The sequence below is a fragment of the Photobacterium angustum genome (assembly GCF_003026365.1).
GTDB lineage: Bacteria > Pseudomonadota > Gammaproteobacteria > Enterobacterales > Vibrionaceae > Photobacterium > Photobacterium angustum.
The window spans coordinates 1-57,671 of the sequence record NZ_PYOM01000007.1 but is presented as its reverse complement, the minus strand read 5'-3'; the positions used below and the strand labels follow the sequence as shown (position 1 = coordinate 57,671).

The window sequence follows — 57,671 nt, the reverse complement described above, 5'->3', positions numbered from 1 at the left end:
ATCATTTGTTGCACCGTCACCATTAGTATCAATACGAGACAGATATGTGCTTCTTGCCGGATTTAAATCATACAGCAATATTTTACGAACAGAATTGATACCTGAACTTAAAAAATCTCTAGTAATGGCAATGAGTATATCGTCATTTGTAATCGCTATTGCCGACAAATAAGGCGCATCCACACCAAACCTGAGAACAGGCTCACCTAGGCTGTTAATCGCGATAATATCATTCGAACCTTGTTGCATGATCGAGAACAACATATTTTGTCTAGTGCTATAGCCAAGTCCAGTATACATAGCGACTTCTGATAACGTTACATCTGTAAAATTACCCGTGGTTAAATTCACATTGTGTAAATCAGTATCCGTGCCTGAACCAATTGCAAAATATGGTGTATTGTCACATGTTAACCCTTGTGTGAAAGGAACATCTGCGAAGTTTTGATTATCAACATTTGTCGTTATCAGTGGAATATGAATAACATTCGGGGAACTAGAAAGGTAACCTGTAGGATCGGCTATTTCAGCACCTGACACAACTCCTGTTGCAGCATCTTGAATACCTGCAGATGGCTCGCCTAAATTACAGTCGATAGAACTAGCATTCGCTGTTTCAAATATTTTATATTCTTTGCCGTGCTTACCATTAAAGTAATAGTAACCAAGAGGGTCTGTAATACCGTCACCATTAATATCGCTTGAACCATCTGACGTATTCACCTGATAACATATATTTTCGGCAACATCTAACAATGTGATGGTGACACCGCCAATACCAACTTCTCCTCCATCCATTTGTCCATTATGTTTTTGGAATCCATTTACGCCAGCGGTCTTTGTATCGGTAAAAACATAACCAGATATTTCTTTATTTGGCTCTACACCATTATAACGACAAGAGGATCCATCTATGTTGTCATTGGCTGAAAATGTATCAGTGCCCATTAACTCCGCACTTAATGATGGGCTATTCAAGTTAGTAATATCTAACCGGAAAGTTTGATGCGCACTTGCCCCCTCCATGACAACAAATAGATAACCAAACTTATCAAAATATAAGGCCCCCGGATTAGTACCATCACTTCCATTCGGTAAGTCCGTTTCACCGACATCGGTAATAGACTGTGCATTAACCCCCGTGCTATCTAGTACCAACTTGTAAAGGTGTGGACGGTCGTCATAAGAAAGCATCCACAATGTTCCATCTGTTGGATGAACAGCAATATCACCAACATCAATGCCTATATTACCGGAGCGTATACCTACTTCGGTTAGATAAGATGCTGAATTAGGGTTCACGTCGAAAAAGCGTAATTGCCGACCTAGCGCATTATTAGTAACAAGCACCAAAATATCGTCATCAGTCACCGCCGCTACTGTTGTTTGAGTCGGTACATCAGCATTAGATATTCTTGCCACCGTATCACCTTGTGAATTGATAGCAATGAGATCATTGTAATTGGCAGACACCCCCCATATTCTTTGTTGTCGCACACTGTATCCCATTGCGTGAACGGTCGCAGGTGAAGAGCTGTTTATGTTTGTACGCTCACCAGAAATTAATTCTATTTGACTGTAATTTGTCGCTGTTGGGGAATTATTTGAAAGATAAGCGGTAATACTACAGGTATCAAATGGTTGACCTGCAACAAAGTTACCAAAATTATTGTTAGTGCTATCGTTATCGACTGTTCCAAGAACAATTTTATTCGGCGTTATTGAACCATAACCAGAAGGATCAGCGACATCATTATTCACAACTGAACCAGTCGATTTATCCAAACTTCCAAATGATGGAGGTCCCGTTGAGCAATCTATTGTTCCAGCATCCGCTGTTTCATAAATTTCATATTCATGACCTTTACCTACGGTGAACTGATAATAGCCGGAACCGTCAGTTGTTGTTTGTTGACAGACATCATCAGTTAAATCATAGAGAGTAATAGTCACACCCGATATGCCGGGTTCACCAGCATCTTTTGACCCATTCTGCCTTGAAACGCCATCAATATCTTGAGTCAATTGGTCTTCATAGACATAACCAGAAATTTGTCTAGGTGGAGGTACACTCGCATAACGACATAATGCGCCATCAGTAGAAACATCATCTATAGATACCGTTGATGTTCCAACTAAAACTGCCGTCGAGGATGGATTACTGGCTTGGAAACAAACCATATCCATGGTTGACGTTCCATTACCATTACCACCATTTACAGCCCCACTTAATCCATATAAGTTATCGTCGACATCGATAAACAAAGAATCAAAGTCTCGATTAAAGCTGTTAGAGAGGCTACCCACGCTTGATGTGGTAAAAGTCCCCGTAGTAAAGTTAATCGTTATTCTATTTACTTGTCCATTAACAAAAACAGCATAAATTTCCCCCGTGCGAGAAATCGCTATATCATGAAATATATTTGATGAACTGGAGTTCTGACTACCAATACGTTGTAAATAATTTTCAGAGGCTGGATTAACATCGTATAGATAAATCGTTGTTGACGTGTTGTCACTTACTGTGAGTATTAATACATCATCATTGGTGACATCCCCCCCAGTTATTTCACCAGAGGTAATTGAAACACCGCTGAGGTTTGCGATGACCGCTCCGTTAGCGTCTAAAGCCTGAATCGTATTTGTCGTATTGTTTACTCCCCAAATCACTTGTTGACGCATACTAAAGCCTAAGGCAGAAAAAGGTTCGTCAATCGGTGATGGCGATATCAATCCCGTTTGCATACCTAACAGCCCCCATTGATTATTCGGAGCGTTATTAAGGGCTGTATATGCTTTAACTGGGCATGATGAGAATGGGTTTGATACTATTTTGTCAGCAAAATTTACATTTGATTGCTCACTTGTCACTGTGCCAAGAGAAATTGTATTTGTTGATGTAGAAATATATCCGCTTAGATCAGAAATAGAACTATTACTTACTGAGCCATCAAGCGTACTAACGGTACCAAATGTTGGTGGGCCACTACTACAATCAGGTGCAGAGGTAAGTTGTCCGGCCTCAAAAACAGTGTATTCATGCCCGTTAGTTACTGTTTTACTCCAGTAACCGATATCGACATCAAAAGACCCATCACTTGTTGACACCGTATAACAACTTCTATTTCCGTTACTCGGGTCATATTCATAAATGAGAACATTTACGCCAGCTATACCGTTTTCATTACTCTCTTTTGTACCATTGTCAGCAACACCACCGCCATTACCATCATCCTCAAAAACATAACCAGAAAGCTGACTATATGTATCAGTAGTGACTATGGAAGTGGTTTCAGCATATCGGCATCGAGCACCATCGTTAATCGTTGCAGTTACACCGTTTCCAACTAGCTGTGCGTTTAAGTTTGGTGAAGCTGGTGAGGAAATGTCAATACTCCACAATTCACCTGTACCGTTAATACTCGCATATAGTGAGCCATTATCATCAAAATAAAGAGCCCCCGGACCATCACTATTTCCTCCTCGAGGTATATTATTAATTGAACCCATCGAGGTTTTTGATGCCGTATAATTATTCAGATTGACGTCGATCCTAAAGAGCGTCATGTTGTACCATCTAATAGTCCAAATTGAGTTATCTATTGGATTTATAGCAATATCACCAAGCTCCAGAGGACCAAGTGTGCCGCTCATACCTAGCTGAGTTTTATAGGTTGGAGAGTTTGGGTTTACATCAAAGAAATGAACACGACGGCCATTATTTTTTGAATCCATCATGATCAATATATCATCGTCAGTTACATCACCCGCTAAATATTGAATTTGATTATTAGAGTTGTTTGCTGACCAAAAAATACCAGGTACGTCAAACCTAAAGATCTCACTTCCTGAACGATCAATCGCAATAATATCGCCATCATTCATACCCCATAAAATATTCTGCCTAACACTATGGCCGACACCAGTAATAACTATATCCTGAGTATTATTTACTACAGTTTCGGTACCATTTAATAGGCTAATTTCATACATATCTGATGGGTCATTTTTAAACAGATACGCTTCTGAAGAGCAGACTCCAAATGTAAATTGATATGCCTTATCGGCAAAATTTTGATTCGATAAATCATCATTGACCGTTCCTAATTCAATCACATTAGGTGACGTCGATATATACCCAGAGGGGTCTCTTATTTGAGCATTTGTGATGGTTGTTCCATCAACAACCGTGCCTTGAGAAGGAGGGCCTGCCCCACAATTTGGCGCTACAGTCAGAGGTGCTGTCTCATAAAGAAAATAGGTATCACCCGGGGTAATCTCAAATTCAAAGTACCCTTTATCTAAATCATCAACAACGCCATCATTATTTTGATCTGTATTTCCATTAGACGTTTGAACAAACAAACAACTATTCTGAGTTTGATTATAAAGTGTTACGCCAATACCACTGATACCAGCTTCAAAACCGTCTTTTATGGTATTGTTTTCAACACCACCACCGAATCCATCATCGTTAAAAACATACCCAGAAATGCTGGTTGGCTCTACTGTAATTAAATAATCTTCAACCTCACCATCACTTACACTGCCAGTATCTATCATCGTATTTTGGCAGCCTGCAGTTTGAGAACATACCCTTACACGCATATACGTGTTTCCACTTAGAGCATTATTGGGAACGTTGACAGAAAAAGTATTAGTACCGATTAGACTAGAGGCGTTACCTGTATCACCAGCAGAAAAAATCACTTCTGAGCTATTATCAAACACACCGTTTTGATTCCAGTCTACCCAACCTTTAACATAAACGCCTGATAAATTAGTTTGAGGATCACGAGATACTTTCACATTAACAGACATCGTTTGCCCAGCCTTGAATATCGCAGGGAAGGTCACGCCATCTTCATCATCAGCACCATCTTCATCATCGGCGTTGGCTGTCGCACTTTGTAATGTACCTAAATCGTTATCCCAAATATCCCCTAAGATTAAATCAACCTGCCCATCATTATCGTAGTCATACTTTCTATGAGCAGGACCACCATTTGCCGCGGTCGTCTGATAATTCCCCGTACCTGTTCCACTATTTGGATCAGGAGCATCGCCAAGGTCATTTTCAAAAGCATGAACAACAGCTTCACCAAGTGTTGAGAAGAGCATTCTAACATTGTGCTCCTCACACATATTAACGGCGCCAAAGTTCCACTGAACAGCAATACCATTATCGGTATTTACATTCGTATTCAACTCATTGTTTAATGTATAAGGACTACTCTTCAACAAATTTTTAGGACTGCTATACCGTCCTGAGAAGTAATTGACCCAAGACGTATCTAACTTCAGATACCCCATAAACTGGTCACTATTAGAATAATTTTTTGTTACACCAACAACATTATATTGACCGGAACCATCAGGTTGATAGTTGGCTGAATTATAAGGGACAGCAAACGCGCCCCCATTATCTCCACCGCTTAAGTACGTATCAAAGCCAACAGATACTAAAATATTATTTGTATTCGAACCGTTAGCTGACTCAAGCAAAAATTTCGTATCATAGAAAAGCTCACCAGCAACATAACTAATGCGTGTGGTTACACGAATATCATTACCATCATAATTATTATTACTATTTCTATCCCAGTACCGTGTAGACCAAACAGTGAAAGGGTCTAGTGCAGCCCCTGAACCTGTCACGCCGGTTATAGTAAAGCCTCTCATTTGACTCGCACCACAGCTATTTCCTGATGATGAGTTTCCATCAGATAACCACAAGAAAGGAGCTGTAGAGCCACAACCTATGTTGTTATAAGCATAGCTTTGCCTCTGTCCGTCTTTTTGTAATGCAACCCCCCCTGTCACTAGATGTTTTAATACTAATGGCGAGCTTGAAATAACAGTATTAGTAATCGGACTACCATGACTAGCGTTTGGTATTGCATCATTGAGCGGTGAGAGGTCACAAGAATAGATGGAAAGTACTTGAATTTTTTGGTCTTCAACCTCACCATCATCAGCACTACCTGTTGGAGAGTTACATGAAGTGTCACTAGAACAGGTTCTAACACGGATGAATGTATTTCCAACCATTGCTCCCGTTGGTATTGTAAAAGCGTATGCTTGACTACCTGCTACAGCTGAGGGTCTATCTACTATTTTTTCACTATTTTCCCAAACACCATTTTGATTCCAATCAGCCCAAGCATAAACTTGTAAACCGTTTAACCCTGAATCGAAGTCTTTCGTCGTTGTAATCGTAATATATTCTGTTTGCCCTGCTCGTACAGAGCTATTTAAAGCAATACCGTCTTCATCATCAGAGCCATTATTATCGTCTGCTGTTGCATCGGCATTTTGTAACGTCCCATTATCAGTATCCCAACTGGTACCAAGCATTAAATCTACTGTACCATCATTATCAATATCCTTTTTTAGATGAGAAGCGCCTGAATTTTCTGATAAAGTTTGGTAATCGTTAGTACCTGTGCCTGAAGTCGTATCAGGTGCGTCACCATAATCAGCACTCTCTACGATAGTAATTTTGTAATCTTCAACCTCACCAGAAAGATAGGGAGCATTTGGAGACATCAATTGCTGAGTACACTGACTAGCGGCATCTTCAACACAAATTCTTACTCGGAGATAAACATCACCTGTTAGCGCAGATTCAGGTATTGCAAGTGAGTTGAGTCCTGTGTTGTTAGAAGGATAAACATCAAATCTCGGATAACTTAATAAAACCCAATTCGCATCGGAAAAATCGTTATCTTTATCGTAATCGATCCAAACAGCGGCGATACCATAGTCTGTATTAACACCAGGGGCATCACTGTCGTAAGACCAATTAACGATAAACTCTATATTACCTCCTTTTTCAAAGGTTGTACCAGATGGGAAAGTAACACCATCATCTGTATCAGTACCAGAACAGGTGCCATTGATGGAGTAACCAGCTTGATTATCGTCAGAGGTCGCCGAACTATTTAAGGTTACGCCATCGCTGATCCAATCATCACCATCCCAACACGACCCTAATCGTAAATCAGTAACACCATCGTTATCTTGATCATACAATTTGTGAGAGGGACCACCACTATTTGGATCTGTCACATAAGGAGATGGCGCATCAGATAAGTCCCAAAGTTCATACCCTGAAAATGTATCAAAGACAGTGATAAACATATGATAAGGATCATCTATATCGTCTTTTCCATCACCGTGATAATTATTTCCAGTATCTTCGGCTCGCGGGTAATCGTCACCCTCATCATAAGCCGTATAGTTTGGCCAATATTTGATGGTATCTCGATCAATATCACTTTCAGAATGATATTGGTTATCAAGCATCGAATGGTCATCGAAAAATTCTATTGGGTTACCGTCGTTATTACAGTTGGTTTCCCATTTAGTGAAATCATGCCACCACTCATTATGCGAACCTTCTCCATTAAAGCTCCACCCCACATGACGACCAGCAACATACGCGCGCACAGAACCATTGACGTTTATCTCATGAGAAATACGATTATTTGAGCACTTCACTGTACCACTTGGTATCGGTCCTTCTATATCATGACCTCCTCCCATTGTGCTATCCCAATACCAATTACGATCATCCATCGTACAAAAATCAGTATCCATTGCTTGATATTCAAAAACATGGAATTCCCACGGTACTGTTACCCCAGCGGGAATATCACGCCCTTCATTGAAAAAACAAAACTTCCAGCGCATATCACCGTGATTTGAATGCCCGGCTTTAACTGGAGACGAAAAAATCAAAGCCAAAAGAGAAAAAAACAATAATATTGTTGGTAATAATTTTACCGACATTGATTTCTCCTCTAAATATGAGACCAATAAATAGCTTATATTTAGTAGGCAAAAAGAATGCCAGCAATTAACCTATTGAAATTAAATGAAAAGGAGAAAAGGATATTCTCAATTTTAGTAATATTCTTAATTCGCAAATTTGTTGTAGAGTTTTTTGATGTGAACAAAATTTTAATAGAATATTAAAACCGGAGGAAAGTACGAATAGAAAATATTGGTATTGTAAAACTTAAGACTAAAAACAAGAGACATAAAAAAGGAGGCTGGAATAGGTTTATACGCCTCCGAAGAAATTACCTGAAGGCATATTAAAAAGGACATTCACAATGTCTATATCATACCTCGTGGGCACGAATTTCACGAAGATAGCGATAGATTGTATGAATAGATATATCCAATCCTTTCGCTGCAATTTGTGCACTATCTTTTAAATCAAAAATGCCTAATTCATGCAAACGCGTTACTATCTCACGGCTTTTTTTCGATGGTGGAATACTGCTATCATTGACAACTTGTTCACGTACATTCTCAATTGAACTATGCATCATTTCATCACTGTTTCTTGCGAAGGTTTCAGAGGTTACTCCAAAATCAAAGTGCGAATGGATATTAGGTAACAAACTTTGCATCATCGACTGAAACGGTGCATCTAGATTAGAATTTACGCATAACATACCAATTGCTTTATTTTCTTTATTTCGAATAATGGTTGTTAACGAGCGCAATGTTTTACCATCAGGACTTTTGGTAATGTAAGCATCAGAAACATCTTTACCTTCATTCAGCTTCACTAACGCAATATTCGTGATTGGCGCACCAACTTCACGCCCTGTAATATGACCATTCGCAATTTTAATAATTGATGGATTATTTGCATCCAAACTATGTAGCAGCACCTCTGTATGCTCCCCCCACATAGCAGCAATACCATCAACGATATTCTCCATCGCATGGAGGATATCGTAATCGCTTTCGGTTAATTCATTCACGCTTGATCCCCTATTTGAATATAACGTTCCCAATGATCTCATTGCTATTATTGTATCAATAATAATATATCCAGAGTATCTACGTTTTTCTTTAAATATGAAAGTAAGTAAGAATTCATCAAAAAAGTGTTAGTTTCCACGAATAAAAAAAGCCATTGCTCAATCGTGCTTACTGTAAACACGATTGATAGCAATGGCTCTTTTTTAATTATTAGTCAATTATGCAGACATGATCTCAATGATAACTTTGTCTGTATTTGCCATACCTTCACGTACCATTTTACCAACATTACGGATGGTTTTTTCTACGTCATCAGCAACAATACCCTGACAACGAGCTTCATTGTAATCTAACGCCATTAATGTACTCATCACAGCTGAGCTTGTAGAGCTCTTAACTTTCATCGCACAAGTCGATTTAGCACCATCACAGAACATGCCAGTGGTATCACTCAGTGTATTTTGAATTGCCATGCAAGATTGCTCAAAAGTACCACCTGCAAGGTAAGTCATAGCCATCGCTGCCGCTGAACTTGTGACCGCACAACCACAGAATGGTGATAATGGTGGGTAGAACGATTTCATATACACTGCTGCTAAGTGACTCATGATAAGTGCACGTGTCATTGTCTCTTCGCTTGCTTCGTAATGACTTGCAAATTCAATCACAGGCATTGATGCACAAATACCTTGGTTACCACTACCGTAGTTACTCATTGCTGGTAATGTTGCACCGCCCATACGCGCATCTGAAGCGGCTGCTGATCGCATAATTGCACGGTTAGTTAAACTATTACCAACTAAGCCACTTTCAATGTGCTTTTTAAAAGTACGGCCAATTTGTAAGCCATACTCATTTTCTAAACCTTCGTTTGATAACGCTACCGTTAAGTTATACGCCTCAACCATAAATGCAATTTCTTCAAACTCAACTTGAGTGGCGAAGTCATAAATACCTTTTAGCGAGATATCTACTCCTTCACATACTGACGCTGTTGATTTTGGTTTCTCTGCTGAACTTGTGTCAGAGCTTAAGTCAAAGACCACTTTACCGTTAAGTGTCTTCTTAACTACTTGTGTATGACCACCGCTAATTTCAACTACTGCTACATCATCACCGGCTTTCGCCGTTACTTCACAGTAGATAAATTCTTCAACATCTTTACGACCTGCAGTCACTTTACCTGCGTCAATCAGTTGTTGTGCTTTTTCTACGTGCTCTGGAGTAATGTTGACCAGAACTTCTAAACCACCATTAGGGTTACCACCAATAGCACCTGCTGCTGAAGCAATAGGCAAACCAATACGACCCGTGCCAGGAACAAAAACACCCATTGAGTTTTTAAATAGGTTATCTGAAACTTTCACGTCTAACTCTTCAGGATCGCGACCAAGTAACTCTGCTACAACAGCTGATGCATAAGCCGCTGAAATAGGTTCTGTACAACCAAATGCTGGTTTAACAACTGTATTAATAATGTTTTTGTATTGCTGCCATTGTGTCTTCATGTGTAGCCCCTAACGGTTTTATATTTATTCTTAAACTCAAATCTAATTATTTACGATGTGCAATCGCTTCGATTTCTACAAGCGCACCCATTGGTAAATCTTTCACTGCGAAACAGCTACGAGCAGGGCACTCTGTTTTAAAGAAATCAGCATAAACAGCATTGAAAGCAGCAAAGTCTTCAATATTTGCTAGGTAACATGTTGTTTTTAAAACCGTATCCATATCACCGCCGCCCGCTTCAAGAACAGAGCGTAAGTTAACTAATGACTGGCGAGATTGTTCTGCAATACCACCATCCACAATGCCACCTTTCTCTTTACATACTGGTAATTGACCAGAAGTAAAAATTAGTTCACCAAATGCATTACCGTGAGAGTAAGGGCCAATTGCGTCTGGTGCTGATTTAGATGTGATTACTTTTGTCATGATTTTTTATCTCGCTATCGAAAATTCAAATTCATTTTAATCATACAAATCCACTAACTGCAAATTAAATTGCAAATAAATCATCGATCATTTTTGATTGAAAATAAACCAAAAACGATCACCTGATAATAAAACCAAACAAAAACAATAAAATACAAGAGAAAAGAGCGAGATAAAATACCATTTAACAATTTTCACCTTACAAATCAATCCAAATAAATTTGAATAAAATGGCGTTTTGAAATATATTTCTCAAAGAAGAAACAGCGTAAACATTATAAAAACAAACAAAACACGCAACTTTTTTTTCATAAATGACATACTAAATAGGCTCAACATGAAAAAACAACTTATACAAGCAGGCTTAAAGGCAATATTTCCGCTCTGCGTTGGCGCTTTCCCTTTCTCATTTATTGTCGGGGCTATCAGTATTAATGCTGGTATGGACGTACTACAAAGTACGTTATGGTCACTGACTGTTTTTGCAGGATCCGCGCAAATGGTGGCACTCGGCCTTATTCAATCATCAACTGAATTAATTGTGATTGCGTTAACTACCTTTGTAATTAACTTACGCCACGTTTTATACAGTGCCTCACTATCCGAATATGTAAAAGAGTACTCAATGCCAACACGTGCATTAATGGCCTATGGTTTAACCGATGAAGTCTATGCTGCAACCGTCGGTGGAATGAAAGAAGAAAAACCTGGTCGTCATTGGTTTTATTTAGCTGCAATGTTTGGTTTTTGGGTTAACTGGGTTGTTGCTGATTTCTGTGGTGCTGTGATTGGTTCTTCTTTCCCTCATATTGCTGACTACGGCTTAGATTTTGCGATGGTAGCTGCCTTTATAGCTATCGTTATTCCACAAGTTAAAAAACGTGAGTGTATTGTGGCAGCCGTTGTTGCTACCGTTACAGGCATCTTATTATCAGGCTTACCTTACTCTTTAGGTCTTGTTGTTGCGGCAATCGTTGGTGTATACGCTGGTTATAAAATGGATTTATCAACAGAGCGTATGGAAGCCGAGCTGAAAGAAGAAGTTCGTCACGAAATCGAAAAAGAACAAAAACACTCAACCAACCAAAGCAACCACAAATAATAAGGGCTATTATTATGGATTCTCACGCACATATCGCTCTAAGTAATGAATTTGTAATTTACTTATCATTAGTCATGGCTATAGCCACTTTTATCATCCGTTTCGCGGTTATTGGTATGGCTGGACGTTTTAATATGTCGGAGCGTTTTAAGAAAACATTACGCTTTGTTCCTGTAACAGTATTACCTGCAATCATTGCTGTAGAAATTTTAGGTAAAGGTTCAAACTTTGCCTTTAACCTTGAAAACCCAAAAGTACTCGCAGCGATTGTTTGTACAGTCGTCAGTCTTCGTTTTGGGCTTATCTGGGTAGTGCTCAGTGGTTTGGTTTCATTGGTACTATTTCAAAATTACCTAGAGCCAATTACCCAGTTCTTAACGCATTTCATGGCATAGTCATGTTATAAAAACTAATACTTGATCACCCTTAAAATCCCGAGTTTACCACTCGGGATTTTTACATCTCAGCATGACTTAACGCCAAATAAAAACCTTATAAGAACGCTCCAAAGTCAGCTCAACTATTAACAGCTATTTTCATACCGCAGCCAGTCATCAATTTGAGTATTGAGTATTGAGTATTGAGTATTGAGTATTGAGTATTGAGTATTGAGTATATTAAAGAGTAATTAGATTTCTATCATTGTGGTATTAATAATGATTTCCGTATCAAAAAACCTTCACTTTTTGACTGATGGAGTAAGACTCATAAACTATGTTTAATCATGTACGAAAGCCGAGCTTATAAGCCACTATTTACCGTATAACTACGGGACCTAATGCTAAATCGAAGACTGGATAATTACCTATAAAAAAGCGGCCTCTTTAGAGGCCGCTTTTTTATTCGACTAATGGGCTTATACCACCTCAGCATGCGCACGTATTTCACGTAAATAGCGATAGATAGTATGAATCGATATATCTAACCCTTTCGCTGCAATTTGCGCGCTGTCTTTTAAACCAAAAATACCTAAGTCGTTTAAACGAGTAACAATTTCACGGCTTTTTTTGGAAAGCGGAATAGTACTATCATTCGTCACCTGCTCGCGCACATTCTCAATCGAACTGTGCATCATCTCATCATTGTTTCGAGCAAAGGTCTCAGCCGTTACACCATGATCAAAATGTGAGTGAATATTGGGAAGCAAGTTCTGCATCATTGATTGAAATGGTGCATCTAAATTTGAATTCACGCATAACATACCAATCGCTTTATTATTTTTATTTCGTATGATCGTAGAAATAGAACGTAAAGTCTTGCCATCAGGGCACTTAGTGATATAAGCATCAGAAACATCTTTACCTTCATTCAATTTGACTAAAGCAAAATTGGTGATAGGTGCGCCAACTTCTCGCCCTGTAATATGACCATTCGCAATTTTCATAATTGATGGGTTATTCTTATCTAAACAATGGAGAGCCACCTCAGTATGCTCGCCCCACATTGCCGCAATACCATCCACGATATTCTCCATTGCGTGAAGGATATCGTAATCACTTTCAGTTAACTCTTGCACCTTTCACTCCCGAATCAATCGAACGCACTATGTAAATTAGGCATAGTCTTGATAATAACAATGCTAATTTATCAATATTTGATTTTACATAAAAAAAACGAAGTAATTTTAATATTCATCAACCGAATGGCATTATTTATCGGCAAGTGCTCTAAATTAGATAAGCCATAAGTACTTTTTATAGTTTCAGTTTTATTTTAAGTAACATTCTATCGTATGCGATGAAGTATAAATTCAATGAAAAAGCCATTGCTCAATCCTGCTTGTTATAAACACGATTGATAGCAATGGCTCTTTTTTAATTGTTGGTCAATTATGCAGACATAATATCAATGATTGTCGCATCAGTATTAGACATACCTAATCGCACCATTTTACCAACATTACGGATTGTTGTTTCAACATCTTCTGCAACAATACCTTGAGAATTCGCTTCATGATTTTCAATTGCCATTAAGAAGCTCATTACCGCAGAGTTTGTTGAACTTTTAACTTTCATCGCACACGTTGATTTTGCACCATCACAATACATACCAGTTGTATCACTTAGCGTATTCTGAATAGCAAAACACATTTGCTCAAAATTACCACCCGCTAAATAAACCATTCCCATTGCAGCTGCTGAGCTTGTTACCGCATTACCACAGAACGGTGATAGTGGCGGATAGAATGATTTCATATAAATAGCGCCAAGGTGACTCATGATTAATGCACGAGCAAGCTGCTCGTCAGAAGAACCGTAGTGCTTCGCAGCCTCTACCACAGGCATAGTTGCTGCAATACCTTGGTTACCACTACCGAAGTTACTCATTGCTGGTAATGTTGCGCCACCCATACGAGCATCAGATGCCGCTGCTGTGCGCATTACAATGTTGTTAATTAAACCATTGCCAAATAGACCTTTAGCAATACTTTTTTGAATCGTTTTACCTACTTCTAAACCATAGGCATGTTTTAAGCCTTCATCTGATAAGGCACTATTTAAATCACGTGCTTCTAGAATAAATTTGATTTCTTCAAAATCAACATTCGTTGCATAGTCGTAAATCCCTTCAATTGAGATATCGACACCTTCACACACAGACGCCGTTGATTTTGGTTTCTCACTCGTATTTTCATCAGAAGACGCATCAAACACAACTTTGTCGTTAAGTGTCTTCTTAACTACTTGTGTATGACCACCGCTGATCTCAACCGTCGCAACATCATCACCGGCTTTCGCCGTTACTTCACAGTAGATAAATTCTTCAACATCTTTACGACCTGCAGTTACTTTTCCTGCATCAATCAGTTGTTGTGCTGTTTCTACGTGCTCTGGCGTAATGTTGACCAGAACTTCTAAACCACCGTTAGGGTTACCACCAATAGCACCTGCTGCTGAAGCAATAGGTAAACCAATACGACCCGTGCCAGGAACAAAAACACCCATTGAGTTTTTAAACAGGTTATCTGAAACTTTCACGTCTAACTCTTCAGGAGCTCGACCAAGTAACTCTGCCACAACAGCTGATGCATAAGCCGCTGAAATAGGCTCTGTACAACCAAATGCCGGTTTAACTACTGAATTGATGATGTTTTTGTATTGCTGCCATTGTGTCTTCATGTGTAACCCCTAACGGTTTTATATTTATTCTTAAACGCAGATTTAATTATTTACGGTGTGCAATCGCTTCAATTTCTACAAGCGCACCCATTGGTAAATCTTTCACTGCGAAACAGCTACGAGCAGGGCATTCTGTTTTAAAGAAATCAGCATAAACTGCGTTGAAAGCAGCAAAGTCTTCAATATTTGCTAGGTAACATGTTGTTTTTAAAACCGTATCCATATCACCGCCGCCCGCTTCAAGAACAGAGCGTAAGTTAACTAATGACTGGCGAGATTGTTCTGCAATACCACCATTCACAATGCCACCTTTCTCTTTACATACTGGTAATTGACCAGAAGTAAAAATTAGTTCACCAAATGCATTACCGTGAGAGTAAGGGCCAATTGCGTCTGGTGCTGATTTAGATGTGATTACTTTTGTCATGATTTTTTATCCCGCTATCGAAAATTCAAATTTATTTTAACCCCAAGAAACCAAATCTTGCAATTTTTTTTGCATTTAATTTCAAGATCAATTTTTTCAAAAATGAAACAGAAAACACAAACCACTGATTAAAAACAACAATTTTCACATAAATGTCAAAAATCGCCACTATATGACGAGATGTTAATATATTAGTAATAAAAATGATTGAATAAAATGTTGCATTAAAATATATTTGCAGCAAAAGAAAGCAGCGAAAAAAGATAATTACATCGCTTAATTGCAATTTTTTTTTCATTTAACGACACACCAAATAGGCGCAACATGAAAAAACAACTTATACAAGCAGGTTTAAAGGCAATCTTCCCGCTATGCGTAGGGGCATTTCCATTTTCATTTATTGTAGGGGCTATCAGTATTAACGCTGGTATGGACGTTCTACAAAGTACGTTATGGTCACTGACTGTTTTTGCAGGTTCTGCACAGATGGTTGCTCTTGGTCTAGTGCAATCCTCAACTGAATTGATTGTGATTGCGTTAACTACCTTTGTTATTAACTTACGCCACGTTCTATATAGCGCGTCACTATCTGAATATGTAAAAGAATACTCAATGCCAACACGTGCACTAATGGCATACGGCCTAACCGATGAGGTATATGCTGCAACCGTTGGTGAAATGAAACATGAGAAACCAGGTCGTCATTGGTTTTATTTAGCGGCAATGTTTGGTTTTTGGGTTAACTGGGTTGTTGCTGATTTCTGTGGTGCGATTATTGGCTCATCTTTCCCTCATATTGCTGATTACGGTTTAGATTTTGCAATGGTTGCCGCCTTCATTGCTATTGTTATCCCACAAGTTAAAAATCGTGAATGTATTGTTGCTGCCGTAGTCGCGACAGTAACAGGAATCCTACTTTCAGGTCTTCCTTACTCACTCGGTTTAGTTGTAGCAGCTGTCGTTGGTGTGTACGCAGGCTACAAAATGGATTTATCAACTGAGCGTATGGAAGCCGAGCTAAAAGAAGAAGTTCGTCACGAAATTGAAAAAGAAGATAAAGAGCAAAACAACACTCAACCAATTAACGCAATCGCTGAATAATAAGGGCTACTATTATGGATTCTCACGCACATATCGCTTTAAGTAACGAATTTGTAATTTACTTATCTTTGGTGATGGCTGTAGCGACATTTTTGATTCGCTTCTCTGTTATTGGTATGGCTGGACGTTTTAATATGTCAGAGCGTTTTAAAAAGACATTACGCTTTGTTCCAGTAACAGTATTGCCAGCAATCATTGCAGTAGAAATTCTAGGTAAAGGTTCAAACTTTGCATTTAACCTTGAAAACCCAAAAGTACTCGCAGCGATTGTTTGTACTATTGTTAGCCTACGTTTTGGCCTGATCTGGGTAGTAATTAGTGGCTTAATCTCATTAGTTATCTTCCAAAATTACTTAGAACCAATTACCCAGTTCTTAACGCATTTCATGGCGTAATCGTAATAAAGTAAACCATTTTATTTCATACAAAAATCCTGTGCTTATTAATCATTTGCATAGGATTTTTTTTATCTAAAAACTGGGGCAGCCCAATATATCTACAAATGATTAACAGCGAGGCACCGTCACAATCAGTCATTTAACCAGCAACTTATTCACATATTAATAAAACATTTAAATATTTCGAGCTTATTTATAAAAATATTTATAATTTGACTTAATTTTCTATAAAATGCGGTTTTTTTTTAAAAGTTGCACAGACAACTTAAACAAACAGTTTGCAATGTGAGGTTCAATGAAATTTAAAAAACGTACCGCTGCACTTCTCCTCGCCATAGGTGTGGGAGTCGGTTGGTTAACCTTAGCAACAACTCAAACCGTTCTTCATAAAACATCAGATACAGAGTTTTGTATTTCCTGCCATTCTATGCAAAAACCTTTAGCTGAATATCAAGGAACAATCCACTTTCAGAATGAGCATGGCGTTCGTGCAGAATGTGCTGACTGTCATATACCGACAGGAAAAATTGACTACTTAATTACTAAGATCCGTGCAAGTAAAGATATCTACCATGAATTCATTACAGGCAAGATTGATAGCGATGAAAAATTCGAGCAGCACCGTGGTGAAATGGCACAAACGGTTTGGGATCAGATGAAAGAAACAGATTCATCGGCTTGTCGTAGTTGTCATGAATTTAATGCTATGAGTATCTTAGAGCAACGTCCAGCAGCTCAAAAAATGCATACACAAGCGATGTCTGACGGCAGCACATGTATTGATTGTCATAAGGGTATTGCTCATTTACTTCCTGATACAACAGATAAAGCACAAGCTGGTGCGGATGAATTGTCAAAAGCTGCAGCATCAAGCTCACCTTCTGCAACTGAACTATACAGCATTGCCACTCAACCTTTCTTCATGACAAAAGATGACGAATACAACCAAGGTAACTTAATGCCAAGCACCAAAGTTGACGTTATTTCTCGTGAAGGCAATCGCGTTCAAGCAACCATATCTGGCTGGCAACAAGATGGCGTAGATTCCGTCATTTATGCTGCGAAAGGCAAACGTATCATCTCTGCGTTGCTAAGTGATGACTCTAAAAAAGCCTTAAAAGAAAACGGGACAGAAACGGATCCTGCAACCGGGCTGGTCTGGCATAAAGTCAGTTTAGATGTCTGGGCTGATAATCAAAGCTTTGTCGACAGTGAAGAACCTCTTTGGGCATATTCGTCTAATTTGATGAATTCAAACTGTACTGGTTGTCATGGCTTGACCGCACTTGATCACTACAACGCCAACCAATGGATTGGAGTTATTAAAGCAATGGAAACGCGCACCTCTTTAACCAAAGAGCAAAGCCGTATGCTTACTCAATATGTTCAGAAACACGCTAGTGATATGGCTGGGAGCGAAAAATAATGATTAAAGATAACCAACAAATTAACGAACCAGCATGGAGCCGTCGACGTTTTTTAAAGGGAGCGGCTGCAATTGGTGGTGTTTCTTTAATGTCGACATTGCTACCAAAAACAGCATTGGCAAAAGCAATTGAACAAGCATTACCGCAATTTATTTATACCAAAACAGCGCAAGACGGTATCTTAACATCAGCGCACTGGGGAGCATTTCAAGCAGTCGTTAAAGATGGAAAAATGGTTGATGTAGTTCCTGTTGCTGATGATCCATACCCTAACGAACTGATCAAAATGGCACCGTATCAAGTACATGCTAAAAACCGTATCAAATATCCAATGGTACGAAAGAGCTATCTTGAAGGCGGTCCGGGTGCAGGTAAAGAAAAGCGCGGCAGTGATGAATGGGTTCGTGTTAGCTGGGATAAAGCAAATCAACTTGTTGCCAATGAAATTACCCGTTTGCAAACGCAATACGGCCCATCATCTATTTATGCGGGTTCATATGGCTGGAAAAGTACTGGCATGTTCCACAACAGCCGTACCCTACTACAGCGTTTAATGAACCTAAATGGTGGTTTCCTTGGCTATGCTGGTGACTACTCAACAGGTGCCGCTCAGATGATCATGCCCCATGTAATGGGCTCAATGGAAGTATATGAGCAGCAAACCACATGGCCTGTGATTATCGAAAGTAGCGAGCTGGTTGTTCTTTGGGGCTTTAATGCAATGGTCACCCTGAAAAACGCATGGAACGTGCCGGATCACGAAGGACAAGTCGGCTTACAAGCTCTAAAAGAAAAAGGCACGCGTGTTATTGCGATCGATCCAGTCAGAAATGAAACCGTCGACTTCATGGATGCAGAATGGATCGCCCCTCGTCCATATACTGATGTGGCAATGATGCTTGGTATTGCTCATACCTTATATACAGAAGAACTGTACGATAAGGAGTTCCTTGAGCATTACACCAAAGGCTTTGATAAATTTGTGCCTTACCTGACAGGTGAAAGTGACGGCACGCCAAAAACTGCCGAATGGGCAGCAGAGATCAGTGGTATTGATGCCAAAACGATCAAAATGCTAGCTCATGAATTTGCTAAAAACCGCACTATGTTAATGGCTGGCTGGGGAATGCAGCGTCAACAACATGGTGAGCAGCCACACTGGATGATGGTGACTCTAGCCGCAATGCTGGGGCAAATCGGACTACCTGGTGGTGGTTTTGGCTTTAGTTATCACTACTCTTCAGGTGGTAGCCCAACAGCAAAAGGCGGTATTATTTCTGGTATTAACGCAGGTAAAGCACCAAAAGGTAGCCCTGCCCCAATTCCAGTAGCGCGTATTGCTGAAGCGATCTTAGAGCCAGGGAAAACCATTCAATTTAATGGTAAGAGTGTTACTTACCCTGAAATTAAAATGGTATATGTGGCTGGCGGTAATCCTTTCCACCAACACCAAGACACTAATAACTTGTTAAAGGCGTGGCAAACACTAGATACCATCATCGTGAATGAGCCATACTGGACAGCATCAGCGAAACATGCCGATATTGTGTTACCAACGACAACAAGTTACGAACGTAATGACATCGATATGGGTGGTGACTACTCTCAACGTTATGTGTTCCCTATGCATAAAGCGGTAGAGCCACAATTTGAATCAAAAAGTGATTTTGATATTTTCAGTGGTATTGCCGAAAAACTAGGTGTGAAAGCCGCATTTACCGAAAATAAAACGGAGATGCAGTGGATCAAGGGTATGTACGATGAAATGGCGAAACAGGCACGTGCGAATCGTGTCCCACTGCCGCCGTTTAGCATGTTCTGGGAAGCCAATGACTATATTACTTTCCCTATTCCTGATGCTAATCAAAAGTGGATACGCCACGCAGACTTCAGAGAGAACCCACTGTTAAATCCACTTGGTACACCATCTGGTCGTATTGAGATTTACTCTGATACAGTAGAAAAAATGGGCTATGCCGACTGTGCTCCTCACGCTAAATGGTATGAACCAAAAGAGTGGTACAAAGCTGATATTGCGGAGAAATACCCTTTATCGCTAAATACAGCACACCCAACAAACCGATTACACTCACAATTAGACAATACTCCTCTGCGTGATAAATATGCTGTAGCTAACCGTGAAGCAATTTTAATCAATGCAAGCGATGCGAAAGCAAGAGGTATTGCTGATGGCGATTTAGTCCGTGCATTTAACGATCGTGGACAGATCCTTGTTGGCGCAAAAATATCAGATGCTATTCGTCCTGGCGTTATTCGTGTAAGTGAAGGTGCTTGGTATGACTCGGCAACCCCTGGTAAAGAAGGTGGTTTATGTCGAAACGGTTGTATTAACGTTCTAACTTTTGATGTTGGCAGCTCGCAGTTAGCACAAGGTAACTGTGGCCATATGGCTCAACTTGAGATTGAAAAATATCAAGGAAAAGCCCCCGAAAATACAGCACATGCCGTTCCACGTGGTGCTTAATACTTAAGTTTAAAGCCCTTGATAAATAATCATCAAGGGCTTTTATCTTACACTTTAAATATGAAACCTTACTTTTAAAGTTTTATATTTAAAATTAATAAATTCAAACTTATCACTAACTAAATTTCATCATCAAATAAAAACAAAACAGCCCAAGATATAATAGTTATATTATTTCTTAGGCTGAATGTTATTCTCATAATCTATAAAGAGTATGAGTCATAATTTATCGTTTTTAGATGAAACGAATTTTTACTGCTTTTAGCTTATTGCTTGAATCGTCTAGAGAAAACTCAACCATACTACCAGATGAAGGCTGTGAATGACTGCATACTTGAGATGCGTCAAAACGAATATCGCCACCAAGATCGCTTGTAATTAAGCCAATCTTTTCTACTGGATTGAAGCTACGAATAATACCTGTTTGTGAAGTCATAGTTATATTTCCTTTCAGCCCAAACATCGCTTTAAATGAGCGGTTTTGTTTGTGGCTATCAATTTGAGATCGAATAGTTAAAACCACCAATTAATAATAATTGTGGTAATTATCGTTTTACTCATTGACCTACTACTTCTGAGCTAAAAGATCACCCTTCTTTTAGCCGATCATTGCGCCTTTCGTTTGCAACAATAACGAATAACAATGTTAGAAATGACGTTTTGATTTAAAAAACACATGAGGTCCGAGTAACAGACGAGATAGACATTAAACGCTATTTTTTATTCTGTAAATATTTTTATGACAGATTTTTGTAAAAAACTGTGGATAACCACTGAAGAAAAACCTTAGCTGTTGTTTTTAAATCAAAAAAATATCTTTTTTTATTTATTATAAAAACCATAGAATGGTCAAAAATCAAACAAAAACAGAGGGAAAACCTATAATAAAACAACTTTCAATTAAAAATCACACACTCTCATTTTTAATAAGTTAAATAATGACATCAATAATCGTCTATTTTTTACTCTGCATAAATGCAAGGAATAATTACGATATAAAATGATTAGAATTCTTATATAAGCAAGAGTAAAGTATGCTTAAAAGACCTAAGGTTAATAAGGAACCTCAATGAAAGGCATTCTATCTATTCAATCACATGTTGTTTATGGTCATGCAGGAAATAGCTCTGCTGTTTTCCCAATGCAGCGTATGGGCTTTGAAGTATGGCCACTGCATACTGTTCAGTTTTCTAATCACACTCAATATAAAGAAGGTTGGACAGGTAAGGCATTCTCTGGTGACGACATTAGTGAATTAGTTGCTGGTATTGAAGGTATTGAACAATTAAAAAACTGTGAAGCTGTATTAACTGGCTACCAAGGTAGCGCAAGCCAATGTCTTGCTATTATCGACACAGTGAAAAAAGTAAAACAACTCAACCCTAACGCAATTTATATCTGTGATCCTGTTATGGGTGACCCAGAAAAAGGCTGTATTGTTGCAGATGGTATCGCTGATTACCTGATTAATGACGTAATGCCTATTGCTGATGCCATCGTGCCGAATCAATTCGAACTAAGCCAATTTGTCGGCATGGAAATCAATAACCTTGCTGATGCTGTTACTGCATGTCAAAAAGCCTTAACAATGGGGCCTAAAATGGTACTTGTTAAGCACTTACACAGTATATCTGATGATAAGTTTACGATGATGCTAGCAACTCAAAATGGTTGTTTCCTTGCGCAACGTCCACATCTTAAATTTGACAAACAACCTGTTGGTGTGGGTGATTTGATCTCATCATTATTTACTGCAGGACTATTGAAAGGCTGGGCACCAGAACAGGCTTTTGAACATGCACATAATGCTTGCTACGCGGTGTTAAAAGAAACACATAAACGTGGCGAATGGGAATTACAAACCATTGCAGCACAAGATGAAATCGTATCACCAAGTGAAAATTTTCCGGTCAGTGAAATTAACTAAGTGATCACTAACAATCTTAATAAAAAAGCAGCCTAATCGCTGCTTTTTTATTGCCGAAAATAGTACTTATTGCACTTCACCGTAAGCATTGAATGTTACCCGCCTAACAATGCTCAATGTGGTAGCTACTGAAATCACGCCAGAAATAAAAATCGCGACCATAATCACTAGTTGGTATTTCACTGCCACCAGCGGTGCCGCTCCACCTAAAATTTGTCCTGTCATCATTCCAGGTAAACTGACAATCCCTAATGTCGTCATCGCGGCTAATTGTGGGGTTAATGCAGCTTTAACTGCTGTTTGTATAAAAGGTAAAGCAGGATCAGGGGCTCCTAATGACAGGTAATACTGATACTCAGGATGATTATCTTTTAATAAACTCCCCCAGCGTGATAGCGCTAATACATTTGCCATTAAGCTATTACCAAGCAGCATACCAGCGATTGGGATCATATATTGTGCTTGCCACCAAGGGTCTACTTGAATTACCCCTATCAGCATAACAGGTAAAGCAACCAGTAATGCAGCACACTGCCCTGCTATTACCGCAGGCAAAACACGCTTTATATTCACCTCAGCCCGCTTACAAATCGTATAGCTTGCCATTAATGCCATGATAGTTAGCCACAGCATGTTTATCGCCACACTCTGCAAACCAAATAAGGTATGAAGATAAATACCCACAACAGATAGCTGTAGTGTCATGCGTAATACGCCATTAATTAAGGTGCGATTTAACCCTAACTGCCAACGATGAAACAAAAATATTGGGATAAGTAACAGTAGGTAGAAACCCGCCATCGCCAGCCAATGAATATCCAAAGTACTATTGATTGATTCAGACATTACGCTCATCCTTACTCAACGACATAGTGTGTACGTGTGTTGCACTTGTTAGCCAAACAGGATCATGTGATACCGAGATACATATTAACGCACTCTCTTCAATCAACTGAATAATATGATCACGCCCAACGGGATCTAACGCAGATGTTGGCTCATCCATTAACCATATTTCTCGCTGCATCAGTAACCCTCTGGCAATAGCAACACGCTGTTTTTCACCACCAGAAAGAGAAGCTATCGTTTTTTCTAATAGCACATCAATACCGGCTTTTCTTAGCGCTGAAAGGCATGCTTGTTCATCTGGTAACGGCAAATGGGTTATCGCTTTAAGTCGCCATGGCAGGTGAAGTACATCACGCACGCATTCTCCTCCCATTACAACTTGCTGAGGAAAATAACAGATCTGCTGACGCCAAAAATGCAAAGCACTCTCACCTATTTGCTGATCGTTATAAAGTACTTCACCAGACTGAGGGGCTTTTAAGCCAGCAATCACCTGTAACAAGCTACTTTTACCACAACCAGAAACACCTGAAATAGCAAGGTGCTGCCCAACTTGGAGTGTTACTGAAAGAGGAGGAACTGAAGATGCTTCAAAACCAGAGCGCAGCTCATTAAAAATAAGATAACGAGAAGAAGAAGAAGGGTAAGTATTAGCAGGCATGATATAGCAACCGAAAACACAACGAATAAAGCTAGTGTATGGGAGCAATAACAGTGACTCAAATAATTTTAGAGTAATGATACCAATAAAGGTATAAATAGAGAGGAAGAGATGATTTTAGCAGATGACAGATACAAAAATGCCGACATAGCGTCGGCATTTTTCAAACATTTAACGCAAAAAAGAATTAAGCTTTTTCAACGTTAGCAGCTTGTGGGCCTTTTTGACCTTGTTCGATATCAAAAGAAACCTTTTGACCTTCAGCAAGAGTCTTGAAGCCTTCGCCTGTGATAGCACGGAAGTGAACGAATACGTCAGCGCCGCCGTTGTCTTGAGTGATGAAACCGAAACCTTTTTCTTCGTTAAACCACTTAACGATACCAGTTGATTTAGACATGAGAGTCTCCAATATTTTTTAAATAATTCGCAAAAATGCGTATGTAGCCAGAAAAGAATTATTTACGTTATAGCTTATGAGTGGAAAGCTTCATGACACTGGTATAGCGTTACAGCGAAGATTTTCTAAAACATAATGTTACATATAAATAGGTCTGACTTACAGGCCGAGGACTATAGTAATGATATTTAGGGAATTGTATAGCTTTATTTTTGAAATAATTTAGTTTTTAATATCATGGGTAACAAAAACAATAAATATCATAAGGTTAAAGACGAATATACCAGTTAATATTCTATTCATATTTCATGAAAATCGCGTTTTCACTATCACTTTTAGAGGATTCCAAAAAATATAAAGCGCCCTACCGCTTTTATTAATCACATGTAGGACGCATACTTTATTTGCCTAAAACCGCAGAGGTTTATTTTTGTACGCGATCTAGCGTAACAACTTCATAATTTAGCGGTACAAGGTTAGGACGACTTTGCTGAATATAATCAATCACAGCTTGAGCATCTGTATTACAACGCATGTTCGCGGCTTTACAGTTTGGCGCAGCTCCTTGGTAATTCACTTGGTACTTATCGCCTACTTTTTCAATGTTCTTAACCTTAAAGCCTGTTAACTTACCATCAACATACGCTAAATCGACACGTCCAGAGTGATCCTTTTGCGCTTGATAAACAGGTGTCCAACCATCATTACCCGTTGCGTTATAATTATTTACTGCAACATTGTAAGTTTTATTATCTTGAATTGGCGTCCAAACTGGGTTCTTTTCTGTGCCAGTCATCACCTCAACATTATTAAGCTTGCCTGCTTTATTGGCTTCTGTTTCGGTAAAGCTATAACGAATATGACCGCCATATGGGAATTTACCAGCATGAGAGCCTTCAGGCAGCGTTGCAGAAACCGTTTGTTGTAATAACTGTTTAATCACAGCACCTTTAAGTGGTACTACAGACATAAAGTTTGAAAACGGTAAAAGCTCTAATGACACATTACCTTCGCGGTATTCGCCAGCCTCAATATTAGTACGAATGCCACCCGCTCCGATCAAAGCAAAGTCCACTTTCATACCCGTTACTTTTTGAACTTGAGGCTCATTCGCCCAGTAATATTGACCTTCAGCCATAATAGGCGCGACATCTGAGCCATGCTTATCTGTACCACGATCGCCAGGACGTCGCTCATGTTTTATTTCTACTGGCACTTGAGCGATGGTTTTACCGTACGCTTTATCTACTGCTGGTTTATATTTAGTATCAATTCGTTGGCGTAATAAAACATCTTCATCTGTGATCGTGATTTTATCATGATTGTCGATGAATTTTTCAACGATTGCAGTTTGTACAGGGGTAAACATATCGCTTTGTTTACGATCAGCATGATGGTAGAACTCATCGTTACTCAGTAAGGTATTGTGACCTGCACACTTCACCACATCACCGTTCGCATCAAAGCTTACATTTACTCGGCCAATCGCTTGAGCATACTCACCCGCCTGAACGACACATGTTTCAGTCGTACCATTTGGGTTCTTCACCATTTGGGCATACATGCCATTATTGTTTAAACCCAAGTCAGCAAAGTCACCTAATAACGTATGTGAGTGACCGCCAACAATCAGATCAATACCGTTAACTTTTGAAGCAACATCAAGATCTACCGCATTACCGATATGCGTGAGCGCAATAATATTATCAATCCCCTTACTCTTTAGCATATCGACGGTGGCTTGTGCCGTTTTCACCATATCGTAAAATTTCACATCACCCGTATTAGGTGCAATGTTTGCCATGTTATCTAAGGCAATACCAAATACCGCAACAAGATTTTTATCTTTAGGTAAGTGGTTAATATCTTTAACGATTGTCTTGTTATTGCCATCAAAAGCAAAAATTTGGTAAGGACGTAAGTTAGTTTGATCTTTCAAATCAGCATCTTGGCTAGCATCTACGTTCGCTGCAAGCACAGGGAAATTAACACTACCGATAAAAGCATTTAATTTTTTATTATTTAAATCAAATTCATGGTTACCTAATGCCATTGCATCTAAGCCCATTTTGCTTAGCATGTCAGCATTCATTGCCCCATGGTTTAGCTTAAAGTAAGCACTACCTTGCCAAGCATCACCACCGTGTAAGAATAGTAAGCTTTGATTATCTTTTTTTGCTTCAGCTTTATATTCTTTCGCCATCGTTTGCAAACGTGGATAGCCACCAAACTCGTTATAAACTTTGGTATCGTCAGCTTTAAAACTAGATTTCACAGGGTCGAAATTAGAGTGGGTATCATTAATATGTGCGACCGTTAGCGTAAAAGGTTGGTGTTGAACGATAGGTGTTGTTACACACCCTGAAATAGCTAAAGTGATAGAAAGTGCGATAAGAGGCTTGCTAAACATACGAGATCCTTACTCCATTATAATCGTTTGCGCGAGCAGCATACTCCACATTTAAAACCTTTTCAGTAACGGATATCAAAATAATATTCTTTCAAACTGCCTTTTTATTTGGAATATATAAAAAATGGCTTCTATGTTTGTCTTTCTAGTTGAAAGTACATAAGAAGCCATTTGAAACCATCTAAATAACAAAGTTATTGCAACTGTTGACCTTTGTATTCACCAGTCAACGCTTTAAGGTAAGCGGTGATTTTTTCAATATCACTTTGACTTAGTTTCACGCCAACTTGATACAGCGCCATATCATTAACAGCCTGCTCTAATGTTGTAGCACTCGCGTCATGGAAATAAGGTGCAGTTAATGCCACATTACGTAATGTAGGTACTTTAAAGCGATGCATATCATTGCCATCTTTCGTGACATTAAAACGACCATTGTCGACTTCAGTTACATGACCACGGTCGCCAAAGTAATCACCTTTCAGCCCCATCACTTCAAACGATAAACCGCCCATTGCCTGACCGCTATGGCAAGTTTGACATTTATTCGCTTTAAACAATGCATACCCTTCTTGCTCTTGTTGCGTCAATGCCGTTTTATCGCCTTTTAAAAACTTATCAAAACGGCTATTTGGCGTAACGAGTGTTTTTTCAAATTCAGCAACCGCATTTGTAATACTATATTCACTGATCCCTTGCTTAGGATAGAGCGCAGTAAACTGTGCTTTTAATGCCGAGTCTTTATCAAGTTTATCGATAATATGTTGCCAAGAGCCCGCTCCCATCTCTATAGGGTTCATTGGTGGACCACCAGCTTGCTCTTGCAGATCTTTAGCACGACCATCCCAGAATTGATGGATATTAAACACAGAGTTAAACACCGTTGGCGCATTAATTGGACCTTTTGCACCATTAATACCAGTTGAGGTTTTTAAGTGATCAACACCACCACCAGTTAAGCTATGGCACGTTGAACAAGCAACGGTATTATTACCCGATAAACGCTTATCATGGTAAAGCTCTTCACCTAATTTAACTTTTCCCTCATCCACTTCAAAGGTGGTAGAAATAGGCTGTACCGCATCATATTTATATTCTGCAACAACCTGTGGATCAGAATAGTATTTAGCACGCTCTTCTTTAACCCACTTTAATAACACATCCGTTTCTTGCGGTGATAAATCTGAGCGCCAATGCATGAATAAGTATTGTTTTGGTGGCATTGAACCATCATCTAATACAGATTCTAATTTTGCTAATTCAACCTGGGAGATCGGTTTATTCTGCTGAACCTGATCCATTAATGCTGTGATATTAAATTGACGGAGTGCCTTTTTAACATCATGTGCCATTAACTGTTTTGCCACGGGTAAGTTAGCGTAAAACGGCATTTCGCTGTTGGTTGTGTGGCAGTACTGACAACCTTTTTGGTTAAAAATCTTAAAAGCTTGCTGAGAAAGAGGGTCGACTTTAACCAAATTAGCTTGTGAAAGGTATTGTTGATGGAGCTTTTTATCTCCTTGATCAACGGCGTATACCGTTGCCAAATAACCTAAAACACCCGCCCCTATTGCCAATGCAATATACGATGATTTTTTCATGAATATACCTAAAAGAACTATTTCACGAGAAAATAATCGCTTCTAATGTAGATATCCATCTGGAAAAAGTGGACATCACAATAGATAAATCCGATAAAACACAATTTTAACAATAAGTTTTATGTTTACCTTATTAATATCAGTGCATTAAATTCATATGTTAATGAAGCCGTATTATTTTATTAAATATTAACTCTTTGTTTTATTGTTCTAGATCAATTTTTAAAATTGATAAATTTAATTCTCTTTTTTATTTTTTATCTAAATATTAAAATCACATCATCAACTATAAATATAATCATAAAAATTAATATGTTAATGATTATAAAAAAGGCAATGTAATTACTTACATTGCCTTCTAATTTACCCATAGCTCACTATTTAATTATTTCTAGATCACTTCTAGGAACACAGCAACATGCTAGCACTTTCCCTTCAGCACGCTCTTGCGATGAAAGTGCTGGAACCTCTGGTTGTTCTACCTCTCCAGATTTCACTGTGACCTTACAAGCCCCACAAAAACCAGCGCGACAGCTATAATCCATATTAATACCAGCCGTTTCTGCTTGCTCTAATAATGTCGCTTGGTTATTCCCTTGGAAAAGCTGTCCATCAATTGATAATTCGACCGTCTTTTTTTCTTCAAGTGCATGACGTACAGGGCCAAACGCTTCTTGGTGATAACGAGAAGCTGCCATTCCCATATTGAGCAATAACTTTTTCGCAGACGACATAAACGCATCAGGACCACAAACAAATACCTGACGTTTATCTAAATCACTCATCATGGCTAAATGACCAATGCTTAGTCGTCCAGATTCACCTTGCCAGTCGCGTTTTGGTTGCGTTAATACGATACGTAAATCAAGTGAAGGATGCTTCTCTTCTATTGCACGTAATTCCTCTAAATAAGGAATATCAGCTTCTGTACGGCATTGATGATAAAACACCACATCACGCACTAAATCATGATCGGATAAATAACGTAGCATCGACATCATTGGTGTTACACCACTACCACCCGAGAGTAATAATAATTTATCAGTATGAACTCCTAGGTGAAAATCACCGCTTGGCGATTCAGACACCAATGTATCACCAACTTGAAAATGCTCATGTAACCAATTAGAAATGCGACCGTCATTAACCCGTTTTACTGATATTGCATAACGCCCCGGTCGTGATGGGCTAGAAGATAATGTATAGCGACGAGAAATATATTCACCATTCACTTCTAACTGAATAGGTAAATGTTGCCCCGGTAAATAAGTCGGTAACGCTTGGTTTTCTTGATGAGATTCCAGCCAAAATGTAGTGAAATCTTGTGCTACATCTTCACGCTCTACACACGTAAGCTGTAATTTTTGCTCACTGTTATCCGCATATATTTCTTTCGGTTTCGTTTCTAATATTTCAATGGTGTCACCAACAGAAATAATACCTTCATTACGCGCCACAAGATTTTGCCCGAAATAGACATTTCCCTTTTCATCGGCGCGGAATTTTGCCATCGTAACCAACGGCTCTTTACTTTCGCTAAACGTTGCTGATTTAGGATCGACCGTGGTTAAAATGCATCGAGCACAAGGTTTGACCGCTTCAAACTCAACCTCACCAATCCGAATACGTTTCCAACCATCTTCTGCGAACGCTTCCGTATTACTTACCACTAAGTTGGTTCTAAACTGATCCATTGTGTGGTGCTCACTACTACGCTCGTTAAGCGCTTGAAGCGAGGCTTCACTGATCACTAATAGCGGATAACCATCAGCAAAACTCACATTTTGACTAATTTTAGGACGAAGACGATTTGATTGCTCACCCGTAAACAACAACTGAACGGGTTGCCCTAGCACATCACTAAACCATGCATTAGCTTGCTCAGTCGTGGTATAGGCGATGAATGTATCTCCCCAAACGGTTGATGACGCTTCAGCCATATCAAATTGAGCATACTTCAATACTAAACAGGCTTTATCTTCGTAACTCAATACGATGCCATCGGCAATTAACGCCGCTTTCACTTTTACCATCTTGGGAGATTTACGTGCCGTGATCATATCGCCTGATAGGGTCGCAACCATGAAACGACGATCAAAACTGATCCCCTGTTTTTCAACCCAAACTTTAGATTGGCTGATACCTGCTATTGATTTTACGGGGAAGACATTTAATTGGGATAATTGTGGTGTTTCTGAAGGTTTGCTCACTACTCTCTCCATGACAATATGTGTTGGCAGCAATAGTGTAACGCAGTATTAACAGACCTGAAAAAGAAATCTATCGATCCTTTTTAAGCTATTTACGCATTAAAAATGCATATTTACATTACAGGCTTTTCTCTCTGCCTATTTTGTCCCCTTATGTTAAATTTCGCTTATCAATCATCTTCTTTTTATACCGTCTGATTAAGGTTTACTATGCCGCTACTTAATTCTTTTTGGCGTTACATCAAACACTACTTTCCCAATACGGGGCTACGCCATATTCATACTTCATTGGCCGCTTTAGTGATCTTACAGATCTTAAATAGTAATTTAATGAGCATGACCCATGCAGGTAAAATTGAAGGTGGTGTTTTCTCTACCCTCTTCTTATGGGTGCACATTATTCTTGGCATACTGACCGTTGTCGTCACGCTGGCAATGATTAGCTATATGTTAGTTAAACAATCCTTCCGCCAATTCTTCCCTTATCTTTTTGGTGACAACGCCGTTCTATTCGATGACTTAAAACAACTACGCCACGGTAAATTGCCCGAGCCAAGAGAAAAAGGCTTAGGGAATATTATTCAAGGTTTAGGTATTGGCGCTTTGATCTTAATTGAAACAGCTGCACTGCTATGGCTAGCACTGTGGTTAAGTCACTCACCTTATGCCAACGATGCGAGAGAGATCCATAAATCTCTGACAGGTTTAATTGAAGCATACTTGATTGGTCATGGTTGTATGGCACTGCTTCACTTCATTATTGAACGTAAGAAGTTCGCTTGATTTTAAACACGCTTTAAAACAAAAAGCATAGCCTAGTAATGTTTGCATCCCATGATTGAGCAAACATTACTAGACTATGATATTTATCATCGAAAACGAATGTCATGTTAGTAAATAGCTCAAACCAATGAGCTATTTCATATCAGATAGTTTTTAAATATATCAACAATATAATTACGTCAGTGATGTCACTATCGCCTTACCAACGCCGTGAGCACTGGTAGGGTTTTGGCCAGTAATCACTCGTTTATCAACGATAACCAGCTCTTGCCAAGGCTGTACTTTATTAAAGCGCGCTGCCTTTCTTGAAAGCGCCTCTTCCAATAAAAATGGAATATGAGTAATAGTACCGAAATCTATTTCTTCTTCACGTGTAAATCCCGTTACCGATATAGATCTAAGTAGGCTGTCACCATTACTTAATGTAATAGGAAGCAGTGCCGCAGGGCCATGACATACCGCCGCTATAACGCCACCGTTTTCGTAGTGTTTTGCTGCTAATTGAGCAAAGTCAGTATTGGTGGAAAGATCAGATAGCAGACCAAAGCCACCTGGATAAAATACCGCATCGTACTCATCAATATTCACTTGCGAGACGGGAATCGTATTATTGATTCGGTTCTGAAAATTATCATCCGCCAACACAATACGGTTTACCTCATCACCTTCGATATCCGTTCCATAAAGTGGCGCTTTACCACCTTTAATCGATGCGATTTCATAGTCAAAACCAGCTGCAGTCAGCTCATGGATAACGTGCGTTATCTCTGGTGAGTAAGTACCATTCGCTTGGTCAGTATCGCCCAGAGTTGCATGATTCGTTACAGGGATCAGGATCCTTTTCATTGTCTTTTCCTTGAATTATTGAGTGCTTAAACATGTTAATTCAAATCAATATGGCTGATAATACAGAAAATTGGAAAATCATTGTTGTTAAATAGCAAAGATAAAAGTCTATGAATAGTTTCGATGGGATCATTGAATTCGTTGCAGTCGCTGAAAGCCATGGCTTTTCGTCTGCGGCTAAACAGCTAGGTTGCAGCACAAGCCACGTTAGTCGACAAGTCTCAAGATTAGAAGAGAGATTAGGTGTCGCCTTATTAGCTCGCTCAACCCGACAGGTCAATTTAACCGATGCTGGACAACTGTATTATCAACAATGCAGAGGGCTGGTAAATGGGTTACAACAAGCCAGCGAAAGCTTAAACACACAGCAAATTACGCTGAGTGGAACATTACGTGTCAGCGCTGCTGGTGCATTTGCCGAAGAGCATGTCGCTCCTGCGCTAATGGCATTCGCGAAGTCTTACCCAGATCTTACTATCGAGATGGATTTTAACTCTCGTATGGTGAATTTTATCGAAGATGGTATCGACTTTGCGATCCGTTATGGGGCACTAAAAGATTCAGGTTTAGTCGCGAGAAAACTCGTTGATCGCCCTATGGCTGCAGTTGCCAGCCAAGACTATTTAACCCGTTATGGAGAGCCTACTCACCCTAGCCAATTGAAACAACATAGCTGCATTATTGCCAATAATGACCACTGGCTCTTTGAAAAAGAAGGCAACACCATTAATACCCGTGTTCACGGTCGATGGAAAAGCAATAACTCTAATGCTGTTATATCGGCATGCGAAGAAGGGCTAGGCATCGCGTATATGCCAAAAAGCAGCCTAGCGAAAGGGTTAGATTCAGGTTCACTTATTCCGATACTGCAAGATTTTTGGGGTAAAGGTAATAGCAGTTGGATCGTATATCAAAACCAACGTTTTCTCCCTGTGCGTGCTCGCTTGGCAATAGACTATTTAATTAATTATTTCTCTGATTGGGATTCGCTGCATAAATAACCCCTTAACCATTGCTTTCATCTTTTGGGTAGATTGGCTCTATTTTCTTGGGGATTACTTACTCAATAACAATATAAATCAGTAAGTAAACATAACGTTTTTATTTCAAATAAATCTATAGCACGTTGAGAGACAACATGACTGAATTCGAAAAAATGCTTGCAGGTGAAGACTTTGACGGCGGCGCAGACTGTATTAACCAGATTCGTCAAAATGCTTCGAACTTATTACAGACCATTAATCAAAGTACAGATGACTCTCAGCGTCATGAACTATTTCAACAGCTAATGGGAAAGATTTCAGCATCGAGTCACATCCGCTCCCCCTTTTATTGTGAGTTCGGTAAAACGATCTCGATTGGAGAAAAGACCTTCATCAATATGAACGTAACAATGTTGGATGGCGCTAAAATTATTATTGGCAATAACGTAATGATTGGCCCGAACACCCAGCTTTACTGTGCTAGCCATGATCTAAACTATCTCAATCGCCGTAACTGGGAAACCATTTGTGATCCTATTACGATTGAGGACGATGTATGGATTGGGGGCAATGTCGTGATCAATAAAGGTGTGACCATTGGTGCGCGTTCTGTAATTGCCGCTAACTCAGTGGTTAATACCGATGTACCACCTGACTCACTATATGGTGGAACACCTGCAAAGTTAATCAGAATTATTCATGAGAACCAATAGGCGATCAGGGTTTAGCAATAATCTTATGCATGATGCATAACAATATAATGTACTTTTATCGCTCTAATACTTTGTGTCTCACGAACACCTATCTAGTAAATAATTGAATGTTACATTCTAAGACATTTATTAACTTGCCTGTCTTAATATAAGACTTAATATAAATGAAAAGCAGACTGTGCGAGAGTTTCAGTAGCTAAGAAATTTAAAATATGGGTACTTTCTTGATGAAGTTTTGCAAGTTATAACGATGAGTATGGGCAGGTTTATTCTTCCATATTATCGATAAGGTATTCCCTAAAGATCACCACCCCTAAATACATCAAGCTTTCAAAATATTTTGAATTTCTATGATATGTCTCGAATTACCATCTAATCGAAAGGAGGATGCAAGTGGAAACACTTGCCGTATCGTATGACAGATAAAATAGCAATGATTACTTTAGACAGTATGCTTAATGATTGCGAAAAATATGAGCGTATTCACGCTAAGTTGGATGAACTAACAAAGTTAGCTAAAGCGCATATCAAACATCTTATGTTGTTTAGTTGTGACGAATTGAATATCGATAGCCCATGCCTCTTGCTTGCTGACGATCCTAACTACGTCCCACCAACGAAACATCAAGTGCAATTAGTCGTTGATTTTTTAATGCAGGAAAAAGGGTTAACAAAAACTGATATCGCATTAAAATTAAATATTTCGCCTAAGTACAATCGTACGATTAACTACTGGTTAGCAGAAAACCGAAAAGAATGTATTCCTTATGGCCCGTGGCGATTGATGCTAACAATGGCAGGTTTATCCATCGACCTAATGTACTTTTCTGAATCAGTGAAAAATAAAGTTTTAAGATAATTAGCATCCCGTTGCTAAATCTATATTTAGTTAAAAGCATATAAGATACAAGTAAGAGATCCTTCACTCTCAATTAGTTAAGGATCTCTATTTTTATACATATATAAAAAACAGATACAAACAGAGCAACCAAAGGTAATAGGCTAACCCACTTCTAAGTAACTTTTGGACAGAAGCTTGTTAGGTGACTTGCTCTACCAAAGCAGGTAGATATTAGAAAGAGTATGAATGCCTCCCTTATAAAGTACCTTTTAGGATACAAAAAGACCGCCACGATGGACGGTCATTTAGCAGTAATTTTATTAAAGCGATCTAATAGGTGGTGGCGAAAAGAATACAGTACTTATTTATATAGTACTCACTTTTCATTTTAGTTTTTTGTGTAGGTTTTATATATATTCACATTAGTGTACTTCGTTTTAACAGTATATCCATTATTCATTAAACGATTATCAATATAAAAATACGAGATAGAGCTAATAATCACAGCAACAACACAGCATGAAATTAACATTTTATTATGCATTTTCTTTTGTTTATCATTCCAGCTATTAGATGCTTTTTTATTAGTCTTCATGGCTGTGATAAAAGCCAACCATGTCCAGACGATAACACCAATAGAAGAGAATCCAGCAAATGTCCCCCCAACTGAAAATTTAATTGAGTTTGCCAACATATATGTTTCATAAATAGATACCCCCCACGAATATAAAAACCAAAAGCAAAGGGCACTCAAAAATAATGCAGCAAACAAAAAATTTATTTTTTTTCTTGTAGTAATTTCATGATTGCAATTTTCTGAGCGCATTTGTTAGTTCTCCTGATACGTTTTTAACTTCAAATATATCATCAATTGCTAAAGTTAATAATATTGATATTACGGCTATTGACACAATAGCAACAGCACCTGACAGCCCGATAATTGCACCTACTACTATCTCTGTACCATATAGTGCTATCGCTGTTTTAATGAAGTCAGCCCCTATATTTCCAAACCAATCATAAAAATCATAATCATCGTTAAAAATCAGATCATTGGTGTTTATAGCGGCTGAAATAATCATGGTCATAGCACCAGCTTTTATACCTGTACTTATACGCTGTTTTGGAGCTAATCCTAGTTGAACAACTTTCGGATTATCTATCGCGTAAGTCTTTTTTCCGTTTACCTTAAGACGCATTCCGTTAACAAGAACATGCCGTAACATCTGCTGCCCATTATTACGAGAGGCAATTGATACACGTGTTTTCCCTTTAATCACTGAATATCGCGCTGTCACACCAAAATCGCCAAAGGCTTGGGCTAACTTAACAGCCCCAAAACCAGTTGCTAAGTATTCAGCCCATGTTTTCGTTTTATCAATATCTTTCAGAATCAATGTTGATGGTATTTGACCTTTTTGATGATATCGATCATCAATCAAGTTTTTAATGGTATGGAATGAATCTTCTTCAGTGAGAAGCAACACAGCTTGATGATTCTTTTCTAATTCTTCTTGAAGTGTACATTGCCCAGTAAACACTCCATTCCCAGAGATATCATTCATTAATTGTTCATGCTTGAGTGAGCTTTTAGCATTGATTCGCTCAATTTCTTCAAGTGTTTTTTTCGCCCTAGCTTCTTTGGCTAGTTCTGATTGCTCAGCGCGTTCAGCCTGTTTTACTAAGCTGTCATGACGATTAAATTCTGTTGGCGGAGATAGCCATGTGAGAGAGTTAGCCATGTAAAATTGAGAAGTTTATTGAATTTGAATCATTATAAAGAATAAAGTGACTAGGCAATAATTTGCCCAAATTTTTAATGTTGGAAAGATTTGAGCTAACCAATGCATGTTCTAGTCATGGTAGCTAGCTCATTGTTGGACATAACCTTGTTAGGTGTTTTGCCCTATTAAGCTGGTTGATATTAGGAAAAGTATTGATAACTTCTTCACAAAGTACCTTTAGGGTACAAAAAGACCGCCACTGTGGGCGGTCATTTAACAGTAAATCTATTTATGCGTACTGGGAGTGAAAACTTAACGTCGTTCTATTTTGACATTAATATCAAATGCCAAAAATCCAATGTTCGTTACGGAATCAGGGATGGTTACGCTAGTTAAGTCATTATAAAAAAACGCCCCACCTCCAATTTCTGTCACTGAGTCAGGGATGGTCACGCTGGTTAATTTATTTTCAGAAAACGCCCCTTGTTCAATTTTCGTCACTGAATCAGGGATGGTTACGCTAGTTAATTTATTACCTGAAAACGCCCCGACTCCAATTTCCGTCACTGAGTCAGGGATGGTTACGTTTTTCTCTTTACCGACATAATTAACAATGATCGTTTTATCATAAGAGCCATCAGGATTTTTTGCATACACAAACCCTTCAGTAGCGGCATAAGTCTGAGGACAGATGAATAAAAAAGAAGTTATCAAAAATAGATATTTTAACATTCGTGAACCCTTTAAGTAATGATTATGCACAGATCATATATCATGAAAGACTTTGGCAATAATTTGCCCGAAAGTAGCTCTATTTAACAATAAACATCTTTAACGAACTTCGTGATCGAAGCTCAAGATAATTGTACAGTAAAGCATTAATTTTTATTATAAAAAGCATAGAAAAAGTATTTAAAAAAGCACAAATTTTACGTTGTAATTTTGTTAATGATGTTACTGATTTCAGAGTATTCAATCAGGGCGGTGTTTGCGACTGAGAGGCTCAAAAGTGGCGTTTAACTGATACCTAATAAAACTAATCCAAAATCACGTTAACACGATATGAATGAGTAAAAGATCTAACACATAAAGGGGCAGAAATAAGTTAGGACGCTAAAAATTAAGCCTGTGAAAAATAAAAAAGCAGAGCCATAGGCTCTGCTTTTATATTATCTGTCGAATACGCGGTTATTTTACTTTAACTGCCCAGCCACATTGCTGTGGGTAGATACGATGAATAATTGTCTTATTTCGCTTTTTCAATAGGATGTGGCAGGTTTCAATTAATAAACCAAATGCCATCGCAAAATACACATATCCTTTATTCAAATGAATCGCAAAACCTTCAGCCATTAACATACCACCTAACATTACTAAGAATAGTAGTGCTAATGTTTTTAAGCCCGGATAGCGCAATACATAATAGTTGATCTTCTCAGCACACAGTACCATCACAACTGCTGACGCTAAAATCGCAGCAACCATCAATGGGACTTCACTTGTCATACCAACCGCTGTGATAACAGAGTCCATAGAGAACACCGCATCAACCGCTACGATTTGTAGCAAGACTAAAGCAATACCTGCTCGCACTTTGCTGGCTTCTTGGTGATGAGCACCAGAGAAACACATCCACAATTCTTTTAAGCTTTTCGCTAATAAGAATGCACCACCACCAATCATGATCAAATCACGACCAGAGAACGGAGAGTCAGCAATAGAGAATAACGGTTTAGTTAATGACATTACCCAACTGATTGAGAACACAAGACCAATACGCGCAGCAACAGCTAGTGCAATACCTAGGTTACGGGCTAATTTTCGTTGATGTTCTGGTAATCGCTCACATAGTACTGAAATAAACACAATATTATCGACACCTAATACCACTTCTAAGGCAAATAAGGTCGCAAATATCATCATTGCTTCAGGTTGAAGGAAAAGATCTAGCATTGAATAGACTCCTTAACAAAGGAGTTTAGGAAAAGAGAACAACTCGTGGGGTCGTCCATATGTATTTTATACCTCTTAAAATTAAAGTAGCGCTATTCAACCACAACCGTTGCGAATAACAATTGAGATTTTGTAACAACATGTAAGCGACGCTTACCGTATGACTCATCCATGATTGCTATTAATCGTAGTGGAAAAATACACTGTAAAAATAATATTGAAACCTCCCTCTCAAAATGTAAACTCAACATTTTACTTTTTGTTAACTATAGAAAGATAATGAAACATAAATTCTGTTTATTAATTGCATTTGTAAGCTTTTTTTCAACATCTGTTCAGGCCAAAGATCTAGTCGATACGCTAAATTCAGTAGATAATGGCTTACAAAAGCTGCAAAACAGCATTCAACAGTCGAAACGTCAGATCCGAGAAAGAAAAGAGAAACGAGAGCGCCTCGAAAATGCATGGAACAACATGAAAGATGCTGACTATGTAGAAAATCGTTGGAATAACTATCTCGATCAACAAGCACGTGAACGTAAACAACGTGCAGAACAACGCAAACGTAAATTTGTCGATAATTTAACGTCAGATCTTAATAAAGCGATCCGTGATGCCACCAATACCCATTAATCACGGAAATATGTGGTAAGGATAACCATGAAAAAAGCATTGCTCATTATTACAACCTGTTTACTTGCCGCAGGGTGTTCATCAAACCAAGTTGAATGTCTCTATAACTGCAAGCCCACTTATCCCAACCATAACGGGAATATCAATGGTGGAAATATAAACACAGGTAATGTGAATAATGAGCAAGCCATGCAGGCATTATTGGCTTATCTTGGTGTGCAAGTGAAAAAGCAATGGGGCGATGACGAATTCCTTCAGGCAGGAAAACACCGTTATGTGAAATACTTTGATGGTTATCGTACGCGTGCACACATTGATTTTGATAACGGTAAAATTTACGTTTCAACTGTTGCTCAATACGCACCTGAAGCCACATTGAGAAAAGCGATTGAAGAAACCTTGCTAATGCCAGCCGATCCATCCCAAGTGGATTTGTTCAGTGATAAATCGATCCCATTAAACGGTAAGCCTTTCTTACTTGGGCAAGTTAAAGATCAAGATAACCAAGATATTCAATGGCCGTGGCGTGCTGGACGTTTCGCAGATTATTTAATTGAAAATAAGCTACAAACCAAACCACTTAAACGAGGCACAGCTTACTACGTTGAAATCGATATGGTTAGCGATCACCTTGAACAACGCGAATACCAATATGCTGATATTATAAAACGCGCATCAAAACAATACGGTATTTCAGAAGATCTGATCTATGCGGTGGTAAAAACAGAAAGCAGTTTTAACCCGTTTGCTGTCAGCCACGCAGGGGCTTATGGCTTGATGCAAGTTATTCCGAAAACAGCAGGTGCTGATGTATTTAAACTGGTGAAGAACAAGCCAGGGATACCAACCAAAGACTACCTGTTTGATCCGGCTAACAACATTGATACGGGTACCGCTTATTTGCACATTTTACAAACCCGCTATTTAAGGGATGTGCGAAATCCTACCACTAAGCATTACAGTATGATTTCCGCTTATAACAGTGGTACAGGTGGCGTATTATCAACCTTTGATCCAGATAGGCAGCGAGCTATGGATAAGCTCAATCAGTTACAACCCAATCAAGCTTATTGGGCATTAACCAATAAACATCCGAAACTTGAAGCGCGCCGATACTTAGAAAAAGTGCTGAACTTCCAAAAAGAATTTCAGTCACTATGATCTATATATACCCAGACACTTGGTTATAAAACAAAGCCCTATCATCGACCATCGTGATAGGGCTTTGTGTTTTGTATCATCAGGCTTGGATCGCTTGGCGAGTAAATCCTTTATTTTTCGCTAATAAGTCTGCGGCTGTTTGAGCATCAACACCAGCTAAAATCATCACAATCGCGGTTTTACAATGACCATCACAGGCAGTTAATGCGTGTTCAGCTTCATCACGGCTACATTCAGTTGCTTGCATCACAATGTTTTTCTGGCGTTCAACCAATTTGGCATTGGTCGCTTCAACATCCACCATTAAATTGCCATACACTTTACCAACACGGATCATCGCCCCTGTTGTCAGCATATTTAGCACTAACTTTTGCGCAGTACCTGCTTTCATACGCGATGAGCCCGTTACAACTTCAGCCCCAACCACTGGCGTGATAGCTACATCTGCCAGTTCAGCCATTGGGCTTTGTGGATTACAACTAATGGACGCGACCATCGCATTTTGTGATTTGGCATATTCCATCGCACCTATCACATAAGGGGTACGTCCGCTGGCAGCAATGCCAACTAAAACGTCTTTTGAATTAAAGTTAAGATCAATCAGATCTTGTGCGCCCATTTCACGATTATCTTCTGCGTTTTCTACCGCTTTTAAAATTGCTTGATGGCCACCAGCAATTAAGCCGACAACTTGTTCTGGCTTACTACCATAAGTAGGTGGACACTCACTTGCATCTAAAATACCTAATCGACCAGAGGTGCCTGCACCAACGTAAATTAAACGTCCACCTTGTTGAAAAGCCGCTGCAATAGCATCAACGACAACCGCAATTTCAGGTAATACTTGTTCAACCGCTAACGCGACTTTTTTATCTTCATTGTTGATCACCTTCAGCATATCAACTGTGGATAACATATCGATGTTTTGGCTTGCCGTATTGCGACTTTCTGTGACGAGTTGGGTCAGATCAATCTTCAAGGTTTTCATCCTAGTTTTATTCATTCTTTATTAATCATAACCAACAAGCGTATCAGGCTCTAGATTCTTGTTCGCGATTAATATAACGCTGTAAATATCACGGTAACTTAGTGTTTTTCAGGCTATTATCAAGACAAATGCTCGAACTGTTATTACTATGACTGCACTTGATAAAATCGCCAACCTACAATCACAATTCTCCCCTAATGGTCAAAAGATTGCGACCTTGGTTTTAGCACAACCTGAATTAGTGGTTTCGCTGTCATCACAAGAACTTGCGAAAGCTGCCAATGTTAGTCAATCGAGTATTGTAAAATTTACTCAGCGTATTGGTTTTAAGGGATTTCCTGCCTTTAAAATGGCGATCAGTGAAGAATTAGCAAGGCACAATACCATCGGTGGTAATGTGCTGAATCAATTATCGACTCAACCAGAGCCCAATAACACGCTTGCGAGCAGCTTAAGTAAAATGGCACAACAAAAAGCCAATGCCATTATTGATACAACCAAAGCTATTGATACACAATTACTGACCGATATTGCAGCACGGTTAAGCCAAGCCCAACGGATTCAACTCGTCGGGCTGGGAGCAAATGCCATTATCACCCGTGATTTTAATGATAAGTTGCTAGCCTTAGGTTTACCTGTTATTCACAGTAAAGATCATGCGCTGCAAAGTACCATCGCCAACACACTAACAGAGCAAGACGTGCTTTTTGTGATCAGTAATAACAGTGAACAACCCATTTTACAGCTTACAGTCCATGCCGCTAAGCTTCGTGGCGCTGGTATTATTGTCATAAGCACACCCGATGATTTACTGCTTAATTCCCTTGCTGATATGAAGCTCGATGTAATTTGTGAACCGCCACTGCATAGCATTGCGAATCAGCATTTCAATTTACACCTTGCAGCACAACAAACGCTGACCGACATCATTTGTATAGCCTTACAACAATAACTAAAACTGCTTAATTTACTTTTTGTTACCTTTAAAGACGCAATAAAGGGAACCCTGTTTTTGGTATACTGTCTGACTATATTATTTTGGCAGTATATCTTCGCCAGCAATCTGCAGTACCGATTAAAAATCGCTTTTTCGCACGATGCCAGCATGCTGCACGCCTTCATTAGAGAAAATCTGACCAATTATGACGCAATCACGCATTCCAGCTGAGACGGCTTCATCCTCTGAAAAACAGGATAATGCGGTTCAGCCACCGAAAAAAAACAAACTAAAACAAGTGGCGAAGTGGACTTCTATTGCCATACTAACCCCTATCATTGCCGCAACTGGGGTACTCGCTTATGGGGTTAAGATCGATTTAGCTGACCATCGACATGATATCAACCAATGGTTAAGTTCTACTTTAGATCGTGAAACAACCATTGGTGGTGACATGTCACTGACCCTATCATTCAGCCCTGAAATTGAGTTAAGCGATGTCACCGTTGCCAATACTGAAGCAATGAAATGGGAACCGATGCTTAAATCAGGCTACATCGGTGCAAAAATATCTGTTTTGCCTCTTCTATCTCATACCCTAAAGATTGACTATCTGGATCTCAAAGATATTTCATTACATCTGTCAAAAGATAATCAAGGGAAAGCGAACTGGGTGTTTGCCGAGCAAGCTAATGAAAAACCGAAAGAGACCACTCAATCAACGCCGTTTAAACTGGCATTGAGCAACAATATTCGAGCGGAAAAAGTATCGGTTGATTATTTAGATCAACATACCGAGCAGTATGCCAACGTATATTTAGATCAATTAGCGTTAACCAAACCTGATAAATGGCTATTACAAGCGAAAGGTAATGCCATGGGGAATGAATATGATGTTTCACTGGCCGGTGATTTAGAATCACTGATTAATGAACAACAAGGCAAATTAGACGCAAGAGGCAGCTTTGCTGGGGCGAAACTCAATATTGATGCAGATATTCATCCATTCCACAGTAGTACGCCGTCAAAAGCCAACGTAAAACTTGATTGGGTTGATACCGCGCAGCTTGAATCCCTGCTTGATATTGATTTGCGTCATGCCGCGCCAATGTCACTAACAACCCAAATTACTGCGTCAAGCAAAGGCATTTCACTGGCTGATATCGCGCTAACGAGCCCCATCACGTCTGCTAAAGGTTTCCTTGATATTTCATTGGCTCAAAACGCAAAAGATCTTAATCATATTAACGGTAAGCTAAATATTCCGTTAATCGATCTGCGCCCATGGTTACAACCCCAACCTCCGGTTATGTACGGTGTCGGTTATGCAGCAGCAGCACCTCAAAAATCGCCTCTGCAAAAAGCGCTGGATCAATGGCTTGTTAAAACAGAAACCCATCTTGATCTATCTGTCGATGAGATTAAAGGCTTAGGTACACCTGTTAATAATATCTCGCTTAAAGTGGAAGGCGATAAAGGTAAACTTCACGCTCCAATGACTGCCAATATTGCAGATGTGCCATTTCGTGGCACGGCTGATATTGATGCCACCCAATGGACATCAACCGTTGATGTGAAATTAGGCGCTCAAGACTCACAATTAGGTGAAATGGCTGGTTGGATCTCAGGGATCCCAGATGCAAAAGGACATCTTGATAAGGCTCAGCTACAGCTGACGACCCAAGGTACAAAACTTCAAGAGTGGATTGATAATAGCCAGCTCTCGCTCAATATTGATAAAGCGCATATTGACTGGGGAGCCAAAGCATCTTTTGCCATTGATAAAGCAGCACTAACATCTGGTATGGAGCAGCCATTTAGTTCTGACATCCAAGGTCAGATCATGGATATTCCCGTTAAGATCACAGCGAAAGCAGGCACACTATCCGATATTATTAACCATCGTAATTGGATGCCATCACTACACTTTTCCAGCCCTGTTGTTGACATAAAAGCACAAGGTGAATTTGTAAAAACTAATTGGCAAAAAGGCAGTTGGTTAAACCTAACCGTACACAGTAAAGATGCAGGTAAACTAAGTCCATGGCTGGGTACACGTGCATCTATGCATGGCAAAATCGATTTCAAAGGAAAGCTAACTAATACCGGTGATTGGCTAACATTAAATATCCCCACCATGGCATTAATGCAGAGCCAAGGTAAGGTCGATTTTAAATGGAAACAAAATACTAAAACGCCATTTTTAACGCTTAATGCGCAATTTGATACTCTAAATTTCAATCAGTTAGGGCAATTTGTTGATCGCGAAAAAGTACCAACTGTTGAGCAAACAGTACCAACTCAAGGTGTGAATCTTGATATGCCGTTACTTAGCAATAAAGTCGTGATTGCCGATGCTGATGTAAAACTTGGCATCAATAAAATGCTTTGGGCTAATCAACAAATTGATGACACCCAATTTAGTGGCCAGTTACGTGACGGTAAATTAAAACCCGCTCCTTTTAGTGCTCGCTATGCGGGAAGTTTGTACCAAGGTGATATTTCACTGGATATCAATAATAACGCTATCCAATCTCAACTCCATCTAGGGGTAGATAAGCCGAATATCGGTCAAATCTTAAAACAGTTCAATGTGACCAATGATCTTGGTATGACACTCGATAGCGCTAAATTATCTTTGTCGTTATCAGGTCGTACTGTGCTTGAGTTAATGGAACAGGCTAAAGTCGAAGCACAACTAAACGGTGGTAAACTGCGTGTTGCAGATACTTACACAGGCAAAGCCTTTGATGTCGCACTTCGTCAGGGTAAGTTTATTACAGGTCCCGATACCGCAACTCACTTGATTATCTCAGGCCAAGCTGCAAATAAGCCCGTTAACATTGAGATTGATTCTGTATCACTGAAACAAGCCAATGATGGGCGTAAATCGGTGCCTGTTACCTTAACGGCTAATGTCGGTGATATTGCACTCAATGCCGAATCTGATGTATCGCTACCCATTAATCCACAAAAGTTGAATTTAAACTTTAAGGCAACAACGCCTAACTTAGATCGCTTTAATGCGTTTACCGGTCTTGAGCTGCCACCGTATGGTCCAGTGACGGTTGCCGCATCCGTTTCAACCGATAAAGTCGGCTACCATTTGCGTAATATGCTGGTTCAAGTAGGGAGCAGTAAATTACAAGGTAAAGGTGATTTCTTACCACCGATGAAAGGCCAAGATCGCCCAACCGTATCATTAGATCTTCGCGCACCGTTCATTCAAATTAACGATTTTAAAGTTAAAAATTGGCAAGCATGGCTACCTAAAGACAGCAAAGAAAAAACTACACCAGCAAAAACAGTCGATAAACCTGTACCTGTTCTTAGCCCTGAAGGTTTAAATAAGCTGAATGCTAATTTCAAACTCAATGTCGGTGAAGTACGCTCAGGTAAAGACTGGTTAGGCGCAGGAAAACTAGACTGGACATTACATAACGGTTTACTGAGTTTAAACCTGCTGCACATTAAATTACCGGGCGGAAATATTGATATTAAAGGTTCGGTCAAAGCACAAAAAGAGCTATTTGATATCCATCTTAATGGATTCGTGAAGAACTTTGACTACGGCATTATTGCTCGTCGAATCGATCCAAAAACCGATATGAAGGGTAAGATCAGCTTTGAATTTAATCTTAATAGTTTGGCAAATACACCAGATAGCCTAATGAATAACGCTAACGGTTTTATCGGTTTTGCCGCTTGGCCTAAAGCTTTCCAAGCAAACTTAATTGACTTATGGGCGGTAAGTTTAGCCGATGCTGTATTACCTAAATTTGTTACTAAAGATCATTCCGTATTAAATTGTGTAGCAGGTGGCTTTAATGTAAAAAATGGCAACATGACGCAACGTGATTTATTGCTTGATACTTCCCGTATTCAAGTACATGGTGCTTTTAATGCAAGTTATAAAAATCGTGACTTTAATCTGTATTTATCTCCAAAATCGAAAAAAGCCCAGATTTTCAGCTTACAAACACCGGTTGATGTTCATGGTACCTTTGATAAATTCAACTTTAATGTACCACTGTCCGCTATTTTAAAAACATCAGTACGCTTTACTACCAGCCCTGTCGTCGCACCATTGCAGTGGCTATTTGAAAAGCCCATCGCAGCGAATGGCTCGGCTGAATGTGAACGCATTTGGCAACAAAAATAAGTATCTGTTGTTACAACCTAAAAGACCCAGTGCATACTGGGTCTTTTTCTTTACTTACTATAGAAAACTACTATCTATCACTTAAATACTTGCTTTTATAGGTAGAAGCTTTAGCAAAAATAAAGAGAAAAAATAAGATCGGTACAAATCCGAACGAATATCTAATCTTACTATTTTCAAGTAGTTGATAAGTACATAAAATGAACACTGAAAAAACAATTAAAATGTTAAACTTATGTATCAATGGATGCTTTTTAGAAAAGTAAGCATAAGCGCGGATCATAACAAACTCTATATAATATTTATAATTAGTAAAACTTTTATATTATAAGAAATATTTTTTAAAAAAATAAGCACAACGAAGCTATTAATCCTACTAACAATCCAAACTATGATTTCGATTCAAAATCTACGGCAACAACGCAGGATAGCGATACGCAGCAAGAGCTAACACTCAGTGTTCCGAGTTTTAACAAAGCTATCGTCGTGCCAAAAGGGAGTAATGTTGCCGCAACGTTAGAAGCACATGGGTTACCTTTGATTGTGGCTTGTCGAAGTGGGATTTGTGGTTCTTGCAAATGTAAAACGACGCCAAATATTACTACATCAACAAGTGCTGAGACACTAAAAAAGAAGAAATCGAACAAGGCTATATTCTTGCTTGTTCTTCTACAATTATTGCAAATGCAGAAGTTAGCTTTACATAAGAAAATGTCTGTGGAAATAAACCACAGGCATATCTTTAAATTAGCTGAATAAATTCAATATATATTAAAATAATCGTTTGTTATTTAACAGCCAAATAGCGCCACTAATAAACTCAACTTTATTCGTTTATTTATAATAAACTCAACAGCTAAAATTTTTTTTAATTACTATAGGTTAATTGCAACTATTACCTACTCACCTTAAATCTATACAAATTTATATAAAATCTTTCACAATATCGCTCATTTTGTGATCAAAACACCGTTATTTATTTGTATAACGGATTCTTTACCCGTATTTTATTTTCCAGAGCAATCTTAAAGTTTTATTTAGAATGAAGCGCTTTATTACAGTGCCTATACGGGTTAGTCAGATTCTAAAACTATGAAATAATTATTTCTGAGCTATCTAAATAAAACAAAAAATAAATGTACTTGTACTCCTAACACCCAAACCAATTAATTGGCTGGCTTTACAGGTAAAGCAATACAGGAAATTCAATGTTTACTTATTATGTCGTTCTCGCGATCTATTTTTGCATTATTTTTGCGATAGGTATTTTCGCAGCAAGAAAGACGGGAGGTAATTCAGATTATGTTCTTGGTGGTCGTAATTTAAGCCCTGGTGTGACTGCACTCGGTGCTGGTGCATCAGATATGAGTGGTTGGTTATTACTCGGCCTTCCCGGTGCAGTTTTTGTTTCAGGTTTAGATCAAATTTGGTTACCTATTGGTTTAATTATTGGCGCATGGTTAAACTGGCGCTTTGTCGCGCGAAAGTTACGTATTTATACCGAAAACGTCGGCGATGCGATAACTATTCCCTCTTATTTCGATACGCGATTTGGTAGTGGTAACCGTACTCTACGCTTTATGACTGCTGTCGTCATACTCACATTCTTTACTCTTTATGCTGCTGCAGGTTTTGTTAGTGGCGCTTTCTTAATTCAAACTCTATTTAATATTCCTTACACTACCGCAGTTTGGGCTGGAGCCATATTCTTAATGGCTTATACCGCGATAGGTGGATTCTTAGCCGTTAACTGGGTTGATTTTTTCCAAGGTTCATTGATGTTCTTTGCACTCATCATTACGCCAATAGTAACTTGGTATAACCTAGATCCAGCCATTGCATCTGATGTATTACCGACCCATTATTTTTCAGTTATTAGTGAAAATACGAGCGCGATTGGCGTGTTCTCATTACTAGCATGGGGATTAGGTTACTTTGGTCAGCCGCACATTCTCGTTCGCTTTATGGCGATTGGGGATGTCAAAGGAATGAGCATTGCTCGTAAAATTTGTATGGGATGGATGATCGTCTCTTTAGTTGGCGCATTTGCGGTAGGAATTACTGGCGCAATGTACTACTCAGGAGCCGCTCATCACTTTGATAATGAAATGGTATTCTTAGAGCTTGCTAAAGGCTTATTCCCAACATGGATCGCTGCAATCCTTATTGCCGCTGTATTGTCTGCCGTAATGAGTTCTGTTGCAGCTCAGTTATTAGCCTCATCAAGTGCGATAACCGAAGATATCACTCACTTTTTCAACATCAAACTGAGCGAGAAATCACAAGTTGTCCTTGGACGATTATCTGTTGTTGCCGTTTCGTTAGTGGCTATGATTTTTGCTAGTAACCCACAAAGCACGATTTTATCGATTGTTGGACACGCTTGGGCTGGCATGGGTGCTGCGTTTGGACCTGTTGTATTATTCTCGCTATTTTGGCGTCGTTGTAGCGCCCACGGTGCTATCGCGTGTATGGTTGTTGGTGCAGGAGTCGTTATTGCTTGGATAGCAGCACATGCTGCTTGGCCGAACTCAACCTTATTTAGCGTCTATGAAATCATACCAGCCTTTATTTTGTCATCCGCAGCACTGGTTATTGTCAGCCTTAAAGGTGAACAACCGAGTGAAAAGACACTACGTCATTTCGATGAAGTAAATGAACATTGTGAAAAACTCAAATTGGAACCACTGAAATAATCAAAAGGAATTTTTCGCGATAAAAAAGCCGCATATATTCAACTCAACAGAGTCAATATATGCGGCTTTATATTTAACATTTATAAGCAGCAATAAAAGATAAAATAATTATCGCCTTAATGCATTTAGCTTAGTTTGCGCAATACCAAAGACAGTATCATTTGGATATATGCCTTGCTCTGCATCAGTCCCCGTTTGTTTACCCGTGAAGATCTCAATGGCTTGAGAAACATGGTCAATCGCCCAAATATGGAACTCACCTTTTTCTACTGATTCTACAATATCTTTGCGTAACATTAAGTTATGTACGTTAGATTGTGGAATGATCACCCCTTGATTAGCGGTTCTTCCTTTGATCGCACACACATCAAAGAAACCTTCAATCTTCTCATTCACCCCGCCAATCGGCTGCGCTTCACCAAATTGGTTCATCGAACCAGTGATGGCGATATCCTGACGTAGCGGTAAACCAGAGAAAGCCGAAACAATCGCACACACTTCAGCCATTGAAGCACTGTCCCCATCCACGCCACCGTAAGATTGCTCAAAGGTGAGATGTGTTGTTAATGGGATCTTAGCTGTTTTACCAAATACTGATGCTAGATATGCAGATAGAATCATCACCCCTTTCGAGTGAATACTTCCACCTAGCTCTGCACTACGTTCAATATCAAACACTTCACCGCTACCGTACGCTGTCGTTGCGGTTATTCGGCTTGGTGCACCAAATCGATAATCAGACGTTGCTATCACAGATAATGCATTGACCTGTCCGATGGCTTGATGATCAACATCAATGAGAGTAGTCCCTGTAACAAAGCTTTGCATCACATGATCTTTTAAGCGACTCACACGCTGCTCTTGATTTTGTAATGCTTGCTCAACATGACTACTGCGGATCATGGTTGCGTTAGATGATTTCGCTACGTAATTAGTCTCACGCAGTAAATTCGCAATATCAGCAGAATGTAATGACAACTTATGCTGATCATCCGCTTGGCGAGAGCTGTATTCAATGATCCTTGCAATCGCTTTTCGATCACAATGAAGCATATCGCCATCATGAACGATGCTGGCAATAAAGCGAGCATATTGCTCTTCAGAGGTATCTGTACGTGGCATATCATCTTCAAAATCTGCCGTGACACGAAATAGCTCTTTAAACTCTGGATCGTAATGTTGTAGTAACTGATAGGTTTGATAATCACCAAACAAAATCAGTTTTACATTCAATGGGATCGGCTCTGGCTCTAATGAAATGGTGCCAGACAACGTCACTTCACGTTCAAGCGAACTTAAATTCAACTTTTGCGCACGCAGTGCACGTTTTAAACCATCCCAAACATAAGGACGTTCTAAAACTTTTACCGCATCCATCATTAACACGCCACCATTAGCACGGTGTAAACTACCGGCACGGATCAATGAGAAATCAGTAAAGACGGTTCCTTTGAAGGTCGCATTTTCAACGTAACCAAAAATAGAGTGGTAGTTTGGACTCTCTTCAACCTCAACAGGAAACTTACGCTCAACATCTTGATGAACAAGTACATTGATTTGGTAGCGACGTGGCATTTTCTTGTCTAACGATGCATAAGCTAATGCGACTTGCTCTTCACTTTCTTCTAAGAAAATATCAATATTTTCTAGAATGTCGTTATACATTGCTGATAAGTAAGCTTTAATCTCAGGCAGCTTACTGTATTTCGCTTTCAGATCTTTAATGCAATGCGCAGTCACATCTTTGGCAATATCCTCATCAAGCTTTTGCTGCTTGTCCGAGTACTTTTCTTCCCATTCTGTTAACTGACGAACAATACCACGCAGCTCAACTTCAAGATCATTGATCGTCTCTTCAAACGTTTGTTGTTCTTTATCACTTAATTCGGCAAATGAATCTTCGGTATGCGGCTCTTCACCATTCATCGCCACCAGCTGATAATCACCTTGGGTAGTAATAGTTAAGCCAACACCTCGCTCTTCTGCGCCTTTTTTCATTGTCATTAACGCATTTTCTTGTTTCTGCGCTAATTGTGTTTTTAACTTTTCAGCTCGGCTAATATAAAGCTCATTATCAAATGCCATTGGAAATGCTTTTACTAAGCGTTTCATGAGCTGTTCAATATCTTTTTTAAATGCACTACCTTGACCGGCTGGTAGCTTTAGTACCTTAGGGCAACGGGTATCATCAAAATTCGAGACATAACACCAGTCATACAATGTATTGGCATTGCCATTAGGATCGTGACGATTCAAGTAACGCATCACCATGGTACGTTTACCTAATCCATTACGACCTATTGCATAGATATTGTAGCCTTTTTCCTTAATCGACATCGCAAACTCAACCGCTTGTTGTGCTCGCTCTTGTCCTACTATTTCATCTAATGGTGTAAGGTGTTTAGTTGACTTACACTCATCACTCAATCCGTTTAGCGCTGATACGCGATACAGCTTGTCACTGGTTAGAGGTTTAACTGACATAATCGATCCCTCTCGTTACGACGTCTACCTTCAGTCTACTAATAAAATATTGATTTTTTAGAGACTTAAGCTATAAAAAGTGGCGTTAGTCTCATTTTTTAATGTTTAGCGCTGAAAAATTAGGCACAAAAAAGCCTAACATTGCTAGTATCACTTTTAATATAGTAATACTCAGTAAGTTAGGCTTTTTTATTGCGTAATGTAACGCGATTACAAGGTTGCCATTGCTCCTTTACCTACCCCTTCGTAGGCAACAACATCAAGGCAATCAGCAGCAGATAAACTTGGTTTTACCGTTTCAGCAATATAGCTGGCAAGTAATTCAACAGTAGTATCGGTGGCTAACATTTCTGTTTCTGAACGAGCAATCGCCAGTTCAAACTCACCTTGTGGTGCGGTGTAGCGGAAACCATAATGGGTTTCATCCGATACCGATTTAGCACACTCACTTAAATTCAGTTCGCTAACACTGCATACATCTTCTTCTGAACCTAAGTAAATATCTTGCCAACGCTTCGCCCATTGCTTCTCTAGTTCAGCATTGCGCTCGCCATTAACAATAAGCTCAATCGGAGAACGGTGACCGTGTGCAATACGTTGACAATTACCATCATGTTTTTTCAAACCGTGGCTGTAATGATAAAAAGCACCTTGAATGACTTCATGGCGAAGTGCTACTTCCAGACCTTGCACATTCTCAGGTAGATTATCTTTAAGCACATGGTAAACATGCTCAGTCACACTTTCAATAGTCACTGTCTCTGCATCAATAAAGCAAAATGCTTGCTCTGGACAATGTAAGTGAATATTTTTGTCTTCTCGCAGAAGATCGACTGTCGCATAGCCCGTTTTAGTCGCGGCAGTATGAATTGCTGGAGATTTAGCAGGCACAATTAAACGGTGATCGACATATTGATCAACTAATTGTTTGATCTGTTTCTTAACACGACTGAAATCAAGCACCATGCTCATTTCATTTAACTCGCCCGACATCACCACATCAAGAATCCAACTTTCGCCAACCATACCGCGATCGGTACATAGGTATGACGCATCAATTACAGTGAGATCTCTGACAAATAGCTTCAAAGTGAAGTCCTTATTGATAATGGTTGTCGTTTCTAGGGGAATGCATTATACGCTGCTGGCGCAATGAGTAAACAAGCAAAATCAGTAAACACTAGATATAAAAAAGCAGCGATGATTATCATCACTGCTCTCATTAATATTAGTCATTAAAAAGATCTAGAAACGATAGTTCGCTGACATGTAGAACGTCGTAATACTCTTTAGATCAGACTGAGTATTTGGATATACGATATCCTCACCTTTTGAGCCAGCCCAATCAGTTTGCTTTTTACGTTGGCTAGATGTTTGACGGGCACCAATTTCTGTCGTTAAATGGTCGGAAATTCGCCAAGCAACACCTGCTTGAATACCAAGCACAGGGTTTGATTGCTTATAAGAACCATATTGTTCGCTGGTTGTTTCAGCAATCATGTAACCAACATGCGCACCCACAAATGGGTTAATCGCTTTATCTGCTAAGAAGATATAATCAGCACTTAATAAATGAAGAGTGACGTCAGTATCGGCTATCTTTTTATTCTCAAACTCAGATTCACCACTCATTTTCTGGTAACTATAGTAAACTCGTCCATTACCACCAGCGGTATAAAAACCGATATCAGCGCCAGCAAAACCGCTTGCGTCAGGTGAAGAAGGTGAAATTGCATTTTTATCTTTATCAGTATGAACAAGAGAAAAGCTCATATCAGCCATTCCACCTGTTAACCCTACGAAATAGTGCATTGTGTCATCAAATTTTGGCACTTCATCTTCAATTGGTGATAAGCCATTTTCAGGTGTCGCAACCACAGGCTCTAAAACTAGCGGCTCACTCGGGATATAAGCTGAATTTTCTGTTGATAATTCTTCTGCGGCAAAAGTTGTTGAAGAAAAAAGAGCACTAAGTAATACGCTCGCAAGCAATGTCTTATTCATAAACCGATCTGTTTCATCCTGTTTCATTGTATTTAAGCGTTAAGCCTACGAAGGGCTAAAACTTATAATCATTCCAATAGTGGTATGATTATATACTGAAACGCAAACAAAACTCGATCTTGTTATGAAATTTACACAGTAATAAGTGGTGGTAATATTCTACGCACCACTTACAATATTTTGTTGCAATTATTCTTCTTTTAACCAATTTAATGCATCGATTGAGTTATCAAAATAACGCACTTCACCGGATAGGAACCAATTCCCTACTTTTGCGCCTACTTCTTGCCAATGTTTATTGCCATACAACGCTACTTTACGAAATTGCTTACCGTGCTTTAAGCCTAGCTTTAGATCATCCCAGGCTGCATGTATATCCCAACCATCACACTCAGTACCGTCAAAATACACATCAACAATGGGTTTATCGACATCGGCTAACGCATCATCAATTTCAGGCGTAATAAGCTGGTAATCTTGATGGGTTAATTTACCTGTTGCTTTTAATTCAACGAAAAACTCATCACCGTTGTTATCAATTTCGATTTTAATGCCATGAGACTTTGTCATTTCATTATCTCCTCGATCTGTATTTAACGTTATTGTTATTTTGATAAGACTGTATAACAGAAACAATTTTACGATAGTGACAATGGTGCAAGATTACTCTGCATGCTTACAGGTTGACATAATTTGAGAGATTTTCATCCCAATACGGCGTTTCACCAATATATTGCTTAAAAAAGCTAATTGCAGCGACGATCTTTTTAGGTAAATGCTTACGGCTTGGGTACACCGCATAAAAGTGCATCCCCTGATTAGCTTCCCAATCATGAAGTAATTGAATCAGTTTTCCGGTTTTGAACTCATCCGTTAAAAGATAAGTTGCAAGATATGCAATCCCCCAACCAGACACGCATGCATCACGAACCGCTTCTGCCAAATCAACCCGATAGTTTCCTGATACTGTGACGCATAAACCTTCTTGATCGCGTAAAAATGACCAAGTGCCGTGATTTATCTGTCTATTTTGATAAACCAGACAGTTGTGATCCTGCAAATCACTAGGGTGAGTAGGTACAGAGTGATGAATAAGATATTCAGGAGATGCCGCAACAATAAAACGGGTATCCGCTAATCGTTGCGCGACATAACCTTCAGGAATATTTTCGATATTGGTGATCCATAAATCCAGCCCTTCATCGACCATATTTGCACGATGATCAAATAAGCTGACTTCAACATGAAGCTCAGGAAATTGTCGGCGAAGATGCTCTATAGCAGGAATAATATGCATAGTGCCAAAAGATTGAGATAAGCCTAAGCGTAAAGTACCGGATACCTCATCACGAATATTTGCCATCATCGCATCAGCATCTAACACCGCTGAGACTAACTGCTCACAATATTTCGCGTATTCAATACCTTCATCAGTCAAAGTAAAGCTGCGTGTCGTTCGCTGCACTAACTTCACCTGCAACTCTGCTTCTAATAAACCCAGCTGTTTACTCACATGCGATGTTGATACCCCGAGTTTATGCGCAGCAATAGTGAAATTGCCACTTTTTACGAGAGTGTGAAATATTGTCATTCGTCCGGCGCGATCTTGAAGCACTACAATTACCTATCTATTTTAAGTCCTTAATAGTTTACTTCAGAACCTACCTATACTGTCATAATTCCTGTTCAGAATAATTATTGTTACCTAATAGTAAAAGTAATTTCCATTAAGGTGTGATTATCATTGCAGTTGAAATAATTATAATACAGCCTCATTTACGAATTAGATTGGAGTGTGGTTGTGAGTTGGTTATTTCTTTTATTAGGTGTTTTGGCTGAAGCTACATCACATGTCGCATTAAAAGCGACAGACAGTTTTACCAATCCACTACCAAGTGCCGTTGTTATTCTCGGCCATATCACAGCTTTTCTCTTTCTAGCTCAAGCAATGAAAAATATTCCAGTAGGTGTTGTCCATGCATCGTGGACAGGTCTTGCTATTGCACTTGTTACAGTACTTTCAAGTGTTATTTATAAACAACATATCGATATTAAAGTATGGATTGGGATGGCGATTATTGCAGTAGGTGTTGCTGTAATTAATTTAGCAGGTGTTTCGCACCACCACTAAATATCCCTTATGTAGCCATTATGAGAGGTTATGATGAACCAACAACGTGCTGAAAACTTATATTACTACTTACGTAATCAAAATAGTTCTCAAAAAGAGATCAATGTTGTTATCAAACAGTTAAGCCAAAACTACGGTATTAATTTATCAGAGCTTGACCGCCGTTATCGTTCACGTATTGGTTATTCACCAAACCGATATGACATTAATACCTATGGTACCGCAGGTTCTCGTACAATGAACCAAACTCGTGGCATGCAAAATAATAAATGAGATATAATAACTCAGAATTAATAATTAAACAGACAAGCTTATATAACAAGCTTGTTTGTTTTTTATAAAGTTAAGATTATCTATAAATTATTTTTATCTTTATTATTTATTTTACCTTTCACTACTACGTTACGTTATTTTTCAAAATACGCTATATCACAATATTTCATTCCATAAACCAATATATAAATGTCAATTTTTTGGCGCTAAATTTATCCACATAGATTTCTGAGGATAAAAACATGCAAAGAAAAATTACACCTTTAGCACTGATTATTTCTTTTCTATTTGCAGCAACAGCACATGCGGCGAGCAGTGACACTTACTATAAAAACATTAAAATAGGTCAAGATATTAGTCGTGCACCCATTGTTTCAAATACAACAAAAACAAATTCAAACACTTTAATTGGTAATAAGATTAGTTATGAAGGTAATGACAATATTATTTTAGGTAACAACTCTAAATTACTTAATAATAACGGTGGCAATGTTGCTTTGGGTAATAATGCTGATATTCAAGGTAGCAACGGCGTCGCTATTGGCAACAATGCTAAGACTAATGGCAGTAGTGTAAATGGTGTTGCGATTGGTAGCTCATCCAATGCAGCTAACGGCAGCTCTATCGCTATTGGTGATAATGCAACAGGTGCCTATAACGGACTAGCCATAGGTAATGATGCAACTGCAAATGGTAATGCCGCTGTTTCTTTAGGCATAAATAGTACTGCATATCAACAAGGTGTTTCTATTGGTAGTAATGCAATGAGTGCCAGTACTGGTGTTGCTCTTGGTGAAAACTCTCAGTCTTGGGATGGACAGATATCAGTTGGCCGCGCAGGTTCAGCAACACAATCTGCTATTACACGAAGAATTGAGAACGTGCATGCAGGCGTGGCTCTAACTGATGCCGTCAATGTTAGCCAGTTAACAAACGTTAAAAATACATTAGGTGGCGAGATTAGTAATAATGCTAAAAACATTACTAGTAATACAACTCATATCAATACTAATACTGCAAATATAACCAGCAACACTAGCGATATTGCCGGAAACAGTACTCGTATTAATAGCAATATCAAAAATATTGCTATTAATAACAGTCATATAAATACTAATACTTCAGGTATTGCCAGCAACACTAGAAACATTACCAGTAATACAACGCATATCAATACCAATACTTCAGGTATAACCAATAACACTAAAAACATTGCCGGAAACAGTACTCGTATTGATAGTAATACCTCTAGCATTACCAACAATACTTCAAATATAACCAACAACACTAACGACATTGCTGGAAACAGCACTCGTATTGATAGTAATACCTCTGGTATCGACAACAACGCTAAAAACATTACCAGCAATACAACGCATATCAATACCAATACTTCAGGTATAACCAGCAACACTAACGACATTGCTGGAAACAGCACTCGTATTGATAGTAATACCTCTGGTATCGACAACAACACTAAAAACATTACCAGCAATACAACGCATATCAATACCAATACTTCAGGT

At 39.0% G+C, this 57,671-nt stretch carries 46 protein-coding genes (1 of these 46 running past the window's edge); 20 read left to right on the top strand and 26 right to left on the bottom strand.

The features are described from left to right. From CTN01_RS08845 to CTN01_RS08830, 4 genes are all read right to left on the bottom strand, one after another. Positions 1-7,794, bottom strand: partial view of a GEVED domain-containing protein gene (locus CTN01_RS08845; RefSeq protein WP_045149093.1) — the 5' portion only. Its footprint begins 8,835 nt before the window's first position; the window shows 7,794 of its 16,629 coding nt (coding positions 1-7,794); it begins with the start codon at positions 7,792-7,794; its stop codon lies off the left edge, out of view. 335 nt (positions 7,795-8,129) lie between these two features. Continuing rightward, positions 8,130-8,783, bottom strand: coding sequence for a helix-turn-helix transcriptional regulator (locus CTN01_RS08840; RefSeq protein WP_045149095.1), 654 nt, complete (start codon positions 8,781-8,783; stop codon positions 8,130-8,132). 219 nt (positions 8,784-9,002) lie between these two features. Further along, complete coding sequence (locus tag CTN01_RS08835) at positions 9,003-10,292, bottom strand: L-cysteine desulfidase family protein (RefSeq protein ID WP_045083194.1); 1,290 nt, start codon at positions 10,290-10,292, stop codon at positions 9,003-9,005. A 46-nt stretch (positions 10,293-10,338) separates the two neighbouring features. Continuing rightward, positions 10,339-10,719, bottom strand: coding sequence for a Rid family detoxifying hydrolase (locus CTN01_RS08830; RefSeq protein WP_005366276.1), 381 nt, complete (start codon positions 10,717-10,719; stop codon positions 10,339-10,341). Positions 10,720-11,056: 337 nt separating this feature from the next. Between CTN01_RS08830 and CTN01_RS08825 the strand changes: the two genes are divergently transcribed. Both CTN01_RS08825 and CTN01_RS08820 read left to right on the top strand, forming a co-directional pair. Then, the gene (locus tag CTN01_RS08825; RefSeq protein WP_045083193.1) at positions 11,057-11,821 is read left to right on the top strand and encodes an AzlC family ABC transporter permease; all 765 of its coding nucleotides are present in this window, start codon (positions 11,057-11,059) and stop codon (positions 11,819-11,821) included. A 14-nt stretch (positions 11,822-11,835) separates the two neighbouring features. Further along, a complete protein-coding gene (locus CTN01_RS08820; protein WP_045083192.1) occupies positions 11,836-12,216 on the top strand; it encodes an AzlD domain-containing protein in 381 nt (126 codons plus the stop codon). Between the two features lie 461 nt (positions 12,217-12,677). On the opposite strand, the gene CTN01_RS08815 is transcribed toward CTN01_RS08820, so the two are convergent. From CTN01_RS08815 to CTN01_RS08800, 4 genes are all read right to left on the bottom strand, one after another. After that, positions 12,678-13,337 (bottom strand): helix-turn-helix transcriptional regulator, encoded by a 660-nt coding sequence (locus CTN01_RS08815; protein WP_080890348.1) that lies wholly within the window; start codon positions 13,335-13,337, stop codon positions 12,678-12,680. Between the two features lie 313 nt (positions 13,338-13,650). Next, the gene (locus tag CTN01_RS08810; RefSeq protein ID WP_045131148.1) at positions 13,651-14,940 is read right to left on the bottom strand and encodes an L-cysteine desulfidase family protein; all 1,290 of its coding nucleotides are present in this window, start codon (positions 14,938-14,940) and stop codon (positions 13,651-13,653) included. A 46-nt stretch (positions 14,941-14,986) separates the two neighbouring features. Next, a complete protein-coding gene (locus CTN01_RS08805; protein ID WP_107342142.1) occupies positions 14,987-15,367 on the bottom strand; it encodes a Rid family detoxifying hydrolase in 381 nt (126 codons plus the stop codon). A 31-nt stretch (positions 15,368-15,398) separates the two neighbouring features. Next, entirely contained in the window at positions 15,399-15,665 is a 267-nt protein-coding gene (locus CTN01_RS08800) for a hypothetical protein (RefSeq protein ID WP_045150560.1), read from the bottom strand. 26 nt (positions 15,666-15,691) lie between these two features. On the opposite strand from CTN01_RS08800, the gene CTN01_RS08795 reads away from it, so the two are divergent. From CTN01_RS08795 to torA, 4 genes are all read left to right on the top strand, one after another. Next, the gene (locus CTN01_RS08795) at positions 15,692-16,468 is read left to right on the top strand and encodes an AzlC family ABC transporter permease (RefSeq protein ID WP_045128114.1); all 777 of its coding nucleotides are present in this window, start codon (positions 15,692-15,694) and stop codon (positions 16,466-16,468) included. Between the two features lie 14 nt (positions 16,469-16,482). Then, complete coding sequence (locus CTN01_RS08790) at positions 16,483-16,863, top strand: AzlD domain-containing protein (RefSeq protein ID WP_005366279.1); 381 nt, start codon at positions 16,483-16,485, stop codon at positions 16,861-16,863. Positions 16,864-17,161: 298 nt separating this feature from the next. After that, positions 17,162-18,292, top strand: coding sequence for a NapC/NirT family cytochrome c (locus tag CTN01_RS08785; protein ID WP_045128115.1), 1,131 nt, complete (start codon positions 17,162-17,164; stop codon positions 18,290-18,292). Continuing rightward, positions 18,292-20,778 carry a trimethylamine-N-oxide reductase TorA gene (gene torA, locus CTN01_RS08780; protein ID WP_045150561.1) on the top strand — a complete coding sequence of 829 codons (2,487 nt, stop codon included), beginning with the start codon at positions 18,292-18,294 and terminating at the stop codon, positions 20,776-20,778. Before CTN01_RS08785 ends, torA begins: the two co-directional genes overlap by 1 nt. Before the next feature lie 235 nt (positions 20,779-21,013). Here the strand turns inward: torA and CTN01_RS08775 are convergent, their stop codons facing one another. Beyond that, positions 21,014-21,214, bottom strand: a complete 201-nt coding sequence (locus tag CTN01_RS08775; RefSeq protein ID WP_006644747.1) for a hypothetical protein — start codon at positions 21,212-21,214, stop codon at positions 21,014-21,016. 633 nt (positions 21,215-21,847) lie between these two features. On the opposite strand from CTN01_RS08775, the gene pdxY reads away from it, so the two are divergent. After that, positions 21,848-22,705 (top strand): pyridoxal kinase PdxY, encoded by an 858-nt coding sequence (pdxY, locus tag CTN01_RS08770; protein WP_045150562.1) that lies wholly within the window; start codon positions 21,848-21,850, stop codon positions 22,703-22,705. A gap of 66 nt (positions 22,706-22,771) precedes the next feature. On the opposite strand, the gene CTN01_RS08765 is transcribed toward pdxY, so the two are convergent. From CTN01_RS08765 to CTN01_RS08740, 6 genes are all read right to left on the bottom strand, one after another. Further along, complete coding sequence (locus CTN01_RS08765; protein WP_230627009.1) at positions 22,772-23,551, bottom strand: ABC transporter permease; 780 nt, start codon at positions 23,549-23,551, stop codon at positions 22,772-22,774. Then, positions 23,544-24,215 carry an ABC transporter ATP-binding protein gene (locus tag CTN01_RS08760; protein WP_045131118.1) on the bottom strand — a complete coding sequence of 224 codons (672 nt, stop codon included), beginning with the start codon at positions 24,213-24,215 and terminating at the stop codon, positions 23,544-23,546. Before CTN01_RS08760 ends, CTN01_RS08765 begins: the two co-directional genes overlap by 8 nt. A 187-nt stretch (positions 24,216-24,402) precedes the next feature. Further along, a complete protein-coding gene (gene cspE / locus CTN01_RS08755) occupies positions 24,403-24,612 on the bottom strand; it encodes a transcription antiterminator/RNA stability regulator CspE (RefSeq protein ID WP_005366290.1) in 210 nt (69 codons plus the stop codon). A 424-nt stretch (positions 24,613-25,036) separates the two neighbouring features. Next, on the bottom strand, positions 25,037-27,022 hold the full coding sequence (locus CTN01_RS08750; RefSeq protein ID WP_045150563.1) for a bifunctional metallophosphatase/5'-nucleotidase: 1,986 nt from the start codon (positions 27,020-27,022) through the stop codon (positions 25,037-25,039). Between the two features lie 194 nt (positions 27,023-27,216). Continuing rightward, positions 27,217-28,623 (bottom strand): cytochrome-c peroxidase, encoded by a 1,407-nt coding sequence (locus CTN01_RS08745; RefSeq protein ID WP_045150564.1) that lies wholly within the window; start codon positions 28,621-28,623, stop codon positions 27,217-27,219. A 377-nt stretch (positions 28,624-29,000) separates the two neighbouring features. Continuing rightward, entirely contained in the window at positions 29,001-30,845 is a 1,845-nt protein-coding gene (locus CTN01_RS08740) for a hybrid-cluster NAD(P)-dependent oxidoreductase (protein ID WP_173425950.1), read from the bottom strand. Positions 30,846-31,043: 198 nt separating this feature from the next. Between CTN01_RS08740 and CTN01_RS08735 the strand changes: the two genes are divergently transcribed. Then, positions 31,044-31,616 (top strand): cytochrome b/b6 domain-containing protein, encoded by a 573-nt coding sequence (locus CTN01_RS08735; RefSeq protein WP_045150565.1) that lies wholly within the window; start codon positions 31,044-31,046, stop codon positions 31,614-31,616. Between the two features lie 174 nt (positions 31,617-31,790). Here CTN01_RS08735 and CTN01_RS08730 read toward each other — a convergent pair whose 3' ends face one another. Further along, on the bottom strand, positions 31,791-32,462 hold the full coding sequence (locus CTN01_RS08730; RefSeq protein ID WP_045150566.1) for a type 1 glutamine amidotransferase domain-containing protein: 672 nt from the start codon (positions 32,460-32,462) through the stop codon (positions 31,791-31,793). A 110-nt stretch (positions 32,463-32,572) separates the two neighbouring features. On the opposite strand from CTN01_RS08730, the gene CTN01_RS08725 reads away from it, so the two are divergent. The 3 genes from CTN01_RS08725 to CTN01_RS08715 all read left to right on the top strand — a co-directional run bounded on the left by CTN01_RS08725 (position 32,573) and on the right by CTN01_RS08715 (position 35,017). Further along, positions 32,573-33,463 (top strand): LysR family transcriptional regulator, encoded by an 891-nt coding sequence (locus CTN01_RS08725; protein ID WP_045150567.1) that lies wholly within the window; start codon positions 32,573-32,575, stop codon positions 33,461-33,463. Between the two features lie 137 nt (positions 33,464-33,600). Beyond that, a complete protein-coding gene (locus CTN01_RS08720) occupies positions 33,601-34,158 on the top strand; it encodes a sugar O-acetyltransferase (RefSeq protein WP_045150568.1) in 558 nt (185 codons plus the stop codon). A 415-nt stretch (positions 34,159-34,573) separates the two neighbouring features. After that, positions 34,574-35,017, top strand: coding sequence for a hypothetical protein (locus CTN01_RS08715; RefSeq protein ID WP_045150569.1), 444 nt, complete (start codon positions 34,574-34,576; stop codon positions 35,015-35,017). 370 nt (positions 35,018-35,387) lie between these two features. Here the strand turns inward: CTN01_RS08715 and CTN01_RS08710 are convergent, their stop codons facing one another. The 4 genes from CTN01_RS08710 to CTN01_RS08695 form a co-directional block, all read right to left on the bottom strand. Next, complete coding sequence (locus CTN01_RS08710) at positions 35,388-35,825, bottom strand: DUF1240 domain-containing protein (RefSeq protein ID WP_045150650.1); 438 nt, start codon at positions 35,823-35,825, stop codon at positions 35,388-35,390. Beyond that, positions 35,800-36,741 carry a hypothetical protein gene (locus CTN01_RS08705; protein ID WP_045130108.1) on the bottom strand — a complete coding sequence of 314 codons (942 nt, stop codon included), beginning with the start codon at positions 36,739-36,741 and terminating at the stop codon, positions 35,800-35,802. The genes CTN01_RS08710 and CTN01_RS08705 overlap by 26 nt, the downstream gene beginning before the upstream one ends. A gap of 294 nt (positions 36,742-37,035) precedes the next feature. Next, positions 37,036-37,455 carry a leucine-rich repeat domain-containing protein gene (locus CTN01_RS08700; RefSeq protein WP_107342141.1) on the bottom strand — a complete coding sequence of 140 codons (420 nt, stop codon included), beginning with the start codon at positions 37,453-37,455 and terminating at the stop codon, positions 37,036-37,038. Between the two features lie 456 nt (positions 37,456-37,911). Next, entirely contained in the window at positions 37,912-38,676 is a 765-nt protein-coding gene (locus tag CTN01_RS08695) for a TerC family protein (RefSeq protein WP_045150288.1), read from the bottom strand. A 279-nt stretch (positions 38,677-38,955) separates the two neighbouring features. Here CTN01_RS08695 and CTN01_RS08690 point away from each other — a divergent pair, with 279 nt between their 5' ends. Together CTN01_RS08690 and mltC are read left to right on the top strand one after the other, a co-directional pair. Continuing rightward, complete coding sequence (locus CTN01_RS08690; RefSeq protein WP_045150289.1) at positions 38,956-39,309, top strand: hypothetical protein; 354 nt, start codon at positions 38,956-38,958, stop codon at positions 39,307-39,309. Positions 39,310-39,336: 27 nt separating this feature from the next. Further along, positions 39,337-40,470 (top strand): membrane-bound lytic murein transglycosylase MltC, encoded by a 1,134-nt coding sequence (gene mltC / locus CTN01_RS08685; protein WP_045150290.1) that lies wholly within the window; start codon positions 39,337-39,339, stop codon positions 40,468-40,470. A gap of 79 nt (positions 40,471-40,549) precedes the next feature. On the opposite strand, the gene murQ is transcribed toward mltC, so the two are convergent. Further along, the gene (murQ, locus tag CTN01_RS08680; RefSeq protein WP_107342149.1) at positions 40,550-41,449 is read right to left on the bottom strand and encodes an N-acetylmuramic acid 6-phosphate etherase; all 900 of its coding nucleotides are present in this window, start codon (positions 41,447-41,449) and stop codon (positions 40,550-40,552) included. 157 nt (positions 41,450-41,606) lie between these two features. On the opposite strand from murQ, the gene CTN01_RS08675 reads away from it, so the two are divergent. The 4 genes from CTN01_RS08675 (at position 41,607) to putP (ending at position 49,253) form a co-directional block, all read left to right on the top strand. Then, positions 41,607-42,410: a MurR/RpiR family transcriptional regulator gene (locus CTN01_RS08675; RefSeq protein ID WP_045150293.1), complete on the top strand. Its 804-nt coding sequence runs from the start codon at positions 41,607-41,609 to the stop codon at positions 42,408-42,410. A 190-nt stretch (positions 42,411-42,600) separates the two neighbouring features. After that, on the top strand, positions 42,601-46,557 hold the full coding sequence (locus CTN01_RS08670) for an AsmA family protein (protein WP_045150294.1): 3,957 nt from the start codon (positions 42,601-42,603) through the stop codon (positions 46,555-46,557). Between the two features lie 486 nt (positions 46,558-47,043). After that, positions 47,044-47,316, top strand: coding sequence for a 2Fe-2S iron-sulfur cluster-binding protein (locus tag CTN01_RS23020; protein WP_045150295.1), 273 nt, complete (start codon positions 47,044-47,046; stop codon positions 47,314-47,316). A gap of 449 nt (positions 47,317-47,765) precedes the next feature. After that, the gene (gene putP, locus CTN01_RS08655) at positions 47,766-49,253 is read left to right on the top strand and encodes a sodium/proline symporter PutP (RefSeq protein WP_045150297.1); all 1,488 of its coding nucleotides are present in this window, start codon (positions 47,766-47,768) and stop codon (positions 49,251-49,253) included. Between the two features lie 108 nt (positions 49,254-49,361). Here putP and CTN01_RS08650 read toward each other — a convergent pair whose 3' ends face one another. From CTN01_RS08650 to CTN01_RS08630, 5 genes are all read right to left on the bottom strand, one after another. Beyond that, positions 49,362-51,737, bottom strand: a complete 2,376-nt coding sequence (locus CTN01_RS08650; RefSeq protein ID WP_045150298.1) for a Lon protease family protein — start codon at positions 51,735-51,737, stop codon at positions 49,362-49,364. A gap of 210 nt (positions 51,738-51,947) precedes the next feature. Further along, positions 51,948-52,826, bottom strand: a complete 879-nt coding sequence (locus CTN01_RS08645) for a 6-carboxytetrahydropterin synthase (RefSeq protein ID WP_045150299.1) — start codon at positions 52,824-52,826, stop codon at positions 51,948-51,950. 156 nt (positions 52,827-52,982) lie between these two features. Next, on the bottom strand, positions 52,983-53,741 hold the full coding sequence (locus CTN01_RS08640; protein ID WP_244156117.1) for an outer membrane beta-barrel protein: 759 nt from the start codon (positions 53,739-53,741) through the stop codon (positions 52,983-52,985). A gap of 189 nt (positions 53,742-53,930) precedes the next feature. Next, complete coding sequence (locus CTN01_RS08635; RefSeq protein ID WP_045083064.1) at positions 53,931-54,311, bottom strand: SpoIIAA family protein; 381 nt, start codon at positions 54,309-54,311, stop codon at positions 53,931-53,933. A gap of 106 nt (positions 54,312-54,417) precedes the next feature. Then, positions 54,418-55,356 carry a LysR family transcriptional regulator gene (locus CTN01_RS08630; RefSeq protein ID WP_045150301.1) on the bottom strand — a complete coding sequence of 313 codons (939 nt, stop codon included), beginning with the start codon at positions 55,354-55,356 and terminating at the stop codon, positions 54,418-54,420. 186 nt (positions 55,357-55,542) lie between these two features. Between CTN01_RS08630 and CTN01_RS08625 the strand changes: the two genes are divergently transcribed. From CTN01_RS08625 to CTN01_RS08615, 3 genes are all read left to right on the top strand, one after another. Next, positions 55,543-55,872 carry a DMT family transporter gene (locus CTN01_RS08625; RefSeq protein WP_005366349.1) on the top strand — a complete coding sequence of 110 codons (330 nt, stop codon included), beginning with the start codon at positions 55,543-55,545 and terminating at the stop codon, positions 55,870-55,872. Positions 55,873-55,905: 33 nt separating this feature from the next. Next, entirely contained in the window at positions 55,906-56,145 is a 240-nt protein-coding gene (locus CTN01_RS08620; RefSeq protein ID WP_005366350.1) for a hypothetical protein, read from the top strand. A gap of 242 nt (positions 56,146-56,387) precedes the next feature. Further along, positions 56,388-57,671, top strand: a 1,284-nt coding sequence (locus tag CTN01_RS08615; RefSeq protein WP_146150421.1) for a beta strand repeat-containing protein, incomplete at its 3' end; no start/stop codon positions are given.

Excerpts from the sequence above, each read along its gene's own strand:
- CTN01_RS08835 (WP_045083194.1), bottom strand. The coding sequence starts at position 10,292 with ATGAAGACACAATGGCAGCAATACAAAAACATTATTAATACAGTTGTT.
- CTN01_RS08830 (WP_005366276.1), bottom strand. The coding sequence starts at position 10,719 with ATGACAAAAGTAATCACATCTAAATCAGCACCAGACGCAATTGGCCCT.
- CTN01_RS08825 (WP_045083193.1), top strand. The coding sequence starts at position 11,057 with ATGAAAAAACAACTTATACAAGCAGGCTTAAAGGCAATATTTCCGCTC.
- CTN01_RS08820 (WP_045083192.1), top strand. The coding sequence starts at position 11,836 with ATGGATTCTCACGCACATATCGCTCTAAGTAATGAATTTGTAATTTAC.
- CTN01_RS08810 (WP_045131148.1), bottom strand. The coding sequence starts at position 14,940 with ATGAAGACACAATGGCAGCAATACAAAAACATCATCAATTCAGTAGTT.
- CTN01_RS08805 (WP_107342142.1), bottom strand. The coding sequence starts at position 15,367 with ATGACAAAAGTAATCACATCTAAATCAGCACCAGACGCAATTGGCCCT.
- CTN01_RS08800 (WP_045150560.1), bottom strand. The coding sequence starts at position 15,665 with ATGAAAAAAAAATTGCAATTAAGCGATGTAATTATCTTTTTTCGCTGC.
- CTN01_RS08795 (WP_045128114.1), top strand. The coding sequence starts at position 15,692 with ATGAAAAAACAACTTATACAAGCAGGTTTAAAGGCAATCTTCCCGCTA.
- CTN01_RS08790 (WP_005366279.1), top strand. The coding sequence starts at position 16,483 with ATGGATTCTCACGCACATATCGCTTTAAGTAACGAATTTGTAATTTAC.
- CTN01_RS08785 (WP_045128115.1), top strand. The coding sequence starts at position 17,162 with ATGAAATTTAAAAAACGTACCGCTGCACTTCTCCTCGCCATAGGTGTG.
- torA (WP_045150561.1), top strand. The coding sequence starts at position 18,292 with ATGATTAAAGATAACCAACAAATTAACGAACCAGCATGGAGCCGTCGA.
- CTN01_RS08775 (WP_006644747.1), bottom strand. The coding sequence starts at position 21,214 with ATGACTTCACAAACAGGTATTATTCGTAGCTTCAATCCAGTAGAAAAG.
- pdxY (WP_045150562.1), top strand. The coding sequence starts at position 21,848 with ATGAAAGGCATTCTATCTATTCAATCACATGTTGTTTATGGTCATGCA.
- CTN01_RS08765 (WP_230627009.1), bottom strand. The coding sequence starts at position 23,551 with ATGTCTGAATCAATCAATAGTACTTTGGATATTCATTGGCTGGCGATG.
- CTN01_RS08760 (WP_045131118.1), bottom strand. The coding sequence starts at position 24,215 with ATGCCTGCTAATACTTACCCTTCTTCTTCTTCTCGTTATCTTATTTTT.
- cspE (WP_005366290.1), bottom strand. The coding sequence starts at position 24,612 with ATGTCTAAATCAACTGGTATCGTTAAGTGGTTTAACGAAGAAAAAGGT.
- CTN01_RS08750 (WP_045150563.1), bottom strand. The coding sequence starts at position 27,022 with ATGTTTAGCAAGCCTCTTATCGCACTTTCTATCACTTTAGCTATTTCA.
- CTN01_RS08745 (WP_045150564.1), bottom strand. The coding sequence starts at position 28,623 with ATGAAAAAATCATCGTATATTGCATTGGCAATAGGGGCGGGTGTTTTA.
- CTN01_RS08740 (WP_173425950.1), bottom strand. The coding sequence starts at position 30,845 with ATGGAGAGAGTAGTGAGCAAACCTTCAGAAACACCACAATTATCCCAA.
- CTN01_RS08735 (WP_045150565.1), top strand. The coding sequence starts at position 31,044 with ATGCCGCTACTTAATTCTTTTTGGCGTTACATCAAACACTACTTTCCC.
- CTN01_RS08730 (WP_045150566.1), bottom strand. The coding sequence starts at position 32,462 with ATGAAAAGGATCCTGATCCCTGTAACGAATCATGCAACTCTGGGCGAT.
- CTN01_RS08725 (WP_045150567.1), top strand. The coding sequence starts at position 32,573 with ATGAATAGTTTCGATGGGATCATTGAATTCGTTGCAGTCGCTGAAAGC.
- CTN01_RS08720 (WP_045150568.1), top strand. The coding sequence starts at position 33,601 with ATGACTGAATTCGAAAAAATGCTTGCAGGTGAAGACTTTGACGGCGGC.
- CTN01_RS08715 (WP_045150569.1), top strand. The coding sequence starts at position 34,574 with ATGACAGATAAAATAGCAATGATTACTTTAGACAGTATGCTTAATGAT.
- CTN01_RS08710 (WP_045150650.1), bottom strand. The coding sequence starts at position 35,825 with ATGCGCTCAGAAAATTGCAATCATGAAATTACTACAAGAAAAAAAATA.
- CTN01_RS08705 (WP_045130108.1), bottom strand. The coding sequence starts at position 36,741 with ATGGCTAACTCTCTCACATGGCTATCTCCGCCAACAGAATTTAATCGT.
- CTN01_RS08700 (WP_107342141.1), bottom strand. The coding sequence starts at position 37,455 with ATGTTAAAATATCTATTTTTGATAACTTCTTTTTTATTCATCTGTCCT.
- CTN01_RS08695 (WP_045150288.1), bottom strand. The coding sequence starts at position 38,676 with ATGCTAGATCTTTTCCTTCAACCTGAAGCAATGATGATATTTGCGACC.
- CTN01_RS08690 (WP_045150289.1), top strand. The coding sequence starts at position 38,956 with ATGAAACATAAATTCTGTTTATTAATTGCATTTGTAAGCTTTTTTTCA.
- mltC (WP_045150290.1), top strand. The coding sequence starts at position 39,337 with ATGAAAAAAGCATTGCTCATTATTACAACCTGTTTACTTGCCGCAGGG.
- CTN01_RS08675 (WP_045150293.1), top strand. The coding sequence starts at position 41,607 with ATGACTGCACTTGATAAAATCGCCAACCTACAATCACAATTCTCCCCT.
- CTN01_RS08670 (WP_045150294.1), top strand. The coding sequence starts at position 42,601 with ATGACGCAATCACGCATTCCAGCTGAGACGGCTTCATCCTCTGAAAAA.
- putP (WP_045150297.1), top strand. The coding sequence starts at position 47,766 with ATGTTTACTTATTATGTCGTTCTCGCGATCTATTTTTGCATTATTTTT.
- CTN01_RS08650 (WP_045150298.1), bottom strand. The coding sequence starts at position 51,737 with ATGTCAGTTAAACCTCTAACCAGTGACAAGCTGTATCGCGTATCAGCG.
- CTN01_RS08640 (WP_244156117.1), bottom strand. The coding sequence starts at position 53,741 with ATGAATAAGACATTGCTTGCGAGCGTATTACTTAGTGCTCTTTTTTCT.
- CTN01_RS08635 (WP_045083064.1), bottom strand. The coding sequence starts at position 54,311 with ATGACAAAGTCTCATGGCATTAAAATCGAAATTGATAACAACGGTGAT.
- CTN01_RS08620 (WP_005366350.1), top strand. The coding sequence starts at position 55,906 with ATGAACCAACAACGTGCTGAAAACTTATATTACTACTTACGTAATCAA.